This window comes from Mycobacterium sp. 4D054 (assembly GCF_052245755.1).
Taxonomy (GTDB): domain Bacteria; phylum Actinomycetota; class Actinomycetes; order Mycobacteriales; family Mycobacteriaceae; genus Mycobacterium.
Genome location: NZ_JBQQCF010000036.1, coordinates 1 through 55,461, shown reverse-complemented (window position 1 = coordinate 55,461; position 55,461 = coordinate 1). Strand labels below are relative to the sequence as shown.

Below are 55,461 nucleotides of genomic sequence, written 5' to 3'. Positions count from 1 at the left end.
GCAAGCTGCCCAGCGAGGTGTTCCGCGAGCATTTCCTGACCTGCTTCATCGCCGACCCCGTCGGTGTCACCACCCGCCATCAGATCGGGGTGGACAACATCTGCTGGGAGGCCGACTACCCGCACAGCGATTCGATGTGGCCCGGGGCGCCCGAGCAACTCGACGAGGTCCTCAAGGCCAACAACGTGCCCGACGACGAGGTCAACAAGATGACCTACCAGAACGCGATGCGCTGGTATCACTGGGACCCGTTCAGCCACATCTCGCGCGAGCAAGCCACCGTCGGGGCCCTACGCAAAGCCGCCGAAGGACACGACGTCTCCATCCAAGCCCTCTCGCACCATAAGGAGGGTGAACGAGGCGGCGGCGCAGGGCATTTCGATGCCCTCAGGGCAGCCGCCCGGGGGAATTCCGGCAGCGACTAGCTTTCGCCGAAATCGCATTCCATGCGCGAAAAGTCGCGCGATAGCCGCGTGGAATGCGATTTCGGCGGGTCGTTGAACATCAGCGCGTCAGCGAGTACCGGATCGGCAGGTGCTTGAGTCCTCCGACGAAGATCGTCGCGATGTGCTCGGGCTTGCCGGCCAGCTCGACCGACTTCAGCCGCGGCAGCAGCTCGGTGAAGAAGCTGTTGATCTCCATGCGGGCCAGCGCAGCACCCAGGCAGAAGTGCACGCCGTAGCCGAACGCGACATGCTTGTTGGGGTCACGGCCGACGTCGAAGGTGAACGGATCGGCGAACACATCCTCGTCCCGGTTCCCGGACGGGTATGACAGCAGAACCGACTCCCCCGCCGCGATTTTCACGCCGCGGACCTCGGCATCCCGCTGGGCGGTCCGCATGAATTCCTTGACCGGGGTCACCCACCGGATCATCTCTTCGGTCGCCAGCGGCATCAGGTCGGGGTTCTGCTGCAGCCGCCGCAACTGATCGGGGTTCTCGATCAGCGCCTGCAACCCGCCCGAGATCGTCGCGCTGGTGGTGTCGTGGCCGGCGGTGGCGACGATCAGGTAGTAGGAGACCGTGTCGATGTCGGACAGCGGTTCACCGTCGATACGGGCGTTGGCGATCGCCGAGGCCAGATCCTCGGTGGGGTGAGCCCGACGCGCCGCGGTGATCTCGTTGAAATAGTTGAACATGTCGAACAGCGCCAGCCCGCGTTCCTCCATCGAGGCCCCACGCTGAAGTTCGGCGTCGTCGTTGCCGAACAGTTCCTGCGTGTAGGTCAGCATCCGGCCGAAATCCGACTCCGGGATGCCCAGCAGGGACATGATCACATACAGCGGGAAGTTCACCGCGACCTCCTGCACGAAATCGCATTCGCCGCCGCGCTCGTACATCTGGTCGACGAAGGTCCTCGCGAGCTCGTCCACGCGAACCTTCAGCGCGCGCACGGCTTTCGGCCGGAACCAGTCTGCGCCGATCGCCCTGACCTTGCGATGCTGCGGATCGTCGAGATGAATCAGGGTGCTGATGCCCATGGATGCGTGCTGGGCATCGCCTTCGGCGGTCGTCAGCACGGGCCGGGGCGAGTTCGTGAAGACGATGTTGTCGCGCTCGATGGCCATGATGTCGGCGTGCTTGGTGATGGCCCAGAACGGGTTGTAGCCCGGAACTTCCACCCACGACACCGGCGCGCTGGCGCGCAGGCGGGTCATCGCCGCGTGCAACCGCGCTTCGTCGGCGTAGGCGCTGGGATCGGCGAACACCTTGGCCGCCTCGTCGGCGATACGAACTCTCATCACATCTCCTTCATCATTCGCAGGCGCGCAAATCGGTGACCAGGTCGACCACCGTCGCCTCGTCGATGGACGGCGGAAAGCCCACCAGCACACGGTCGATCAGGCCGTCACACCGTGCCCGGATCTTGTCCACCACATCATCGACCAACGCGACGACGGCGAATTCGTCGAGGATGGCGTCGTCGACGAGCGACCCCATCGTGTCCCAGTCACCCAGCCGCGAGAGCCGATGCATCTCGGTCTGCAGATCGCCCCAGCCGTGCAGCTCCAACACGTTTCGGTAGGCCGGGGTGGAGGCGTAGAACGCGATCTGCTTGCGGGTCGCCACTGCGGCCGTGGCCAGCTGCTGTTCGTCGTGGCCGGTGACGACGAACAACGGGCTGGCCACCTCGATGTCCGCGCGCTTACGGCCGGCCCGTTCGATCCCCCGCGCCAACGTCGGTACCGTGACCTCCCGGAGGTAGCGCTGCGTCGAGAACGCGTGCGCGAGTAGACCGTCGGCGACCTCGCCGCACATCTCGGTCATCCGGTCCCCCACGGCGGCGACGAAGACCAACGGATCGCCGTGCGGCTGGCCGGGCGGGACGAACATCGGCGTCATCAGCTTGTGGGTGTAGAACTCGCCGTCGAAGGCCAGCCGGGAGCCATCACGCCAGCACGCCCAGATCGCGCGCAGGGCGAGCACGAACTCCTGCATCCGCGCGACGGGCCTGCTCCACGGCATGCTGAACCGCTTCTCGATGTGCGGCTTGATCTGCGACCCCAGGCCGAGGATGAACCGCCCCTGCGAGTAGTCCTGCAGATCCCAACCGATCTGGGCCACCGTCATGGGGTTGCGCGCGAACGCCACCGCGATGCTGGTGCCCAGCTCGATGCTGTGCGTGTGTTCGGCGGCCAACGTCAGCGGCAGGAACGGATCATGATTGATCTCGGCCGTCCAGCAACCGTCGTAGCCCCGCCGTTCCAGCGTTCTCGCCGCGGCGGGAACCTGGGACAGTTGACTGACGACGGCAGCGTCCACCTTCAGGCCGCCTCCAGCACCCATGCTGAATGAAGCTACAGTAAGCAATTCAGTAAGGTCAACGCCGGAAGTCGCGTGCCGGCCGAGGACAGGAGTATGCGCATGGCCAGTGCCGAGGATTGGAAGGACACCCTCGACGAGCTCACGCGCCGGCGTGAGGTGTCCAGGGCCATGGTCGGCGACGAGCGCCTCGCCAGGCACCACGGCAAGGGCAAGCTCGACGCGCGCGGGCGCCTCGACCATCTGCTGGACAAGGGCTCCTTCCGCGAGTTCGGCACCCTGGTCGGCGGTGACATCGCCGCCGACGGCATCGTCACCGGCTCCGGTCTGATCGACGGCAGACCGGTGCTGGTCGGTGCGGAGGACTTCACCACGTTGGCCGGCAGCATCGGACCCGGTGGCAACGCGAAGCGGTACCGTCTGGCCGAACTGGCGCTGCGAGATCGCGTTCCGATGGTGATGCTGCTGGAGGGCGCAGGGTTCCGGCCCAGCGGCGAGCATTACGGGCGCACCCCCACCGACCTGCTGGCACAGGCACAGTGCTCTGGCAGGGTGCCGACGGTCAGCGGGCTGTTCGGACCGTCGGCCGGGCACGGCGCGCTGGTCGCGCCGGTGTGTGACTGGACGATCATGACCAACCAGGGCGCGATCTTCACCGCGGGCCCGCCGGTGGTGAAAGAGTCCACCGGCGAGGAGATCTCGAAGGAGGACCTGGGCGGTCCGTCGGTGGCGCTGGCCAGCGGGGTGATCCACAACCTCGGCCAGGACGATGCCGCGGTGCTCGACGACATCCGGCGCTATCTGTCCTACTTCCCGTCGAGTGCATGGTCGTATCCGGCGCCGCGGCCGGCGAGCGAGTCGACCGCCCGCCGGGCCACCCCGGAGCTGCTGGAGATCGTGCCGCGTGGCAACCGCCAGGTGTACGACATGCGCGCGGTGCTCGACGTCGTCTTCGACGACACCGCCTGGTTCGAGGTGCAGCCGAAGTTCGGGCCGGCGATGATCACCGCGCTGGCCCACCTCGGGGGCCACCCGGTGGCGGTGGTGGCCAACCAGCCCAAGGTGCTGGCCGGCTCGATCGACGCCGACGCCGCCGACAAGGCCGCGCACTTCATCATGGTCGCCGACGCGTTTCATCTACCGATCGTGTTCCTGGCCGACAACCCGGGGATGCTGCCCGGCAGCCGGTCGGAGAAGACCGGGGTGCTGCGCAGCGGGGCCCGCATGTTCGCCGCGCAGACGGCCGCGACGACACTGAAACTGCATGTGACTCTACGCAAGGCGTACGGCTTCGGGTCGATGGTGATGTCGCTGCCGGGCTTCGACAATCAGAGTGCGACGTTCGCGTACCCGGGCGCGACGATGGGCGCGATGAGCGCAGCGGCCCTGAGCCGGGCGTCGCACGCCACCGAGGACATCGAGGCCAAACTGCGCCAGGCCGAGGTGGACGCGTCGTTCCGGTCGGCGGGGCACCTCGGCTTCGACGACCTGATCCATCCCGAGGAGACGCGCGACGTGCTGCTCGACGCGCTCGAGCGTGGGCTCTACAGTCGGCAGGCCGCGGCGCAACCGGTGACGCGCACGGCGATCACCCCCTAGCCGCCAGGGATGTCGGCGTGTTCATCACCACTGAGGCAGGACGGACACCCCGACCTCACGAGCTCCGGTAGGCGGCGATCACCGGCTCGAGTTCGTCGGGCGTGGCGCCGTGCATGATCACCGCGTCGGCGCCGTAGTCGAATTCCTTGCGGACCCTGGCCGCGCACTGCTGCGGCGATCCGGTGGCCGCGGCCTCCAGCCACTCGTCGGGGATCAGCGTGGCGATGTGTTCGATCTGATCGGCGGTGGCCTTGTGGTCGATGCCGCCGCCGACGGACTGCACCACCTTGTCGTCGCGGAATCGTTGCAGCACAGCCGGATCCCAGCCGTTGGTGTTGACCAGCAGGTCGCCGTACCCCTGCAGGTAGGTGGCCAGCCGGGCCACGGTCTTCTTCAACCGCAGTTCCTCGGGCAGGTGATCCCCGACGGTCGCGAAGCACGACCACACCCGCACCGACGCCGGGTCACGGCCGGCCCGTTCGGCGGCGTCCTTGACGGTCTTGACCGCACGCTGCAGCGTCTCGGGCGCGAAGTAGGTGTGCAGGATGACGTCGTCGAACTCCCGCCCGCCCAGCGCCAGGGTCTGCGGGCCGAACGCGACGATGGCCAGCCGGATGTCCTCGCGGAAGTCCGGATCCAGGAACAGCACCGGGTATTTCCCGAGCGGCCCGTCGTGGTTGAAGATCAGCTCGCCGCGCCAGAGCTTGCGCATCACCTGCGCGAAGTCCTCCATCTGCGCGGTGGTCACCGTCGGTATCCCGAAAGCGTTGTAGATGGCGCCGATACCGCGGCCGATGCCGAGGGTGAACCGCCCGCCGGAGAGCCGGTGCATGGTGGTGGCCCACGAACCTGTGATCAGCGGGTGACGCGTGTTGTGGTTGGTGGCCGCGGTGGCGATCTGCATGCGGCTGGTGACGGCCAGCGCCGCGCCGGTCAATGACGAGGCTTCCTTGACGTTCCAGCGCTCGGAGATGAATCCCGTTCCGAAGCCCAGCTCCTCACCGCGGCGGGCCTCGTCCATCAGCGTGGCGGGGCCCTCGCCGCCGGCTCCGGCCAGCAGGTAGAAACCGAGCTCCTCCGATACAGTGTCGTTTCCCGACGACGCGTCGCTGCTTGCCTCCGACTGTGTCATTGCGATGTCGCTCCGCTCCTAGGCTTCGACGTCACGCCCAAACTCCTTGCTTGTAACCGCAATTCCAGACCTCGGTGATCCTGCCCTCGACGACGCGGAAGATCTCCATACTGCTGATCGTGTATTCGGTGCCGTCCTTGAGCGTCATCGGTGACTGGTACACGATCGCCACATGCTCGCCGTCGTCGCCGGCGACCACCAGGTTCAGGTCGAAACGGATGGTCTCGAACATGTCCCAGTGATCGACGATGCGGGCCACCGCCTGCTCGTGGGTCAGAGTCGTCGACTCGCCGACATCGTGCCGGACCACCGTGTCGCCCATCAACTCCTCGGCGAGCGCGAGGTCGCGGTGATTCCAGACCACGAAGTTGTACTGCTCGACCACTTCACGCGCCGACCGCGTCATGCGAACACCTCCACGGCATCGATGTCGTCGACCGCGGCGACGGCGCGGGCAGTCAGCTCCAGACACAGTGCCCGGGAGCGCTCCGGCAGGGTGTCCCAGCCGATCAGGGTGATGACCGGGAGCACCATCACATAGGCCACCGCGAATCGATAGTGCCGCCAGGCGTCGTCGAAGCCGTAGGACGTGAGGCCCCGGTCCCGCAGCACCCCGAGATACTCCCGCACCAGCGACTCGTCGTGTCCCCGGCGCGCCGCGACCGGCAGACCCTGACTGACCAGATAGCCGATGTCCGCGGCGCCGCAGCCCACCGACGCGAACTGGAAGTCGACGATCTTGAGACGGTCACCGTCGAAGAACATGTTGTCGGCGCGGATGTCGCCGTGCAGCAGCATCGAGTGCTCGGTCAGCGCCGACAGCGCCTGCGGTGCCGACTCGGCGAACCGGTCGGCGAAACGCGCCACCCGGCGGGGCACGGCGGCGCCGGACTTGTCGCGGTATACCTGCCACCCCGGCGCGAACGCCGGCACCAGCAGGTCACGGACGACCGGCGTCGACAGACTCGGAAAGTCCTGCAGCACGACGACATTCACTGGATCGGCCGACCACGCGTGCAGCGCCGCCAGAGTCGCGACCGCCAACCGCACACGGTCGACCGACAGCCCCGCCAGATGGTCGGCATTGTCCCAGTCCCGCAGATCTTCGAGCAGCAGCACGAAATCGACGGAATCCTGGGCAATCCGGGCGGTGTAGACCCGCGGAGTGTCCATCGGCGCGCGCCCGGCCACGTCGCGGTAGAACCTGAGTTCGCGCCGGTAACCGTCGAGAAGTTCCATCGCACCACGCGCCTCGGACTCCGCGGGCAGTTTGGCGATCAGGCTGGCGGGCACCTCCCCGGTGCCGGTGAGGTACAGACGGTAGAGCAGAGACGAGAACCCCGAGTCCTCGGCGATCCGTTCGGCACGGACATCGGTCACCGTGCTCTCACCCGACAGTCCGGCATCGGTACGCAACGCCTCGGTCAGCCACCGTGGCGTGATCTCGGCGATGGAGCGGGGCACCGCCGCCGTCTCCCGCGCGTCGGTCATGCCACTCGAAGTCACCGTTGACCTCCCACACTTATTTGACGCCGCGCAACTAAGTTAGGGGTCCGGCGTTTAACATGCAAGGGTGCCTTCTCCCGCCGCAGGGTTGACCCAACCTCAGCGCCTTGAGCTCTCGGCTCGCAGACTCCTACAGGCCTCCGTGGCATTGATCGGCGAAAAGGGTTGGGAAACAACGACAGCTGCGGAGATCGGACTACGCGCCGGCTATAGCAGGGCGATGGTGCACGCCCGCTACGGCAGCAAGGACGCGCTGCTGGAGACCCTATTCGCCACCGAGTACGAGAAGAAGTTGAGCCCAGCGCCGGATCCCGGTTCCGACGGGCTGACCCAGGCGCTGGCGCATGTCGACCGGATCGCGCTGTTGCACGCCGAGGACCCGGACCTGTGCCGAGCAGTCTTCGTGCTGACCTTCGAAGCCGCCAAGACCAGCTCACAGGCGCATCCGTACATCCGCATGTGGCTCGAACGTGCAGCCAACACCGTCCAGGCCGGTCTGCGTCAGGGGATCGCCGACGGATCCGTGCGGGCCGACGTAGATATCGCAAGAGCCGTCAACGATTTCGGCGCGTCCGTGTTGGGTACCGCATATCAGTGGATCATGCAGGCCTATCCGTACGACGTCGCCGAGGAACTGGCTTACGTACGAGGGCGACTGGTCAGCACCTACGGCGCCGGGTAGCGCGGGCATCACGCGAGTTTGAATCCGCGGTAACCCGCCTGCGCGACCTCGTCGCAGCGGCGACGGTACTCCGGGATGCCCGCGGTGTAGCCCATGTACATGCGCTTCTTGCCGGGCACGTTGCCGCCGTTGTACCACGAGTTGCACGACGGGTGGACGAGCACCGTGGGCGCCACCAGCGCCGTGGCGTCGTCGATCCACTGCTGCTGGGCCTCGGGCAGCGCCTCGATGGTGTGGTAGCCGTGTCCGCGCAGATAGGTCAGGCAGGCGCCGATCCATTCCACGTTCTGCTCCAGCGCTGCGACGAAATTCGCTGCCGCGGAAGGGCTTCCGGGCCCCTGGATGGTGAACAGGTTCGGGAAGCCGGCGACCGCGAGACCGAGGTAGCTCAACGGCCCCTCCTCGGCCCAGAATCGCCTCAGCGACGCCCCGGCGCGTCCGCGCACGTCGATCCGGCTCAACGCGCCGGTCATCGCGTCGAATCCCGTCGCATAGATCAGCACGTCGAGTTCGTGCAGGCCGCGCTCGGTCTCCAGCCCGGCGCAACGCACCGACACGATCGGATCGTCGCGCAGGTCCACCAGCGTGACGTTGTCGCGGTTGAAGGTCTCGTAGTAACCCTGGTCGATGATCGGCCGTTTGCACGCGAACGGGTGGCTCGGTGTCAGCGCCCTGGCGGTGTCGGGGTCGGTGACGATGCGGGCCACGGCCTGCCCGTACAGCCGGGCGGCCATCTGGTTGGCCTCGATGTCGAAGAACAGGTCACCCCAGTTCAGCGCACCCATGATGCCGTTCTCGTCGACCGCGCGCCGCCGCTCCTGCTCCGAGGCGGACTTCAGCGCCGGCTTGGTCAGCATCTCCAGCAGCACCGAGAATGCGCTCAGCCGCGCCGCGCCGACAGGATGTTCGCGCTGGGCGGCGCGGATCTGCGGGTAACGGGCCTTGAGCTCGTCGAGCTCGCCCGGTTCGAACTTGCGCACCTCCCAGGGCAGCGTGTAGGCCGGGGAACGTTGAAAAACTTTGAGCTGCATGGCTTCCCGCGCGACAACCGGGATCAGCTGAACACCGGTGGAACCCGTGCCGATCACCCCGACCCGCAGACCGGTCAGATCGGCACCGCGCTCGGGCCAGCGGCTGGTGAACAACGAGCTGCCGCCGAAGGTGTCCATGCCGGGTATCGACGGTTCCAGCGGCACCGACAGGATCCCGGTGGCGGCGACGACGAAAGGAGCCGCGAACGTCTCCCCCGTCCCCGTCTGCACCGACCACTCGCCGGCGTCCTCGTCGAACGTCATGGCCACGACGTCCATGCCGAACGCGATGTTGCGGCGCAGATCGAGCCGGTCGGCGACGAAGTTGAGATACGCCTCGATCTCCGGCTGGGCCGGCATGGTCTCGGTCCACACCCACTCCTGCTGGATCTCCTCGGAGAAGCTGTAGGAGTACTCGATGCTCTCGATGTCGCAGCGCGCCCCCGGATAGCGGTTGAACAACCACGTACCGCCCACGTCGTGCGCGCGCTCGAGCACCCGGACCCGCAGGCCGAGCTCGCGTAGGTGGTGCAGCGCGTAAAGGCCGGAGAAGCCGGCCCCCACCACGAGTACGTCGAAGCGGGCCGCGCCATGTTCCATCGTCACGGTTCCTCCGGGCTCGACATACTGTCGCTGTTACAGTATCGATGCCCACAGGCACCCGTGGCGGATCCGCACAATTCGTTTCCGCCGTGCGCCGGATGGCCGCCGCAGCAGAGGAGTCGTCATGAAAGTCCCCTTCACCTGGAAGGTCACCGGGTGGTTCATGATCGGTTGGTCGGCCGAGTACGAGGTGGGCGAGGTCAAGGCGCTCAAGTATTTCGGCGAGGATCTGGCCGCATACCGCGACGAATCGGGTCGTCTGCACGTCCTGGAAGCGCACTGCAAACACCTCGGCGCGCACATCGGCCACGGCGGCAAGGTGGTCGGGGACTGCGTCGAGTGTCCGTTCCACGGCTGGCGCTGGGGCCCGGAGGGAGACAACACCTACATCCCCTACCAGCCGGACCGCCCCAACCGCGGTCTGCGATTGCGGTCCTTCCCGGTCAAGGAGCAGTACGGCTGCATCTTCGTGTGGCACCAGCCCCAGGGCAAGGAACCGCAGTGGGAACTGCCGGACATCTTCTGGAAGTTCCCGCAGTTCGAGACCGACGCGAACGCCTACTACCGGCCTTATCCGGAGTTCTCCAGCCGCGCGGACGCCATTCCCGTGCATCCGCAGATCGTCGCCGAGAACGGGCCCGACAGCTCGCACTTCCGCTATGTGCACGGCGCGTCGGTGACACCGGTCTGCCTGCACTGGGAACACGTCGACCAGGAGTGGCGGTTCCTGACCGGCTGGCCCGACGCGCGCAGCGACGACCCGAACGCGATGGCGCTGAAGATCCACAGCCACTTTTCCGGCCTCGGGTTCGCGATGAGTGCGTTCGAAGGTTCGTCGAACCACCGGCTGATCTTCGCCTGCACGCCGGTCGACGACGAGGTCTCGGACATGTTCTATTCGATCTGGTGGCCCAAGCTGATCGGGGAGACCTCTGATGTGCCGCCGCCCGAAGTGATCGAGAGGGTGCAGCGGCAGTTCCTCAAGACCGTGTGGGAGGACTGCGACATCTGGCGCTATCAGAAGTACGTGGAGAACCCGCCGCTGGCCAAGATCGACGCAAAGCCGTACATGGCGATGCGCAAGTGGGCGCAGCGGTTCTACGAGGTTCCCGCCGAGGTGCCGCCGGCGGGTACGACCACCGCATGAGGGTCCCCCTCGCCGAGCTCGTTGCACCGGCGCATACCGCGGTGATCACCCAGGAATGTCAGGGCGCGGTGGTGGGGCCCGACGCCGGACTGGCCGCGCTCGCCGACGAGGCGCGTCGCGGGGCGCTGCCCAACATCGCCCGGCTGTTGCCGGTGGCCCGCGCCGCGGGCGCGTCCGTCGTGCACTGTCTGGTTCAGCGCCGCGCCGACGGGCGCGGAGCCAACCACAACGCCAAGATCTTCGCCCTCGGGGCCTCCGGTGTGGACATCACCCCGGGTAGTCCCGGCACCCAGCTGGTACCGGAGATCGACGCCCAGCCAACCGATCTGGTACTGCATCGGTGGCACGGGCTGGGGCCGATGGGCGGCACCGACCTGGACGCGGTCCTGCGCAACCTCGACGTGCGCACGATCGTCGCCGTGGGCGTGTCGGTGAACGTCGCGATCACCAACCTCGTCATGGACGCCGTCAACGCGGGCTACCGGGTGGTCGTTCCCCGGGACGCCGTCGCCGGGGTACCGGCGGACTATGCGGCCGCCGTCATCGACAACACGCTGTCGCTGCTGGCGACCGTGACCACCACCGACGAACTGCTCGACACCTGGAGGTAGCCCCATGGGCATACAACTTTCGGCCATCTGTCCACTCGGCGGGCGTCGCCGTCTAGAGTCCATCGCATGACCGAGTCGATTCAGTTCACCGTCCCGGCTGCCGCCGACGCCGTCGCGGCCGTGATCGGCGACCGCGAGTTCATCGTCCAGGGCGACCGTCGCTACACCTACGCGCAGATCGTGCAGCGCTCCAACCGGCTCGGCGCCTACCTGCACGCCCGGGGGCTCGGCTGCCATACCGAGCGTTCCGAGCTGCCGGGCCACGAGGTCGGTCAGGACCTGCTGGGCATCTACGCCCACAACGGTCCCGAATACATCGAGGGCATGCTCGGGGCGTGGCGGGCCCGCGTCGCGCCGTTCAACGTGAACTACCGCTACGTCAAGAGCGAGCTGCACTATCTGCTGTCGGACTCCGGCGCCACCGCGCTGCTCTATCACGGCGCATTCGCGCCGCGGCTGGCCGAAGTACTGCCCGACCTGCCCGACCTCAAGGTGCTCATCCAGATCGCCGATGATTCGGGCAATGAATTGCTGCCCGGCGCAGTCGATTACGAGTCGATCGTGGCCGACGGGCCCTCCGATCCGCCGCCAGTCGAACCGTCGCCCGACGACCTCTACGTGCTCTACACCGGCGGAACCACCGGCATGCCCAAGGGGGTGCTGTGGCGTCAGCACGACATCTTCATGACCTCGTTCGGCGGCCGCAGCCTCTACACCGGTGAGCTGATCTCGACGCTGGACGACGTCGCGAAACGGTGCGTGGAGTCCCCCGGCACCAAGCTCATGGTGCTGCCCCCGCTGATGCACGGCGCCGCGCAGTGGGCGGTCTTCACCGCGATGAACACCGGTCAGACCGTGGTGTTCTCGCCGGTCACCAGCCACCTCGACGTCGACGACGTGATCGCCACCATCGAACGGGAGAAGGTGCTGGCCGTCACGGTGGTCGGCGACACCATGGCCCGGCCGTTGGCCGAGGCGTTCGAACGGACCGACGCCGACCTGTCGGCGTTGGCCGTGGTGGCCAACGGCGGCGCACAGCTCACCCCGACCGCCAAGCAGCGCCTGATCGACGCCAAACCGAATCTGATGGTCGTCGACGGGGTCGGCTCGTCGGAGACCGGCGCCCAGATGACGCACATGTCGGCACCGGGCGCGGTGTCGACCGGGAAGTTCACCGCCGGACCTGACACGTTCGTCGCCGCGGAGGATCTCGGCTCGATCCTGGAACCGGGCCATGACGGGATGGGCTGGCTGGCCCAGCGCGGCTACGTCCCGCTGGGTTACAAGGGCGACGCCGCCAAGACCGCGGCGACGTTCCCGGTGATCGACGGGGTGCGCTACTCGGTCCCCGGCGACCGGGCCCGACACCTCGCCGACGGGGCGGTCGAACTACTCGGCCGCGATTCGGTCACGATCAACTCCGGCGGCGAGAAGATCTTCGCCGAGGAGGTCGAGTCGGCCATCGCGTCGCATCCGGCCGTCGCCGACGTCGTGGTGGCCGGACGGCCGAGTGACCGCTGGGGCCAGGAGGTGGTCGCCGTGGTCGCACTCGCCGACGGCGCGAGCGCCACCGCCGACGAGTTGATCGAGCACGCCTCGGCGGTGATCGCGCGCTACAAGCTGCCCAAGGCAGTGGTGTTCCGGCCGGTGATCGAGCGCAGTCCGGCGGGTAAGGCCGACTACCGGTGGGCGCGGGAGCAGGTCGTCAGCGGTTCCTGAGTCGACGGCGGGTGCGCCGGTGGGCCATCCGCAGCCCCAGCGCGGTGGTCAGGCGCATCGAGGCCGGGAACGGTGGCGCCGCGCGACCGGTGATCGTGAACGGCAGATCGCTGCCGACCACGGTGCGGTAGTGGCTGAACGCGTCGAAACCCGCCTTGCCGTGGTAGGCGCCCATGCCGCTGCGCCCCACCCCGCCGAACGGCGCCGCTGACGGAATCATCTGCGCGGCAAAGTCGTTGCGGGCCACACCGCCGCTTCGGGTGTGCTCGACGAACCACCGGAAATCGGCGTCATCGGGACCGAACCAGTAGGCCACTAGCGGTGCGGGGCGCGCGTTGACGTAGTCGACGACGTCGGCGATCCGGCGGTAGGGCCGCACGGTGAGCACCGGTCCGAACGTCTCCTCGTCGGCGATGCGCATGCCGTCGTCGACGTCGAGCACGATGGTCGGCGCGATCTTGCGAGTCCGGCGGTCCGGCAGCGTCTCGTTCGGCGGTGCCACCGTTTCCACCCGGGCGCCCTTGGCCCGGGCATCCTCGATGAGGGCGACGACGCGGTCGAAGTTCGCCTCGTTGACCGAGGAGCAGTAGTCGGTGTTGTCCACGATGGAGCCGAACATGTCTCGTAGCGTGTCGCGGGCGACCGCGACGAACTTCTCTATGCGGTCGGCGGGCACGAACACATAGTCGGGGCACACGCACACCTGACCGCCGTTGATCATGCGGCCCTGCGCAATTCGGGTGGCTGCGCGGGCGAGGTCCGCGGCGGGCGCCACCACCACCGGGTTCTTGCCCCCGAGCTCGAGAGTCACCGGGACCAGGTTCGCAGCGGCCGCCTGTCCGACCAGCGCGCCGACACCCGGGGACCCGGTGAAGAATAGGTGGTCGAACGGCAGGGCGGCGAACTCCGCGGCCACCGCGGCGTCGCCGGTGACCACCGCCAGCTCCGCGGCGTCGAAGTAGGCCGGCGCCACCGCCTGCATCAGCGCAGCGGTCCGCGGCGTCACCTCCGACATCTTGATCATCACCCGATTGCCCGCCGCGAACGCCGCCGCCGCCGGCAACACCACCAGGTTCAGCGGAAAATTCCAGGGTCCGATGATCCCGACGACCCCCAGAGGTGACGGTCGCACCTCGGCCCGCAACCCCAGCGGCCGGGCCGGGCGCATCAGTTTGACGGGTTTCATCCATTGCCGCACATGGGCTCTGGTGTGTTCGACCACCGAAATCATGCCCATGATCTCGGTGAAAAGTGTTCCGGCCCTTGGCCGGGTGCCGTAATCGGCTGCCATCGCGTCTACGAAATCGTCGGCGTTGTCCAGCACGAGAGCCAGTAGCCGGTCGATGCGGTTGCGGCGCAACGCCTCGTCGGGAGGTCCGTCGGCGACGAACGCACTTCGCTGACGCCCGAGCAGCTCCGTCATCGGTTCCGGCCGGCTCGCGGTCATACCGCCCAGCAGCACTGTCATGTCCGACCCCTCTGTCCGGCAACGCGTGCGGTAAGCGCAACGGTAACATCCGGCACGGCATTGTCGGCCGTCGGCGAGTTCTTTACAGTCGTCCTTACTGTCGGACATTCGGGAAATTGCGGAAGTCGGTGCCCATGCAGGTTGAGAAGCGCAAGATCGTCGTCGTCGGAGCGGGTTCCGGCATCGGCGCGGCGGTCGCCGCGCACTTCCACGACAACGGTGACCACGTGCTGGCGGTCGATCTGCGCCCCAACGAGACACCCGCCGCGGCGCACACGCAGTGCGATCTGCGTGACCCACAGAGCATCGGCGGCCTCCTCGCCGACCTTGAGTCGGACTGGGACGTGCTCGCGCACGTCGCCGGGGTTCCGGGCACCGCGCCGGCCAACGACGTGCTGACGGTCAACTATCTGGGCATGCGCAAGATGGTCGAGGGCATGTTGCCGCGCATGCGCCGCGGCGGTTCGGTGGTCGCCGTCGCATCGATCGCCGGGATCGGCTGGGAGCAGCGCCTCGACGAGCTCTCCGAACTACTGGCCGCCACCGATCCCGAGGGCGTCGCCGCCTGGCAGTCCCGCCAGGATCCGTCGTATCCGGTGTACACCACCTCCAAGCAGGCGGTGATCCTGTACGCCAAGCGGCTCGCCGGCACCGCGCTGGCCCGGTACGGGGTGCGCGTCAACACCGTCAGCCCCGGGCCGGTGCAGACCCCGATCCTCGCCGACTTCGAACAGACGATGGGCAAGGACATCCTCGACATACTGCGCGACACCTACGGCAGACACGGCACCGTCGAGGACATCGTGCCCGTCATCGCGTTTCTTGCCTCCGACGCCGCGCAGTGGATCAACGGCCAGGATGTGCATGTGGATTCGGGGTTCGTCACGTCGATGACGGCGGGCACGCCGATCGCGCTGTAGGGCGACGCTGTACACGTCGATACTGTAAGCGTTACAGTATTGGCGTGGAGACTCCGGCGCAGGACCTCGCGAAGGGCGAGCCCATAGATCTGCGCGACCCCTACCCGATGTTCGCGCGCCGACGTGCCGAAGGCGGGGTGTTCCGCGGGTCGGTGATGGACTGGTCGAAGACACCGGATTCGCTGCGGCCCGACAACCTCTATGCGGCAGTGTCCTTCGACGCGGTCAATCGGGTGTTCCGGGACGGCAAGGTGTTCAATTCACGGATCTACGATTCCACGATCGGACTGTTCATCGGCCCCACCATTCTTGCCATGGAGGGCAAAACCCATTGGGAGCACCGCAATCTGGTCTCCGCCGCGTTCAAGACGCGGTCGCTGACCCGGTGGGAACCGGAGATCGTGCGGCCGGTGGTCAACGGTCTGATCGACGAGATCGTCGACCGCGGGCAGGCGGACCTGGTGCGCGACTTCACCCTGGAGTTCCCCACCCGGGTGATCTCGCGGCTGCTCGGCCTGCCTGGGGAGGACCTGCCGTGGTTCCGCAAGCGTGCCGTCGAACTGATCAGCTACACCATCAAATACAAGCGGGCGTTCGAGGCGTCGGCAGCGCTCAAGGACTACTTCCTCGCCCAGATCGACAAGCGGAGGGCCGCGCCGACCGATGACATCATCGGCGCTCTGGTGTCGGCCGAGATCGACGGCGAACGCCTCACCGACGAGGCGATCTACTCGTTCCTGCGCCTGCTGCTGCCGGCGGGCCTGGAGACCACCTTCCGTTCGTCGGGCAACCTGCTCTACCTGCTGCTGACCCATCGCGACCAGTTCGAGGCCGTCAACGCCGACCCTTCGCTGATCGGCGCGGCCATCGAGGAGGGGCTGCGCTACGAGACCCCGCTGACGACCGTGCAGCGTTTCGCCAACGAGGACACCGAGGTCGACGGCGTCGAGATCCCGGCCGGTTCGGTGATCGATGTCTGCATCGGAGCGGCCAACCGCGACGAGGCCCGCTGGGAGCGCGCCGAGGAGTTCGACATCTTTCGCACGCGGACCCCGCACCTCTCCTTCGCCGCCGGCGAGCACACCTGCATGGGCCTGCACCTGGCCAGGATGGAGACCCGGGTGGCCGTGGAAACCCTGTTGAGCAGGCTGTCGGACATCCAGCTGATCACCGACGACGACCCGCACATCCACGGCCAGCCGTTCCGCTCCCCGACCGCGCTGCCGGTCACGTTCACGCCCGCCACGCACTAGCCCCGCGGACCAGCGTCAGAATCCATGCCAAAGCGCCATACCGCCGCGGAACAGCATTCCTGGTCGCGATGTGGACCCGAATCACAGCCCTGGCTTCACGCTCGCCGGCTTGCCCTGCCACGCTCGCAAACCGACCAGCCATGCCGGGGCCCGCGAAGATGATCAGCTCGGCCTGCGCTCGCGCCGGGCGATCGTCTTGGTCTCCAGGTACTGCTCGAATCCTTCGATCCCGCACTGGCGTCCGACCCCGCTGCTCTTGTAGCCGCCGAACGGGGCGTCGGCGCCGTAGAACATTCCACCGTTCACGCCGAAGGATCCGGTCCGGACCCGGCGGGCGATGCTCATCCCGCGCTCGGCCGACCGCGACATCACCGCACCGGCCAACCCGAAGGCGCTGTCGTTGGCAAGGCGTACCGCGCCGTCGTCGTCGTCGAACGGCAGCAGCACCAGGACCGGGCCGAACACCTCCTGCTGCGCGATCGCCGCGCTGTTGCCGACACCGACCACCACGGTCGGCGCTACGTAGTGACCGTCGGCGAGATGCTCCGGCAGCCCCTGGACGGGACCGCCGCCCACGGTGATCTCGGCGCCGTCGCGCCGCGCGCCGTCGATGGCCTCGAGGACCCGGGCCTGCTGCGCGGCGCTGATCACCGGCCCGACAAGGGTGCCCGGGTCGACCGGATCACCCACCGGCATGGCCGCGTACGCGGCGGTGACGTCGGCGACGGCCTGGTCGTACAGCGACCGATGGATGAGCATCCGACTGGTCGCGGCGCAGGCTTGCCCGGCGTGCACGCAGACTCCCATCGCGGTGGGGACGATCACCGCGGGGTTGGCGTCGTCGAGGACGATGGCCGCCGACTTCCCACCGAGCTCAAGGAACATCCGCTTCATCGTGTCGGCGCCCAGGCGCATCAGCAGCTTGCCGACGGCGGTGGATCCGGTGAACGACACCAGGTCCACGCGCGGGTCGGTCCCGAGCAGGCCGGCGACCTCGTTGGAGGGGGTGGGCACGACGTTGACCACCCCCGCCGGGATGTCGGTGTTCTCGGCGATGAGCCGGCCCAGCCGGGTGGCGTTCCACGGGGTGTGCGGATCGGGCTTGAGGACGACGGTGTTGCCCGCCGCCAGCGCCGGCCCCAGCTTGTTCAGAACGACCTCGATCGGAAAGTTCGACGGCGTCACCGCGGCGACCACGCCGACGGGCTCCTTGACCACCGTGCGGATGTTGCGCTCGCCGAACAATCCGCCGCCGTCGAGCAGCCGCTCCCACTCGAACGCGTCGATCAGCGAAGCCGGGTAGCGCAGCGACTCGGCCAGCGGCCAGTCCAGCTGGGCGGATTCGGTCGTCATCACCGGGCACCCCACTTCGGCTACGAGTTCGGTTCGCAGAGACTCTTTTTCGGACTCGATCGCGTCCTGCAGCTGAGCCAGGCACCGTTTGCGCAACTCCCGGTTCGTCGGCCAGTCGGTGGTGTCGAAGGCGGTGCGTGCCGCGGCGATGGCGCGCAGCATGTCCCGCTCGCCGGCCGCCGCGGTCACGCCGAGCACGGCACCGGTGGCCGGACTGCGGTTGTCGAACTGCGCGCCGGACTCGGCGTCGACCAACTCGCCGTCGATCAGCATCCTGTGTTCGGCCCGCTGCGCCGCGCGCCTGCCCCAGTCGACACTGGTGTCGACACCGCCGATTGTCTCGGTCACCGCGTCGCTCATCGGACACCTCCGGGGCCGCTGTTCTCGGATGCTCAACGGTAAACATTACAGTATTGACGCTCCGCTAGACTCCCCGACAAGCGCCGTTCGACACCATCGTCAGAAGGGGAATCCACGTGATCAAGGTGATGGAGGGCGTCCGCGTCCTCGAGGTTGCGCAGTTCACGTTCGTCCCCGCGGCGGGCGCGATCCTCGCCGACTGGGGCGCCGACGTCATCAAGGTCGAGCACCCCGTGCGCGGTGACACCCAGCGCGGCTTCATCAACATGGGCGGGTTCCAGCTGGATCCCGACCGCCACCCGCTGATCGAGCATCCCAACCGCGGCAAGCGCAGCGTCGGCATCGACGTGTCCACGCCCGGCGGCCAGGAGGTGCTCTACGAGATCGCCAAGACCGCCGATGTGTTCCTGACCAACTACATGCCGGCCCAACGCCAGAAGAACAAGTTCGACATCGAGCACATCCGCGCGGTCAACCCGAACATCATCTACGCCCGAGGCAGCGCCTACGGCGACAAGGGGCCCGAGCGCGACACCGGCGGCTTCGACGGCACCGCGTTCTGGACGCGCAGCGGTGTTGGGCACGCACTGACCCCCGAGGAGATCGGCGGCGCGCTCTCACAGGGGATTCCGGCGTTCGGCGACTCGATCGGCGGGATGAACATCGCCGGCGGGATCTCGGCGGCGCTGTTCCACCGCGAACGCACCGGTGAGGCCGTCGAACTCGACGTGTCGCTGCTGAGCACCGCGTGGTGGGCGGCGGGAGCCAGCGTGACGCAGGGCATGGAGACCGGTGAGACGATGCGCTCGCTGATGCCCGATTCGGTCAGCTCGGTCAACCCGTTCATGGCGAACTACCTGACTTCCGACGGCGGCACCATCAACCTGTGCATCGTGAGCCCGACCGGCTACATCCGCGATGCCTTCGAGCATCTCGGCCTGCCGGAACTGGCCGACGATCCGCGGTTCAACGACGTCATGCCGTTGATCGAGAACTCCGAGGAAGCGGCCCGGCGCATCGCCGAGTCGATCCGCAGCAGGCCGTTCGAGTACTGGCGCGAGCACCTGAAAACCATGAAGGGTCAGTGGGCGCCGTTCCAGAGTCTGGTCGACCTGGGCACCGACGAGCAGGCCCTGGCCAACGACATGGTCGTCGAGGTGGAGGCGAGCGACGGTGGCACGCCGTTCAAGGTGGTGCGCGGCCCGGTGCAGTTCAACCACGAGCCGCTGCAGACCACCCGGGCGCCGCAGGCCTCAGAGCACACCGAGATCGTGCTGATGGAGCTCGGGCTGGACTGGGACCGCATCGAGGCCCTGAAGGACAGCGGCGCCATCGCCTAGCCCAACCTCGCGCCGAAATCGCATTCCACGCTGCAACTTTCGCGACAAAGCCGCGTGGAATGCGATTTCGGCGGAATGTCACACAGGTTCGACACGGACCGGTACGCCGGTCAGCCACGCCATCCCGGACAGCGATTCCACGTCACCGGGCTCGCTGGAGGTCAACTGGTTGACGTTGGGGCCGCCGGCCCGATTCGCGAGCTGCCATCCGCCGGATCCGTTGTGCCCCCAGCCGTGTGGCAGCGCGATCACCCCGGCCACGATGTCCCTGGTCAGCGTAATGGGCACGGTGATCCGGCCGTAGGGTGAGCTCACCTGGACCTCGCTGCCATCGCCGATCGAGAGGTCGGCGGCGTCGTCGGCGTTCATCAGCCCGTGCGGGCTACGGTCGCCGCGCATCAGCAGCGGGGCGTTGTGCATCCACGAATTCTCCGAACGCGGCTCGCGCATCCCGATCATCCTCAGCGGGTAATCCGCCGGCGCGTTACGCACCGCCAGCATGGCGATCTCACGTGCGATGTCGCTGTGAGACAGGTGGATCCGGCCGTTCAGGTAGGAGACCGCTTCCTTGAGCACCCCGGTTCTCAGATGCGGCGAGATGACCGTCCCGTGCGGGTGGTCCCGCGTCAGCCGGGCGAAGGTCAGCCCGCCTCGGCGTAGCCCGAAGCGGTCACCGCTCGCACTGAGACGGATGATCCCGTCGGCGAGCCGCCGCGGTGTGAACGGCACCCCGAGCCGCTTCGACAGGCGTCCCGCCCCGGTCAGGGCCGCGAACACGCGTGACTGCCCCGACAACCGGTGTATCAGCTCGCCGACGATCTCCCACTCCTGCCGGGCCTGGCCCACCGGCGCGATCACCGCTTCGGTGGCCTGACGAAACGGTGTGGCCTGGAACGGCTGGAAGGTCAGCGGAAAGTCGTCTCGTTCGTACATGGTCGTCACCGGAAGGACATAATCGCAGTGGGCCGAGGTCTCGGTCAGGTAGAAGTCCAATGCGACAGCCAGTTCCGACGAATCCAGAGCCGCGGCGAGTTCGTCACCGTTGGGCACCGACAACACCGGGTTGCCCGCACTGATGAACATCGCCCGGATCTGACGCTCGCCCGGGGTGGTCATCTCCTTGGCCATCAGCGCCGCGGGCTCGGAGCCGATGACTGCCCGGAAGCCGCCGATGCGGGAACGCCGGCGCCGGTAGGTCCGCCGCAAGAGCGAGCCCATGCCGACGTTCACCCACCGCTGGACCGGCAGACCCATTCCGCTGATGACCGAACCGCCCGGGACGTCGAGGTTGCCCGCGACGAGGTTGACGACGTCGATCAGGTAGGACGTCAGGGTGCCGTGCCGGCCGACACAGGTGCCCAGTCGCCCGTAGACGGCCGCGCGTGGGGTCGTCGCCAGGTCACGGGCCAGCCCGCGCACCACCTCGGGGTCGATCCCGGTGTGGGCCGCGGTGGCCTCGGGCGCGAACGGCCTCACCTGGCCCCTCAGCCAGTCGAGACCGTCTGCGCGGGCGTTGATTTCGCACGTGTGCGCGAGCCCCTCGGCGAACATCACGTGCAGCAGCGACAGCAACAGCAACGCGTCGGTGTCGGGCACGATGCCGCACCATTCGAACTGGGCCGCGGTCTCGGTCTTGCGGGGATCGATCACCACGACGCGGCCGCCCCGCCGGATGATGTCGTGCATCCGGTCCCGGATGCGGGGCGCGGTCAGGAAACTTCCGTGGGAAACCACGGGGTTGGCGCCCATCACGACGAGGAGGTCGGTGCGGGCCAGGTCCGGGATGGGTACCGAGGTCGGGGTGCCGTAGAGCAGCTGACTGGCCCTCAGCCGGCTGTTGGTGTCCTGTGAGGACGCCGTGTAGAAGTGGGTGCCCGCACCCAGGCCCTTGACGAAAGCCAGTATCGAGAGCACGTGCGAATAGCTGAACGCGCCCGGATTGCCCATGTACCAACCGACGGCGCCAGGACCCCGGTCATGCAGCACCGTCGACAGCCTTGCGGTGATGTCGGTGAGCGCTTCCTCCCACCCGATCGGCACGAACCCGGCGGGGGTGCGCCGCATCGGCGTGGTCACCCGATCGGGGTCGTTGACGACCCCGGTGAACGCGATGCCCTTCTGGCAGGCGAAACCCGCCGACAACGGATGCTCCTTGTCCGGACGCAGCGCGGTCAGCGTGCCGTCCTCGACGGTGGCGATCATGCCGCACAGCGGCTCGCAGATCCGGCAGAACGTGCTCTTCTGGACCACCTCGGACATCCGATCGCCTCCCCGCACTGATATTCGCTAGTCTGAGCACAATGCGCTGGATTGTCGATGGCATGAACGTCATCGGTTCGCGCCCCGACGGCTGGTGGCGCGACCGGCACCGCGCGATGGCCAACCTTGTGGAGTCCCTCGATCGGTGGGCGGCCGGTGACGACGCCGAGGTGACGGTGGTGTTCGAGCGTCCCCCGTCCCCGCCCATCGAGTCCTCGGTGGTCGCGGTGACGAGCGCACCGTCACCCGCGCCGAACTCCGCCGACGACGAGATCGCCCGGATGGTTCGCGACGACCCGCATCCGGAGCAGCTTCGGGTCGCCACATCGGATCGCGCATTGTCCGAGCGGGTTCGCGCCGCGGGTGCGACGGTCTTTCCCGCCGAACGCTTCCGCGAGCTGATCGACCCACGCTGAGCCTCACCGCAGGATCCGCACCGGCACATTCGCCCACCCCGACACGTTCTGCATGCTGACCCGCCGGCAGCCGTCCCAGTCCACTTCGTAGCGCGGCATGAAGTCGAGCAGCATGTCGAGCGCGATCGAGCTCTCCAGGCGCGCCAGCGCCGCACCCAGACAGCTGTGGATGCCGTAACCGAAGCCCAGATTCTGGGCTTCGGTGCGGTCGCGGTTGATGTCGAACACATCCGGGTCGGTCCAGGCTTCGGGATCGCGGTTGGCCGATGCACCCAGCAGGAAGACGGGTGCGCCGGCCGGAATCGTGACACCGTGCAGTGTCACCGGACGGTTCGACCGGCGCACGTTGTACTGCACCGGGGCGTCGTAACGCAGCAGCTCCTCGATCGCGACGCCGATCTTGCCGCGGTCGTCGAGCAGCTGCTGCCACTGATCGGGATGGCGCGCGAATGTCACCGCCGCACTGCCCACCAGCTTCGTCACCGTTTCGGCCCCGGCGCCGCCCAGCAGCGTCGCGAACCCGGCGATCTCGGAGTCCTTGAGCCGGTCGACGGCGCCGTCCTCGCGCTCCACCTCGGCGGCGATGAGCGCGCTGATCATGTCGTCGCGGGGGTCCCGGCGCCGCTGCTTGATCAACGTGTCGTACATCAGCCAGGTTTCGGCCATCGCCTGCATGCCGGACTCCGACATGTCGATCTGGCCCGGCTCGCGGTGCAGCGACTCGTCGATCCACAGCCGGACCTGCTGCCGGTACTTCTGCGGCACCCCCAGCATCTGGGTGATCACGTCGACCGGGAAGTAGACCGAGAAGTCCTGCACCACATCGAAACTGTCATCGCGGACGGCTGACAGAAACCGCGCGACGGTGTCGGTGACCATCGCGCGCAGCGCTTCGATCGCCCGTGGGGTGAACACCTTGTTGACCAGGCTGCGCATCGCGCGGTGTTCCGGCGGATCGATCGAGATGATCATTTTGGCCGGGACCTTCTCGCCCCGGCGCACCATGCCGAGATCGACACCGTAGGCCGACGAGTAGGTCGCGAAGTCCTTCAGGCCGGCGGCGACATCGGCGTGCCTGCTCAACGCGTAGAAGTCATATGTGGCGTTGTAGTAGACCGGCGCCTCGGCGCGCAACCTCGGATAGGCGGCGTGCGGATCGTCGTAGAACTCCGCACTGAACGGGTCGAAGACCACGCCGGAGTCGTGCTGCGCCTCCACGCCGGCCATGATCGCCTCCTGTAAGCCATCCAGTTGTGCTTTCGGTAACAGTCACCCTATCCTGCTGGTGGCCGCCGTGTGCAAGACAGGACGGGACGTGACCGACGCCTATTACGACCTCGTCGACTCCGACGACGCCCGCGGAGAGAAGTTCGCGGCATCCGAGCACGTCATCAGCACATGGGGATCCGACATGCAGAACGCCGCACCGGTGTCGGCACTGCTGGTCCGGGCGGCCGAGCGCTGCGCCCCGCGCGACGACATGCGTCTGAGCCGCGTCGTGGTTGACCTGCTGGGCCCGGTACCGGTCGCCGGCGACCTGTGGGTCCGCGCATCCGTCGAACGTCCCGGCCGCAAGATCGAGTTGGTCGGCGCCGAGATGCTCGCGGACGGGCCGGACGGGACACCCAGGCCGGTCGCGACCGCGTCGGCGTGGCGGTTCCAGCGATCGGAGGCCGGGCCGCTGCCAGACTCCCCCGCCGAACCGATGCGACCAGTGGGCGAGGGTATGCGCCGCCTACCCGACGACGGCACCGAGCGGACCTACATACAGAGCCTGGACTGGCGCTGGCTCAACGACATTCTCAACAGCGCGCGGGCCGAGTGCTGGGCGTGCCCGCTGGTCGACCTCGTCGCCGGCGAGGAGATGACACCCGCACAGCGCTTGTTCTCCGTCGCCGATATCGCCAACGGCATGGGCAGCCGGCTCGACACCGGCCGGTACACCTTTCTCAACACCGACCTCGCCGTGCACCTCCACCGGCTGCCGGCGGGCCCGTGGATCGGGGTCCGCTCGGAGAACCACTACGGCGACGACGGAGTCGGGGTGTCGCGCGGGATGTTGTTCGACGAAACCGGACCGGTGGCGGCCATCCAACAGGCACAGCTGGTCCGCCGGCGCCAGTAAGCCGTAACCGACACCGCGGAAAGGACTCTCACACCATGCACGACGTCGCGATCATCGGGGTCGGACTGCACCCGTTCGGCCGGTTCGAGGGAAAGACCGCCATGCAGATGGGGGTCGATGCGATCACCGCCGCCGTCGCGGATGCGGGTGTGTCCTGGAACGACATCCAGTTCGGCGTTGGTGGCAGCTGGACGGTCGCCAACCCGGATGCCATCGTCGGCATGGTCGGACTGTCCGGCATCCCGTTCACTAACGTGTTCAACGCCTGCGCGACGGCCGCGAGCGCCACCAAGGCCTGCGCCGACGGAATCCGCTTGGGCGACTACGCTATCGGCATCGCAGTGGGGCTGGACAAGCATCCGCGCGGCGCGTTCACCGAAGATCCCGGCCTGGTCGGCATGCCCAGCTGGTACGCCGAGAACGGCCAGTACCTGACCACGCAGTTCTTCGGCATGAAGGCCAACCGCTACCTGCACGAGCACGGCATCAGCCATCGCACGCTGGCGAAGGTGGTCAACAAGAACCTGCGCAACGGCGCGCTCAATCCCAACGCATTCCGGCGTAAGCCGATGGACGAGGACGTGATCCTGGACTCGCCGATGCTGAACTACCCGCTGACGCAGTACATGTTCTGCTCCCCCGACGAAGGCGCCGCCGCGGTGGTCATGTGCCGGGCCGACCTCGCGCACCGGTACACCGACAAGCCGATCTTCGTGCGCGCAGTGGAGGTCCGTACGCGCAAATACGGTGCCTACGAGGTGAATACGACGTTCGCACCAGTCGACGAGGATGTCGCGCCCACCGTCTACGCCTCCCGCGCGGCGTTCGAGAAAGCGGGTATCGAACCGTCCGACGTGGACGTGATCCAGTTGCAGGACACCGACGCCGGCGCCGAGATCATCCACATGGCTGAGGCCGGCTTCTGCGCCGACGGCGACCAGGAGAAGCTGATCGGCGACGGTGCCACCGAGATCGGCGGGGCGATGCCGGTCAACACCGACGGCGGGCTGCTGGCCAATGGTGAGCCGATCGGCGCATCCGGGCTGCGGCAGGTGCACGAAATCGTCCGGCAGTTGCGCGGGCAGGCCGGTGACCGGCAGATCCCCGGCGAGCCGAAGGTCGGTTTCGCACAGTTGTACGGAGCTCCGGGCACCGCGGGCGCGACGATCCTCACTACTTAGACTTCCGCGAAATTGCATTCCAGCAGCGAAATATCGAGTAAACCCCTGCTGGAATGCAATTTCGGCGAGATTCAGGACGCTGTGCGCGGTGGTGAGTAGTTCGGCTTGCCCAGGCCCAGCACGTACTGCGCGATCATGTTGCGGAACACCTCCAGGGTGCCGCCGTAGATCCCGACCAGCGGCGCGAACCGGTAGATGTACTCGGATGCCCCGTCGTCGGCGGCGCCGTCGGTGCCCACCGGCAACGCCGAGGCGGCGCCCATGACGTCCATCAGGTCCGGTGAGATGTCGCGCATGGTCTGCGCCAGCGCGACCCGGCCGAAGATCGACGGCGCCGACAGGGCAGCCTCGAGCCGGGCCACGCTGCGGCCCAGTCGGTAGGCGACGGCGCCGTCGTCGATCAGCCTGCGGCCGTTGGGGTCAGGGACCGTCGACTTCTGTGCGGCCTTATCGACCGCAGCGGCCATGAACATGGCCTGGTGCATCATGATCGACACGTCGGCCAGACCGTCGTCCGCGGCGGCGACGTCACCGTGCTCGGCATTGAGCGGCTCGCGCACCACCGCCCAGCCGCCGTTGACCTCGCCCAGCCGGTACCGGTCGTCGATCCGGACGTCGCTGTAGTAGACGATGTTGGTGCGGTCGCCGTCGACGGTGCGGATACCTTGGATCTCGATCCCCGGGGTATCCAGCGGCACCAGAAACATGGTGAGACTCTTATGTTTCGGCGCGCCCGGATCGGTGTTGGTGATCAGGAAGACGTACTGGCAATTGTGGGCGCCGGTGGTGAACATCTTCGATCCATTGATCACCCAGGTTGATCCATCCGCTTCCCGCACCGCCCGGGTCTTACACGTCGCGACATCCGAGCCACCCTCGGGCTCGGTGTAGCCCAGGCACAATCGCACATGCCCACTGTAAACACGCGGCAGCACTTCGTCTTTGAGCTCAGGTGAGCCGAACTTCTCCACCGACTTGGTGATCATCGCGGTGGTCCCGGACGTCACCCAGGGCACTTGGGCGCGGCGTTTCTCCAGTTCCCAGATCCGTCGCTGCACCCGTGTGAACGGCCGCTCGGTGGCCGGGTTCCAGTCACGATCGAGGTAACCCGCCGCGCCGAGCGCGAGGTGCACGCCCTCATCGAAGTTGTCGCCGGTCTCCCGGTCCCGGCGGATCACCTCCTCGGTGACGATCTCGCTCAGGAAGGACCGGACCTCGTCCTGGAACTTCTGCTCCTCGTCCGAGAGCTCCACCCGTGAGAAATCCACTGTTCAGCTCCGTCCCTCGCGCTCGGCCACGATGCCGGCGATGTACTTGGCGGTGGCACCCGGATCGCCGCCGGCAACCGCCCACCCCCTGGCCCGAACCAGGTACGCCGTCGCGGCGGCCTCGGCGGAAACCCCGAGACCGCCCTGGACGTGGACGGCCATCGTGGCAGCCTTGGCAGCCTCCTCTGCCATGAACACGAACACCGACGGCGCCAGTTCCCGGCGTTCGTCGGGCTCGTTGTCGAGGAACCAGGCCGCGCGGCGAGCCAGGTTGCGGCCACCCTGCACGGTGATCGCGATGTTCGCCAGCGGATGCGAGATCGCCTGCAGCGTCGAGATCGGCACACCGAGCGTGTAGCGCGTCTTGGAGAACTCCGCAGCGATGGTCATGGTCTCCTCGACAAGTCCGACCAGTGCCGCACCGGTCAACAGGCGCCATTCATCCAGCGCGCGTCGGTATTCGGCCAGCGCCTCCGGCCCGCTGCCCAGCACCGTGCGGCTGTCGGCACCGGCGGGATCCACCCACGCCATCGGCAGCTTGCCGATGTTGTCGACCCGGGCCGGACGGGTCGAGAACCCGCAGAGCACGACGTCGTCCCCGTCGCGGACCACGACGTGGTCGGCGACGGAGCCCGCCGGGATCAACCTGACCCCGGAGCCGTTGTCCTGCTGCGGATCCAGTGCGACGATCTGCCGGCCGTCGACGATCTCGACGTCGACACCGCCGAGACGGGCCAGCAGCCGGGCCGCCACGACGTGGTCGATCCACGGCACCGGCGCCAGTGAGCGCCCGATCTCCTCGGCGACCAGCGTCAGGTCCACCAGCGTGGCTCCGTCCCCGCCCACGGACTCCGGAAGCGCCATCGTCGTGGCCCCCATGGCGCACAACCGCTCCCACAGGCTCTTGTCGAAGCCGGACTCCTCGGCGGCGCGCACCGTCTCGATGGTGCAGCGGGTGGCGAAGAAGTCTCTATAGGCCGCCTGGAGGGCCTGATGGTCCTCGGACAGGCTGTAGTCCAGCCTGCGCAGTTCGTACCGGTCCACGGTCAGGTCTCCTGTTCTGCGGGGCCGAAGAAGAAGTCGTTGGCGTTGTTGTAGAGATAGTTGTCCAGGACATCGGGGGGCAGGTCGAGCGCGAGCGCCTCGGGGACGACGCGGCTCTGCCGCAGCACCGGCCAGTCCGAGGCGAAGATCACCTTGTTCTTGCCGCGGGTGCGCATGAAGTGAATCAGGCTGTCGGGCAGACGTTTCGGTGACCATGCCGAGGTCATGATGCGTAAGTTGGCGTACTTGATCAACAACCGGATCGCGACGTCCCACCACGGGTCCGCGCCGTGGATCATGCACAGCTTCAACTCTGGGAAGCGCACACAGACTCGGTCGAGGTGGATCGGGTTCTGCACCTCGCCGGGAATCGGCGGTCCCGGCAGCCCGGTGTTGATGCACAGCGGCAACCCGAGTTCGGCGCACTTGGTGTAGAGCGGATAGTAGACCGCATCACTGGGCGGGTACATGCCGTCACCCCAGAAGCTGGGTCCGACAACGGCATACACCACCGGCAGGTCGGCGACGACCGCTGTGAGCTCACGTAGCGAGGGCATCGGGCGCAGCAGATTCACGCCGCCGACGGCGAGGGCGAACTTGTCCGGGCGTTCCTCGACGAACTTGCGGGCGGTGACAGAGGGCTTGGCGAGGTTGTCCATCAGGATCGCCTTCTCGACACCGTGCTCGGCCATCTCGTCGAGCAGCGCCGGCAACTCGACTTGGTCGTATAGGGACTGCGGACCCTTGAAGTAGTCGTCGCGGACCTTGAGCATGAACTCGGGTTGCTTGGCTGTCTCACCGAAGTGCACGTTGACCAGCGCATCAATGACGCGGTCGACCTTCGGGGTCACGGCTGACCCGCCAGCGTGTCCTGCTGTGTCACCTGGCTTTTCGCCCATCGATAGTCGGCCTTTCCGTTGCCCAACCGGCGAACAGTGTCGACAAAGAGGAATTCCTTGGGCGCCTTGTAGCGGGCCAGCGACGAGTGGCACGCCTGCCGCAGCGCCTCGGGCTCCACCAGCGCGCCCGGCTGCTTCTGGATCAGCGCGACGATCTCCTGACCCCAGCGCTCGCTGTCGCGACCGATCACCAGCGCGTCGGCGACGCCGCTGTGTGCGCGCAGCACTTCCTCGACCTCTTCGACGAAAACCTTCTCGCCGCCGGTGTTGATGACCAGCGAGTCACGCCCGTACAGCCGGATGGTGCCGTCGGCCTCCAGCGAAGCCCGGTCCCCGGAGATCACCACACGCCGACCGTCGACCGACGGGAACGTCCGCGCGGTCGCGTCGGCATCGTCGAAGTAGCCCAGCGGAATCCGGCCCTCCCGCGCCACCCAGCCGATCTCGCCGTCGCCAGGCTGCAAGAACCTGGTGCGGTCTTCGGACAGCAGGACCACACCGTCGCGCCGTTCGAAGGTCTCCTTGCGGTCATCGCGCAGGCTGCGCCCAAAGGCCATGTTCCCGGTCTCCGACGACCCGTAGCCGTTGATCAACGTGATCTGCGGAAGCAGCTCGAGCAGCGCGTCCTGGTGACGCTGGTTGGTTGCCGCGCCTCCGGTGCCGATCGCGAACAGCGACGACAGATCATAGGGGCGACGCCGCAGCTCGGCGATCAGCGGTCCGGCGTACGCGTCGCCGACCATGGTCATCAGGCCGACCTTCTCGCGTTCGGCGGTGGCCAGCACCGCGGCCGCATCGAGTGTCGGTTTGTCGTACAGGATTACGGTCTGGCCGTTGAGCAGTGCCGCGAACGCGGTCCACATCCCGGCGGCGTGCATCAGCGGCGACACCGCGAACCAGGGCGGTCCGGCGTGCTGCACCTTGGCATGGATCTCGTCGACCGATTCGTGGTCGGCGCCGTTCATGGATACCACGTAGGTGTCGGATTGGCGCCACATCACGCCTTTGGGCCGGCCGGTGGTCCCCCCGGTGCAGATCATCATCACGTCGTCGGGCGACGGCGTGATCGGCTGGTCCGCCTCGCCCGCGACGAGCGCGTCGCCCAGGTTCACCGCACCGGTCAGCGCAGGCGCGTCAGAGCCGTCGTCGATCGAGATGATCACGTCCACGCCGTCGCGGGGCAGCACGTCGGCGAACTTCGCGCCGAGCGAGCGGTGGACGACGACCGCCCGGGGCCGCAGATACGCCAGCAGTTCGTCGACCTCGCGCGGCGTGTAGTTGAAGTTGACGTTCACAGGTACCGCACGCGCCTTCAGCGCGCCGATCACCATGTCCGGGTACAGGTCGTTGTGCATGATCAGCGCGACGCGGTCCTGGCCGCACTCCCAGCCGTCGAGCGCGTCGCGCTCCTGGTGCGCGCCGATCCCGTTGGCGCTCAGGAAGTTCGCGAGCCGACGGGTGCGCTCGGCCGTCTGCGCGTACGTGCTCCGGCGGTCACCGCAGACCGTCATCAACCGGTCGGGTATCGCGTCGGCGATGGCGTCGACGACACTGCCGATCGTCCACTCGGACACCGTCACACTCCTCGCGTCCGGGGCATCGTCAGGTGGTGGTGATGTGTGCGCCGACGAGGGTGAGAGCGTTGTCGCGCATCACCTTGCGGGTGTCCTCGTGGCTGAACTCGGGGAACTGCGGAATGTCAGCGGTGAACGACGTGGGATCGGCCAACCCCTCCCCGTGCGGCCAGTCCGACCCGAACAGGATCTTGTCCACCCCGATGGTGTCGGCGAGCAGTTTGACGTCGTCCTCGTAGTACGGCGCGATCCAGACGTTGTTCCGCAGCTGCTCGAGCGGGTCCTCCTTGTAGTGGTGCGGCGCATTGTTCGCGGACTTCTTGAGCCGCTTGATCAGCCGGTAGACGAAGTAGGAGCCGTTCTCGATGCTGGCCACCTTGAGCTTGGGGTGCCGGGTGAACACCTGGTGGACGATCATTGCGGCGATGGTGTCGTGGATGGCGCGATCGTCCATGATCACCATGTCGAGCGGATCGCGCTTGCCGAAGCCTTTGAACACCCCACTGCCGCCCCACAGGGCCGGGATGGCCATGTAGCCGGAGTCGGACAGGTGGAAGACCACCGGGACGCCCGCTTCGGCCAGCCGCGCCCACACCGGGTCGTGCACCGGATCGCCGAGCGAGCGGGGCCGGACTTCACCGGGCACCGGCGCAGGCCGCACGCACACGATCTTGGCGCCCCGGCTGAGGACGAACTCGACCTCCTCGACCGCCTTCGGCACGTCGGCCAGCGAGATGATCGGCGCGGCGAGGATGCGATGGTCCGGCCGGTCGAATCCCCAGTCCTCGTCGAGCCACAGGTTGAACGCGTGGACCGACGCCATGGTGGCCGGGATGTCGTGCTTGAGACCCTCCTCGACGCCGCACGCGAACGTCGGCAGCATGAACGCCGTCTCGAGGTTCTGCTTGTCGAGGATCGTCACCCGGGCGTCACGGTTCTGGTACTCGGGGTGGTCGGCGAGTCGATCGACCTTCATCAGCGAAGCCGGGTCGACGCCCTCGGGGATCTCACCCCGGAACAGCAGATCCAGGCAGCCCGGTTCGATGATCGGGTCGAAGGTGGGGTTCGGGATGAAGTGATTGATCACCCCGCCGAACACCGCGTAGGTGCGCTTGCCGTCGCTGAGCATCTGCACCCCGCGGCTGCGGAACTCCTTGGGCAGGTGGCGGGTGAACGAGTCGATCGGCTCGTAGTAGTGGTTGTCGACGTCGATCGCCCGGTAATCCAGTGGTTGTACCTTCGGATGCTGGGGTGGCAACGCGTCGTGCTCTGCAGTCATGGCGTCTCCTCCTTGAGCGGTGGGAAGCTGGGCGGTCTCTTCTCGAAGAAGGCGGTGATGCCCTCGATGAAGTCGGGACGGAGCATCGACTCGTGCATCAGTTTCTCCGCATCCGCACTCGCATCGTGCAGGTTTCGCACAGCGTCCCCAAAGATCTGCCGCTTGATCACCGCGAGTGAAGTCGGCGCGCAATGGCGGGCCATGTCCTCGGCATAGGCCAGGGTGTGCGTCATCAGGGCCTCGGGGGCGACGACGTCGGTGACCAGCCCGAGTTCTTTGGCTTCCTCGGCGTAGAACGTGCGCCCGGACAGCAGCAGGTCGGTCGCGGCGCCCCAGCCGACGATCCGCGGCAGGATCCACGAGATCCCGTATTCGGCGATCAGGCCGCGGCGGGAGAACGCGGTGGTGAACTTCGCGCCCGCCGCGGCGAAGCGGATGTCACACATCAGCGCCTGGGTGAAGCCGATGCCGGCGCAGGCACCGTTGATCGCCGCGATCAAGGGTTTGCGCAACTGGGTGACGAAGTGCGGATGGCGTTCACCGACAAGCTGGGACACGTCGGTGTCGACCGGGCCCGCCTCCCCTTCGCCTCGCTCGCCGCTGCCGGCTTCGCTGATCGAGTCCAGGTCCCCCATGTCGGCGCCGGCGCAGAACGCCCGACCGTTTCCGGTGAGCACGATGACGCGGACGTCGGGGTCGGCCTCGGCACGGTCGACGCACCGGTAGAACGCGCGCGCCAGGCCCCCGCCCCAGGAGTTCATCCGTTCCGGCCGGTTCAGCGTCAGCACCGCGACGCCGCTGTCGCCCACCTCGTACAGCACCGGCTCTGGGGCTGCGGCAGCCGGCTGTCCGGCGCGATCGACAGCGCTCACCGACAAACCTCCTCAGCTCGACAGATGCTCATACTGTACACCTATCGGTAGTGGCTTCTACAACCGCTCGGGCGGCTATTCGCCTGTCCGCCCGAGGTTCTGGTAAGCGGCGCGAATCCGCTTCTGCGCCAACTCCGCAAGCTGATCCGGCCCCAACTCCCGGCGACGTCCGGATCCCCCTGATCAGGTGAAGTCGCTACCGCCGTCGACGTTGATGTTGGCGCCGGTCATGTAGGAGTTCCGCCGCGACGCCAAAAACGCGACGACGGGCCCGATCTCGGTCGGCAGGCCGGCGCGGGGCAGATGCGCGGGGTGGCCGAAATACTCATCGATCGCGGCCATCAGCGCATACGGGTCGCTGCCGTCGACGCCCACCGAGTCGGCCCAGCCGAGCAACGCCTCGGATGCGATACTGCCGGGCGAGACGACGTTGACCATGATCTCGTCCGGCGCCAGCAGAAGCGAAAGGTTTTTCGAGACACTGGTGACCATCGCCTTCGCGGCGGTGTACGCCGGCAGGATGACACTCTGGCGCTGCGTCGAGTGCGCCGAGAAGTTCACGATGCGCGCCCACTCCGCCGCCCGCAGCAGCGGCAAGGCGGCGCGCACGCACCTCACCATGCCCATCGCACCCGCGTCGACGGCCCGGCTCCAGTCGGCGTCGGTCAATTCGTCGAACGTTCCGCGCACATCGGGGCCGACGGCGTTGACCAGGATGTTGAGCTCGCCGTTCCACCGCTCACCCAGTGCGGCGAACGCACGCTGAACGGCGGTGTCGTCGGTGGTGTCAGCCACCACCCCCACGGAATCCGGACTGCCCCGGCCCCGCAACTGCGCGGCCGCGTCGTTCAGCGCGTCGCGGGAACGGCCGATCAGCGCGACGCGCGCGCCGTCGTCGGCGAAGCACTGCGCAGCGGCCAGGCCCATACCGCGGTGACCGCCGACGACGACCGCGGTGGCGTCGCGCAGGCCCAGGTCCATTCAGACGTTCCCGTCCAGCCGAACCGACCCCCTCAGGTGCCCGTCCAGTTCGGCTTGCGTTTCTCGGCGAATGCCGTCGCGCCTTCCATCGCGTCCTTGGACGAGAAGACCGGGAAGGCGATTTCGCCCTGCTTCTTCCACATCTCGGCCTCGGTCCAGTCTGCCGACTTCACGATGACCTCCTTGGTCGCCGCAACCGCCAGCGGACCGTTGGCGGTGATCCGTTCGGCCAGCGCCAGTGCGCCGTCGAGCGCCCCGCCCGGTTCGGTCAACACGTTGACGAAGCCCCACTGCGAAGCCTCCTCGGCGGTGAAGCTGTCGCCGGTCAGCGCGAGTTCGAGCGCTTTCTGATACGGGATTCGCTTCTGCAGCCGCAGCAGGCCGCCGCCCGCGGCCACCAGCCCGCGCTTGACCTCGGGAATGCCGAACTTCGCGTTCTTGGCAGCAACGATCAGATCGGTGGCCAACACGATCTCGGTGCCACCGGCCAGCGCGTAGCCCTCGACCGCGGAGATCACCGGCTTGCGCGGCGGACGCTCGGTGAACCCGATCCCGCGACCTTCGATGGCGGGCACCTCGCCGGCCATGAACGCCTTCAGATCCATCCCGGCGCAGAAGTTGCCGCCCGCGCCGGTGATGATCGCCACCGACAGCTCAGGGGTGCCGTCCAGCTCGTCCATTGCGTCGGCCAGGCCCTGCGCCACCGCGAGGTTGAAGGCGTTGCGCGCCTCCGGGCGGTTGATGGTGATGATCAGAACCCGGTCCCTGCGTTCCAGAAGAACCTCGTCAGCCACGTGTCGCCCTTCACTTTTCGAGTGGGATGTCGTCGCGTATCGCTGGAAAAGCTTACTATAGGACTTACAGTAAATGGTCGGAACCGCGACGTGGGTTCCGGTCGGAACCCACCGGTAAGGTCGCGCAGACGACGACGCAGCGAGCTGACCGCAAAGACGCAGGCCAGCGTACCTACGGCGGTGGATTCCCGACCGGCCGCCCCGCCCGACGGCGCTGCGGACGCAGCATCGAGACGATGGAGGTGCCCCAGTGGCGAAGCAGGCGACCGCGGAGAAGCGGCAACGGCGTGAGCGCGGGTCCATCAATCCCGACGACATCATCAAGGGCGCTTTCGAACTCGCCGAACAGGTCGGCATCGACAACCTGAGCATGCCGCTGCTGGGCAAGCATCTCGGCGTGGGCGTCACCAGCATCTACTGGTACTTCCGCAAGAAGGACGATCTGCTCAACGCGATGACCGATCGCGCGTTGCGTCAGTACGCGTTCGCCACTCCGTATGTCGAGGCCAAGGACTGGCGCGAGACGCTGGCTAACCATGCCCGGTCGATGCGCCACACGTTCAACGGCAACCCGATCCTGTGCGACCTGATTCTGATCCGTTCGGCGTTGAGCCCGCGTGCGGCGAAAGTGGGTGTGCAGGAGGTGGAGAAGGCGATCAGCAGCCTGGTCGAAGCGGGCCTGTCCCCCGAAGACGCCTTCGACACCTACTCCGCGATGTCTGTCCACGTGCGCGGATCGGTGGTGCTGCAGCGTCTGCGCGAGAAAAACCTCGCCGGCGAGGACGGCCACGGCGACATCGACGACACCATGGCGATCGACCCGGAGTCCGCCCCACTGCTGGCCGCAGTCACGCAGAAGGGTCACCACCTGAGTGGATCAGACGACCGCAACTTCGAGTTCGGCCTGCAATGCATCCTCGATCACGCCGACCGCCTCATCGAGCAGAACGCCAGGCCCGCACGCAAAACCGCGAAAGCCCCCGCCCGTAAGCGTTGATCTCCCATTCGCGCCGAAATCGCATTCCACGCGGTCGTTACGCGACCTGACCCGCATGGAATGCGATTTCGCCGGAGGCTTTAGACCTCGATGACGACGCCGCCACCCTGGCCGCCGCCGGCGCACATCGCGGCGACACCGATGCCGCCGCCGCGGCGCTGCAGTTCGTAGACCAGCGTGGTGACCATCCGGGCGCCGGAGGCGGCGATGGGATGCCCGAGGCTGCAGCCGCTGCCGGAGAAGTTCACGAGTTCCTCGTCGATGCCGTACTCCTTGCAGGCCGCGATCGGGACGGACGCGAACGCCTCGTTGATCTCCCATAGGGCGACGTCGGACGGCTTCAGCCCGGCCCGGTCGAGCACCCTGCCGATGACCTTGACTCCGCCCAGGCCGGTGTCGCGCGGCGCCACGCCCACCGCACCCCACGCCCTGACCTTGGCCATCACGTCGAGGCCGTTCGCAGCGGCGTAGTCGGCCTCGACGAGGGCCACGCCCGCGGCGGCGTCGTTGGTGCCGCTGCTGTTGCCCGCGGTGATCGAGAAGCCGTCGATCTCGGGGTGCAGCACCTTCAAGCCCGCCAGCTTCTCCACGGTGGTGTCGCGGCGCGGGTGCTCGTCGACGCTGAAGTCGATGACCGAACCGTCGAACTGCTCGACCTTGAGCGGCACGATCTCGTCGACGAACTTGCCGGCGTCGATCGCGGCGACGGCACGCTGGTGGGACCGGGCGGCCCATGCGTCCATCTCCTCGCGGGTGATGCCCGCGGCCTGCGCGGTGTTCCAGCCGACGGTGATGGACATGTCCCTGGTCGGCGCGTCCGGCGTCTCGACGTGCGTGGGCGGCATCCACCGCTCCTCGAACTTCAGCTCGGGGCCGGGGATGCGCCAGTTCACCAGCGGGGTCATCGACAGCGACTGCACGCCCCCGGCGATCAGCACCCGCTCCATGCCGGAGCCGATCTGGGCAGACGCGTTGCCGATCGCGGTGAGGCTGCCGGCGCAGTGCCGATTCACCGATTGACCGGGCACATGCTGCAGTCCGGCGGCATCGGCGGCGTAGCGTGCGAGATCGCCACCACCGTAATGGGATTCAGCGAAGATGATGTCGTCGATGTCGGCGGGGTCGACGCCGGAGCGGCGGATGACCTCGGGCAGCACCGTGGTGATCAGGGTTTCGGGCGGGGTGTTGACCAGTGTGCCCTTGAACGAGCGGCCGATGGCCGTCCGGGCAGCACCGACGATGACGGGTGTTGGCATGCTCTTCGACCTCGGTTTCGTGACAGACAGACGTTACAAAACTAACAGATAATGTAGTGTCGACAGAAGGTGAGCCAGATCACTCGGCGTGGGAGTCGGGGTATAGCTCGGGCTCCGGGACGTGGAAATGCTCGTCACGCAGCCGGAAGGCCTCTCTCGTCCCGTGCTGCGCACGCGTCTTGACGAAGTTGAACTCACCCTCGGCGAACTGCAGGTTCGTCCCGTATGCGTGGAACAGGTAGCTCGCGACCTCTTCGCCCTGATAGGCCTGACTCTGCTCGACGAGCCGGAACGCCTCCTTGGCGATCACCACACCGTCGGCCGGCATTTTCGCGGCCTTTTCGGCCCAGTACCGCGCCCTGGCCGGCACCGCGGCAGCGTCACAGGTGTCGGTGAACACGCCTAGGTGCTCGACATCCCCGGCCGAGATGACGTCACCGGTCAGCAGCAGCCGCCGGGCCAGCACCGGGCCCAGCCGGTGGAAAAACATGTGCAAGCTACCCAGCGCGGGCCCGAGGAATCGGGTGGCCGGCATGCCGATCCTGGTGTCGCGGGCGATCACCGAGATGTCGGTCATCAACGCCATCTCGAACCCACCGCCCAGCGCGTACCCGCTGATCTCCCCGACGGTGACCTTCGGGAAGCCCATCAGGTTGTGGTAAAAGCCGAAGGACTTGCGGTCCACTGTCAGCCGCCGACGCTGACTGGGCCGCCTGGCCTCAGGAGCGCCCTGGTCGCGCGCCGACCCGCCATACCAGCCGTACGCGTTGTTCATATCGGCGCCGGTGCTGAACACGCCGTCGGCCCCGCGCAGCAACACCACGGTGATGTCGTCGTCCTCGGCGACGTCGTCGAGGTAGCGTGCGAGCAAGTTCCGCATCGAGGCGTCGTAGGAGTTGCGCCGCTTCGGGTTGTTCAGCGTGATGGTGGCAATGCGCTTGTCGCGATCGACCTCGAACAGCACGCGGCCGTCATCGGTGCTCGTCATGGTGAATCCTGTCGTCGTGGGGTGTCAACGGTCGTGATTGGCGATCAGCTTCGCTTCGATGGTTCTGTCCGAGCCGACGGCCAGGGTGTTGCGGCGGGCGGCGGCGAGGTGATCCTGCGCCAATCGCACTGCGCGTGAGGAGTTTCCGTCGACGATCGCCTCGACGATCCGCTGATGATCGCGCAATGCCGCGCGCATGATCTTCGGCCGCATCGGTTCCTCGGGGTGGCATTCGTCGCTCCACACCGAGGACTCGTGCGCTGACCAGATGACCTCCAGCGACCCGATGAGCAGGATCATCGGCTCGTTGCCGCACCGCGCCACGACCGCTTCGTGAAATCGGCGAGCGTTGGGCACATAACGAGACGAGTGATCGAAATGCTCGACCTGCGCGTCGATCGCCGCCTGCAGGTGAGGAACCACCTCGGTCAGACGGTCCTCACGCGCCGCGCACATCCCGGCACAGATCGGTTCCAGATGCAGCAGCGCCTCGCTGACGTCGGTCGGGGTGGCCGAGCGGGTCTGCAACACCATGCCGATCATCTGCGCGGTGCGCTCAGCCGAGGGCAGGTGCACGACCGCCCCGCCGACGTTGCCGCGCCGCACCGAGATCAGACCGTCGGACTCCAGGATGTGGACGGCCTCCCGCACGGCGGGCGGACTGACCCCGAATTCGGCGAACAGGGCCTCCTGTGAGGGCAGCACGTCGCCCGCCTTGAGCCGCCCGGTCAGGATGTCGTCACGCAGCCGGGACGCCACGAGTTCTGCGACCCGTGGCTGGCGAATACGCGGTGCCGGCACTGTTCCCTCGACGGCCTTTCCTTGCTAAGTTGTACAAGATACTAATCGTAGTGCCAACTGTATGGCTATCTGTATAGCTTTTCCGCAGCGCCTGAAGGGACGGTGCCTGGTGCGAGACGACGCCGGCGCGGTGCGAATCGTCAGGGACGACGCGGTCCTGCGGATCATTCTCGACCGACCCGCCCGGCGAAACTCGCTGAGCCACCCGATGATCGACGATCTGGTCGCGACCCTGACCTGCGCCGCCTCGGACGACTCGGTGCGTGCGATCCACCTGACCGGCGCCGGCGAGGATTTCTGCTCCGGCGCCGATTGGGTCGCCACCAACAGCAGTGGCCGCAGACCGAGGCCGGGCAACCTCGTCCGGCGTATCCCACACGCGGCCAACCGGGTTGTCGAATTGATCGCCACAATTCACCTGCCGGTGGTGTGCACCGTGCGCGGCTGGGCGGTCGGGCTGGGCGCCAATCTCGCCCTCGCCGCGGACTTCACCCTCGCCACTCCCGAGTCGAACCTGTGGGAACCGTTCGTCGACCGCGGCTTCAGTCCGGATTCCGGCTCGACCTGGCTGCTACCACGCCTTGCCGGTGTGGCGCGCGCCAAACGCATGCTGCTGCTGGGCGAGAAGGTGACCGGCGCCGACGCCGCGGACTGGGGGCTGATCCATCAGGCGCTGCCGGCCGACGAGATCGACGCGGCGGCAAGCGACTTGGTGACCCGGCTGGCATCGGGACCGACGGTGGCGCTCGGGCTGGCCAAGCAGGCGATCAACTACGGCCTGCATGCGACCCTGCCCCAGTCCATGGCCCACGAGTTGGCGAGTCTGGAACTGGCCTGTCGGACAGCAGATTTCAAAGAGGGACTGGCAGCGTTCCGGGCTCGCCGCGCTCCCGATTTCAAGGGCGAATGAGGAAAGAAGACACGTGAGTCCCCACACCTACGACACCATCGGCTACGAGGTCGACGGGCACAAGGCCACCATCACGCTGAACCGGCCCGAGGCACTCAACGCGCTGTCCCCGCACATGATCGGTGAACTGCGGGCGGCCTACGACGAGGCGGAGAACGACGCCGACGTCTGGCTGATGATCGTCACCGGGACCGGCCGGGCGTTCTGCACCGGCGCGGACGTCAAGGAGATCCCGGAGGACGGCAAGGTCATCTACGAACGGCCCTATCTGTCGACCTACGACCAGTGGGAAGCCCCGCAGGAGGGCACACCCCCGTTCCGCCGGATGGCCAAACCGGTGCTCGCCGCGATCAACGGGATCTGTTGCGGCGCCGGGCTCGACTGGGTAACGACCGGGGACATCGTGATCGCGTCGGACAAGGCCACCTTCTTCGACCCTCACGTCAGCATCGGGTTGGTCGCCGCCCGGGAGATGGTGCGACTGGCCCGCGCCTTGCCGCGGTCGGTGGCCCTGCGGATGGCGTTGATGGGTAAGCACGAGCGCATGAGCGCCGAGCGCGCCTACGAACTGGGAATGGTGACCGAGGTCGTCGAACACGACAAGCTGCTCGAGCGTGCCCACGAAATCGCCGACATCGTGAACTCCAACGCCCCCCTCGCGGTGCGCGGCACCCGGCTGGCCATCCACAAGACCCTCGACCTACCGCTCCTGGAGGGCGAGATCCTCGCCGAGACATTCCGCGAGCGCGTGGTGCGCACCGAGGACGCCCAGGAGGGACCGCTGGCCTTCGTCGAGAAACGCACCCCCAACTGGCAGTGCCGATGAGCGCCGGCCCGAAGATCACAGGCCCCCGATGACGTTCGACACGGTCCTGCTCGACCTCGACTACCAAGCCCGCGTCGGCACGGTCACCCTCAACCGGCCGGACACGCTGAACTCCTTCAACCGCACGATGTGCGAGGAGATGAAGGACGTCTGGCGGATCCTCAAGGCCGACGAGGACATCAACGCGGTGGTGTTGCGCGCCGCGGGTGAACGGGCCTTCAGCGCCGGCCTGGACATCCGATCCAGCTACGGGCAGCCCGAAATCGTCTGGAATCACGAGGATCCCGGCGAGCTGCTGAGCCCCAAATGGCAGAAGATGTGGAAGCCGGTGGTGTGCGCCGTGCAGGGCATGTGCACCGCCGGCGCGTTGTACTTCGTCAACGAGGCCGACATTGTGATCTGCTCGCAGGGGGCGACGTTCTTCGACTCCCACGTCAGCGCCGGGCTGGTGTCCGCACTGGAGCCGGTGGGCCTGATGCGCCGGGTCGGCCTCGGTGACACACTGCGAATGGCGTTGATGGGCAACGACGAACGCGTCGGTGCACAGACCGCGCTACGCATCGGCCTGGTCACCGAAGTGGTCGCCGAGAACGAGCTGTGGGAACGCGCACACGAGATCGCCGCGACGGTCGCAGCCAAGCCCCCGACCGCCACCCAGGGCACGGTGAAAGCGATCTGGGAATCGCTGGACAAACCGTACCGCGCGGCGATGGACCAGGGCCTGATCTACACCAGGCTCGGCAACCCGATCGCCCAGGCAGAGCTGGCCGAGCGCCCCGTCCCCAAGACCCCGCCGCGGATCCGCTGATGCGGCATCGGCTTTCGCAACGAATCGACGATGTCCTGGCTCTGGACCCGGCGGGACAGGCGATCCAGTTCGACGGCCGGTGGACCACCTGGGAGCAGGTCGGGACCGTGGCGCACCGCATCGGTGACCTCGTCGGCACCGCTCGTGCGGGGATCATGCTGCGTAACAGTCCCGCCCACGTGGCGGCACTTCTGGGTGTACTCTCCGGCGGCGGCACCGTCGTCGTCATCAATCCGGCCCGCGGGGACGACCGCACCCGGTCGGACATCCAGGCGCTGCGGCTGCCGATCATCATCGGTTCCTCCCAAGACCTCGCGACCTCGGCGCCGGACACGACGGCGACCACGGTGACCATCGACGGACTCGATGAGCCGCCGAAGCTGCGCCTCGGTAGCGCCTCCGACGACGCGGGCCGCCCGGGAGTGGCGGTGTGGATGCTGACCAGCGGCACCACCGGCCCACCCAAGCGGGTCGATCTCACCTACGACATGCTGGCCCGCAGCGTGTTGGGCGCCGATTCCGACGCGGCGGCACCGACCGAGCTACGGCGCAGCGTGGCGATCGTGAACTCGCCGCTGGTGCACGTCGGCGGGGTGTATCGGGTGCTGCTGTGCCTGGCCGAGGCACGACCGTTCGTGCTGTTGCCGAAGTTCGACCTCAAGCAGTGGGCCGACGCCGTGCGTGAGCACCGCCCCCGCGCCGTGTCGCTGGTACCGGCGGCACTGAGGATGGTGCTGCACTCCGATCTGACCCGCGAGGATCTGGACGGCATCCGTGTCGTGACGTCGGGGACCGCCCCACTATCCGCCGATGATGCCGACGCGTTCACCGAGAAGTTCGGCATCCCGGTGCTGACCTCCTACGCGGCAACGGAATTCGGCGGCGGTGTGGCCGGCTGGACGCTGACGGACCACCAGAGATTCTGGCGAGACAAACGTGGCAGCGTCGGTAGGGCCAATCCGGGCGCACAGCTGCGCGTCGTCGACGACAGCGGCGCGCCTGTGCCGCCCGGGCAGCAGGGTCTGCTGGAAGTCATTCCGGCCCAGATGGCCGGCAGCCGTGACTGGATGCAGACCACCGACCTGGCCCGCATCGACGAAGACGGATTCGTGTGGATCCTCGGGCGCGCCGACCAGGCGATCATTCGGGGCGGGTTCAAGGTGATGCCCGACGACGTCAAGAGCGCGCTCGAAGGACATCCCGCGGTGGCCGGCGCCTCGGTGGTCGGGCGGTCGGATCCACGGCTCGGCGAAACCCCCGTCGCGCTGGTCGAGTTGCGCCCCGGTATCCACGCAGCACCGGACGAGCTCCTGGCTTACCTGCAGACCCGGCTGGCGCGCTATGAGATCCCGAGCGAGCTGGAGATCACCGACGCCATTCCGCGCACCCCGTCGGGAAAACCCGACCTGGTCGCCGTGCGCTCCCACTTCGCGCCGTCGTGACCGCTGTCCCGGTGACCGTCGCCGAAGTGCTGCGCCGGCAGCGGACGCCGCCGGACAAGCCCTTGCTGATCTGCGATCGCACCCGCCTGAGTCACGGCCAGGCCGTTGAACGCTCGGCCGTGCTGGCTCGGAAGCTGGTCGCACTCGGCGTCGGAAAAGGCACGCACGTCGGCCTGCTGTACCCCAACGGCGCCGACTTCGTCGTCGCGATGCTGGCGGCCACCCGCATCGGAGCCGTCGCGGTTCCGTTCTCCACGTTCGGCACCGTGCCGGAGATGCACAGGCAGTTGGTGCACAGCGACGTCTCGGTGCTGCTGGCCGCGCGCAGCTTTCGCTCCCACGACTACGTGCAGACGCTGACCGACGCCGTCGGCGCACCGCTGACAACCGGATCTGTGTTCACCGCCACCGCACCGGTGCTGCGGCACGTGCTGTTCGACACCGAAGACGATGTCGCACATGCCGGATCCATCGACGAAGCATCGCTGCGTGCCCTGGAGGACGACGTCGAGGGCTGCGACCCGATGGCGATCATCTACACGTCGGGGTCGACCAGTGATCCCAAGGGCGTCGTGCACACCCACGCGGCGCTGCTGGCACATCAACGCAGTCTCAACGAGATCCGCGGACTGACCGCCGACGATCGCCTGTTCTGCAACTCGCCGTTCTTCTGGATCGGAGGGTTCGCGTTCGGCCTGCTGGCCGTCCTGGTGGCCGGTGCCACGCTGATCTGCTCCAATGCCACCGACGCGGCCGACACCCTCGACCTGCTCGAGTCCGAGAAGCCCACCCTCACCAACGGATTCGTCGCCGGCATCGCGCACCTGCCACGCCATCCCAGCTTCGCGCACCGCGACCTGTCCTCCATGCGGCGCGGCAATCTCTACCCCATCATGGCCGTCGACGCGCGACCGGCCGACCCCGAACTGCGGCACAACATGCTCGGGATGACCGAGGCGGGCAGTGTCGTGCTTCTCAGCGGCGACGAGTCCGATCAGCCGGAGTCACGCCGCGGCTCGTTCGGGTTCCTGGCTCCCGGGTTCGAGGCGCGGATCGTCGACCCCGACACCCGCGCTGACGTCGAGGTGAACGCTCTCGGGATCCTTCTGCTGCGAGGGCCGTTCCTGATGCAGGGCTATTGGGGCCGTGCCCGCGAGGACTGTTTCGACGGCGACGGCTGGTTCGACACCGGGGATCTGGTGCGGCGCGACAGCGACGGCGTGTACTACTTCGTCGGGCGGGCCTGCGCGATGATCAAGACCGCGGGCGCAAACGTGGCTCCCGCCGAGGTGGAGAAGGCGATCACCGCGGTGATCCCTGATCCGGATGCCGCCGTCCATGTCGTCGGACTACCCGATGTCGAACGCGGTCAACTCGTCGCCGCCGTGATCGCGACCGGCAGCGGCGCCCCGGTCGACCTGCCCAGCCTTCAGCGCGCACTGCGCCCCGAGCTGTCGGCATACAAGATCCCCCTGCGGGTCATCGCGGTGCGGCACGCCGAAATCCCGACGCTGTCCAGTGGCAAGGCGGATCTCGCCGCCCTGCGAGGACTTTTCGATGACTGACACGATCGACGCACTGCTGCGCGCGCACGCCACGCGCCACGGCGCCAAGGACGCGATCGTCGACCCCGCCGAGCGGATCAGCTACGCCGAACTCGACAGGCTCACCCGAGAGTTCGGCGCAGCGATGGTCGCAGCGGGCATCGGCAAGGGTGCGCGGGTCGGGCTGTTGATGCCCAACGGTGTGGCGTGGGCGCGGATCGCGTTGGCGCTGATGCGGATCGGGGCCGTGGTGGTACCGCTGAGCACCTTGCTCACCCGCCGGGAACTGTCGGCGCAGCTGCGCACCGCCTCGGTCCAGCATCTGATCGCCGTCGGCGAGTTCCGCGGCCACCGCTATCTCGACGACCTGGACGCCCCTCCCTCGCTGCGGACGGTGCGGACGCCCGGGCAGGTGTTCGCGCTGCCCAGCCATCCGGCAGCCGCCGAGGTCGCCGAGGCGATGTCGCGGGGTGTGCGGCCTGCCGACCCGATGAGCATCGTGTTCACCTCCGGAAGCAGCGGTGCGCCCAAGGGCGTGTGCCACTCGCACGGCAACGCGATCGGTGCGGTTCGGGCCGGTCTCGTCGCACGCTGCATCGACGCCGACACCCGGCTGTACCTGCCGATGCCGTTCTTCTGGATCGGCGGTCTGGGCGCAGGGCTGCTGTCCGCGCTGACGGCGGGAGCGACGCTGATCACCGAGCCGGTGCCACAACCCGAGTCGACCCTGCGCCTCATCGCAGACGAGCGGGTCACGCTGTTCCGCGGCTGGCCGGACCAGGCCGAGGCATTGGCGCGGCACCTGCCGGCGGCGGGGGTCGAGCTGACCGAGCTGCGGGCGGGCAGCCTCGACGCGTTGCTCCCGGCGCCGTTGCGGTCCCGGCCCGGAGCCCGGGCCAGGTTGCTCGGGATGACCGAGTCGTTCGGGCCGTACTGCGGATACCCGGCCGACACCGACATGCCCGAAACCGCCTGGGGCAGTTGCGGCAAACCGTTCGATGGCATGCAGGTGCGCATCGTCGACACCGACTCCGGTGAGCCGGCGCCGACGGGTGCGGTCGGAATGATCCACATCCGCGGTCCTCACGTGATGCGCGGTATCTGCCGCCGCAGCCGTGAAGAGATCTTCACCGCCGACAGCTGGTATCCCACAGGCGATCTAGGCCGTTTCGACGCCGACGGGTTCCTGTACTACCACGGCCGTTCCGACGACATGTTCAAGGTGCGCGGGGCCACGGTGTATCCGTCCGAGGTCGAGCAGGCGCTACGGGCACTCGACGGGGTCGGGATGGCCTTCGTGACCGATGTGCCGGGTCCCGACGGCAACCGCGTGGCCGCCGCCATCGTAGGTGACCCGCACCTCACCGTCGAGAGCCTTCATTCGGCGGCCCGCGAGGTGCTGAGCAGTTTCAAGGTACCGACCGTGTGGAGGCTGCTCGACGAGGACGACGTACCGCGGGGGGCCACCGGCAAGATCGATGTGGCCCGGCTGCGCGCGCTGCTCGCACAGTCCTGAGCGATCAGACCACCTGCTGCTCCCGGAGCTGGGCGACCTGCTCGGCGCCGTATCCGATCTCGAGGAGAATCTCGTCGGTGTGCTCGCCGAGCAGCGGTGCGCGGCTGCGGATCTCACCCGGGGTGGCTGACAGCCGAAACGGGGTCTCGATGATCGGGACGTCTCGCGGCGCGCCGGGGAACGGGACCCGCTGCAAGTACCCCATGGCCCGCACGTGCGGGTCGTCGAGCACCTCCTGCGTCGAGTGCATCGGCGCGGCGGGAAGTTTGGCGGCCTCCAGCAGTTCGAGCACTTCGGCCTTGGTCTTGTCGGCACACCACCGCGCCATGATGTCGTTGAGCACGTCACCGTGCTGCCACCGCAGGTCGTCGTCGGCGAAGCGCGGATCCTCGAACAGCCCGGGCCGGCCCACCAGATCACACCAGCGCTTGAACATCGACGGACCGGCGATCTGCAGCAGCACCCACCCCTCGTCCCGTGTGCGGTACAGGTCGCAGGGCGCCACCGAGGCGCCCTGATTGCCCATGCGTGGCTTGTCGGCGCCGAGCAGGTCGCGTTCGATCAGGAACGCGTTCGACAGCATCAGCGCAGTGGGCAGCAGCGCGCCCTCGACATGCTGGCCCTCGCCGGTGCGGTCACGATGAAACAGAGCCATCATCACACCGATCGTCAAGGTCAGCGCAGTGCCGAAATCGGCGTACGGCACGACTGTCCGTATCGGCAACTCAGGCAGGCCCTGCCGGTACACCGCACCCGACATCACCTGTCCCGCGCCGTCGAAGCCGATGCGCTCGCTATAGGGGCCGCCCTCGCCGTACGCGGTCGCGCTGGCGAGGATGATGTCGGGCTTGACGGCTCGCAGGGTGTCGTAGTCCAGACCGCTGGTCCGCATCCCCCCGGCGGGCATGTTGGCGACCACGATGTCGGCGTCGGCGACCAGTCTGCGGGTGATCTCCTTGCCCTCGTCGCTGGTGGAATCCAAGGTCAGCGAACGCTTGTTGCGATTGCACTGCAGGAATGTGCCGCCCTCGCCGCCGGCGGTGACCGACTGCACCCACCGGTCTTCGCCGCCCTCGCGCTTTTCCACCCTGATGACGTCGGCGCCCATGTCCGCCAGCAGCGCAGAACACCACGGCGCCGCGATGAAGCGGCCGTAGTCCAGTACGCGGATGCCGTCGAGAACCCCCATGCCTACCTCCCTCTGCGCGAGCAGACACAAACTCGCACGATTCAGCGCAACAGCGTGCGAGTTTGTGTCTGCTCGCGCATCATCCGATCACGCCGCGCTTGGTGAGATGGTCGATCAGCGGACCTGCCGCGGCGCACAGGTGTTCCGACATCGCCGCGCGCGCGGCCTCACCGTCGCGTGCCTTCAACGCCGCGAGCAGCGCGCGGTGGTCGCGCATCGACTGCGCCGGCCACCCCTGGACGGTCGGATACACCGATTCCAGCGCGAATCTGGTGATCTGTCCCATCAGCTGGGCGAGCTTGGGTGAGCCCGCCGTGAGGTTGACGCCGCGGTGGAACTCGTGGTTGAGCCGCACCGCGGCTTCATGATCGTCGGCGTGGTAGGCCGCCTCCAGCTGGTCCTGCACCCGACCGAGTGCGAGCAGCTGCTCGTCGGTGATGAGTTCGGCGGCGCGACTGGCCAGCACCCCGCCGATGTGGGCCTGCACGTCGGCCACGTCGGCGATGTCGCGGCGGGTGATGGGCAGCACGAGGAATCCGCGCCGGGGCAACTGGGTCAGGAGTCCCTCGGCGCTCAGGCCGAACAGGGCCTCACGCACCGGGGTGACGCTGATCCCGAGTTCGTCGGCCAGCTGCTCCAGGCGGATGTACTGTCCGGCCGGATACGTCCCCTCGAAGATGCGGCGCCGCACGAAACGCGCCACATCCTCGGCGAGCTGCGGCCTCGCCGCGAAGTCCGGAATGCTCACGCCTGTCAGATCCGGTAGTCCGCCAGCAGCCGCTTGCTGATGATGTTCTTCTGGATCTCGCTGGTGCCCTCACCGATCAGCAGGAAGGGTGCGTCACGCATCAGCCGTTCGATCTCGTATTCCTTGGAGTAGCCGTAGCCGCCGTGGATGCGGAAGCTCTGCTGGGTGACCTCGGCGCACACCTCGCTGGCGAAGTACTTGGCCATGCCCGCGGCCACGTCGTTGCGCTCACCGGAGTCCTTGAGCCGTGCCGCGTTGACCATCATCAGGTGGGCCGCCTCGACTTTGGTCGCCATCTCGGCCAGCTGGAAGGCGATCGCCTGATGTTCGGCGATCGGTTTGCCGAAGGTGTGACGCTGCTGGGCGTAGCGAGTGGCCAGCTCGAACGCCCGGATACCGACCCCGCACGCCCGGGCGGAGACGTTGACGCGTCCGACCTCGACGCCGTCCATCATCTGGAAGAAGCCCTGACCGGGGGCCTCGCCGAGAATGTCGGACGCCTGGGCACGGTAACCGTCGAAGATCAGCTCGGTGGTGTCGATGCCCTTGTAGCCCAGCTTGTCGAGCTTGCCGGGGATGGTCAGCCCGGGCACGACTTCCCCGAACCCTGTGGGCTTTTCGATCAGGAACGCGGTCAGGTTGCGGTGCGGCTTGTCGGCGCCCTCATCGGTGCGGACCAGCGCGGCGACCAGGGTCGAACTGCCCCCGTTGGTGAGCCACATCTTCTGTCCGTCGATGGTGTAGGTGCCGTCGCCGTTGTCCCTGGCCCGTGTCCGGATGGCCGCCACGTCGGAGCCGAGCTCCGGTTCCGACATCGAGAACGCCCCCCGGGTCTCCCCGGTGGCCATCCGCGGCAGGAAGTGGCCCTTCTGCGCATCGGTGCCGTGCTGGCGGACCATGTAGGCCACGATGAAGTGGGTGTTGATCACCCCCGACACGCTCATCCAGCCGCGCGCCAGTTCTTCGACGCACAACGCGTAGGTCAGCAGTGACTCCCCCAGCCCGCCGTATTCCTCGGGGATCATCAGCCCGAACAGACCCATCTCCTTCATGGCGTCGACGATCGCCTGGGGGTAGGTGTCGGAGTGCTCGAGCTCCTGCGCGGTCGGGATGACCTCTTTGTCGACGAATTGCCTTACCGTCGCGACGATCTCAGTCTGGAACTCGGTGAGCCCCAGCGTCTGCGCCAGTCTGGTCACGATGCCACCCTTTCGAAGACCGCGGCCAGACCCTGTCCGCCGCCGATGCACATCGTCTCAAGGCCGTAGCGGCCGTCCCGGCGATGCAGTTCCCGTGCCAGTGTCGCCAGCATGCGGCCCCCGGTGGCCCCGACCGGATGTCCCAGGGAGATGCCCGAGCCGTGGACGTTGGTGCGTTCCAGGTCTGCCGGCGTGAATTTCCATGCGCGCATACAGGCCAGGGCCTGGGCGGCGAACGCCTCGTTGAGCTCGATCAGATCCATATCGGACAGCGCCAACCCGGCTTTCGCCAGCGCGACCTCGCTCGCCGGGACCGGCCCGATGCCCATGACGTCGGGCGCGACCCCGGCCACACCCCACGACACCAACCGCACCAACGGGCGCAGACCCAGATCGGCGGCCTTCTCGGGCGTGGTGACCAGACACATCGAGGCGGCGTCATTCTGGCCGCTGGAGTTGCCGGCCGTCACCGTGGCATCCGAATCCGATTTGGCGAGAACAGGTTTGAGCTTGGCCAAGGACTCCAGCGAGGTGTCCGCCCGCGGATGCTCATCGGTGTCGACGACCTGTGTCCCCGACCGGGCGGTCACCGTCACGGGGATGATGGTCTCGGCGAGCAGTCCGTCTTTTTGTGCGGTGACGGCCCGCCGGTGCGACAGCACGGCCAGCTCGTCCTGCTCCTCGCGTGGGATGCCGTATTCGCGGCGCAGGTTCTCCGCGGTTTCGAGCATGCCGCCCGGGACCGGGTAGTTCTTGCCGCCGGCGGTGGTGCGCCCGCGGGCCAGCGCGTCGTGCACGGTGATGCCGTTTTTCGCGCCGCCCCACCGCATGTCGGTCGAGTGGAACACCACGTTGCTCATCGACTCGGCACCGCCGGCGATGACGAGATCGTTGTTGCCGCTTGCCACTTGCAGGACCGCCTGGATCACGGCCTGCAGTCCGGACCCGCACCTGCGGTCGATCTGCATACCCGGCACCGTCACCGGCAGTCCGGCGTCCAGCGCGATAACCCGGCCTATTGCCGGCGCCTCCATGCTCGGATAGCAGTGCCCGACGACGACGTCCTCGACGGTCTCCGGCGCGACGCCGGTGCGGGCGAGCAGCCCCCGCACCGCGGTCACGCCGAGTTCGACGGCGGTCAGCGACCTGAACATCCCGTTGTAGCGCCCGATCGGGGTGCGCACGGGCTCGCAGATCACCGCTTCACGCATCACAGATGCCGTCCGCCCGTGACCTCCAGGACTGTGCCGGTCATGTACGACGACAGGTTCGAGGCCAGGAACAACGCGACGTTCGCGACCTCTTCGGGCTCGCCGGCGCGGCCCAGTGGAACCTCGGCCACCTTGGAGTCCCAGATACGTTGCGGCATGGCTTCTGTCATCGCCGACCGGATGAGTCCCGGCTGGATGGCGTTGACCCGCACCCCGAGGTAGGCCAGTTCCTTGGACGCGGCTTTGGTCATCCCGACGATGCCGGCCTTGGCCGCCGAGTAGTTGGTCTGGCCGACCATACCGACCTTGCCGGAGATCGACGACATGTTGACGATGGCGCCGCGCTTCTGCTCCCGCATCACCGCCGCTGCGGCGCGAAGACCGTTCCAGGTGCCTTTCAGATGGACGGCGATGACCTGGTCGAACTGCTCTTCGGTCATCTTGCGCATCGTCGCGTCACGGGTGATGCCGGCGTTGTTGACCATGACGTCCAAGGCGCCGAACTCGTCCACCGCGGCGGCGACCAGCGCTTCGACTTCGCCGGAGTCGGTGACATCGCAGCGCACCGCGCGTGCCACGTCGTCGCCGCCGAGCTTGTCGGCGGCCGCACGGGTGGCGTCGATGTTCACGTCCCCGAGCACCACTCGGGCGCCTTCGTCGACGAAGCGCTGTGCGATCGCGAAGCCCAGCCCCTGAGCCCCTCCGGTGACCACCGCGATTTGACCTGTCAGCAACGACACCTGTTCACCCGTCCTCACGCCTGCAGGGATCCGACCGGACCATACCGGCCGCCAGACCGTCATCATATTTCATATACGATATCGGCCGAACGCGCCCCTACCCTTGTTCCGAACCTTGCGCACCATCTCCGGGCCACCCCGGCCGGTTTCCCGAGGAGTACCCGAGTGACCACAGCCAGCCAGACGAGTGAAGTCAGCGACGAGGATTTCCAGCAGATCCTGGCAGCGACCCGCCAGTTCGTCCGTGACGCGGTGGTACCGCGCGAACAGGAGATCCTGACCGCCGATCAGGTGCCCGACGATCTGCGCGAGCAGGCGAAGTCCATGGGTCTGTTCGGCTACGCGATCCCGCAGGAGTGGGGCGGCCTCGGACTGGATCTCACCCAGGACGTCGAACTCGCGATGGAGCTCGGCTACACCTCGCTGGCACTGCGGTCGATGTTCGGCACCAACAACGGCATCGCCGGCCAGGTCCTCGTCGGTTACGGCACCGACGAGCAGAAGTCGACATGGCTGGAAGGGATCTCCTCGGGAGAGGTGGTCGCGTCGTTCGCGCTGACCGAGCCGGGTGCCGGCTCCAATCCCTCGGGCCTGCGGACCAAGGCGGTCCGCGACCGTGAAGACTGGATCATCAACGGCCAGAAGCGATTCATCACCAACGCTCCGAACGCCGACCTCTTCGTCACGTTCGCCAGGAGCAGGCCGGCCGACGACAAGGGCGCCGGGATCGCGGTTTTCCTGGTCCCAGCCGACGCCCCCGGGGTTGAGGTCGGCGCCAAGGACAAGAAGATGGGCCAAGAGGGTGCATGGACCGCAGACGTCAGCTTCACCGACGTGCGAGTCCCCGACACCGCGCTGGTGGGCGGTAGTGAGGACATCGGCTACCGGGCAGCGATGACGTCGCTGGCTCGCGGCCGCGTGCACATCGCCGCACTGGCGGTCGGGACGGCGCAGCGCGCACTCGACGAATCCGTGGCCTACGCGGCCACGGCAACCCAGGGCGGGACCGCGATCGGCGAATTCCAGCTGGTCCAGGCGATGCTCGCCGACCAGCAGACCGGGGTGATGGCAGGCCGCGCCCTGGTGCGGGACACGGCGCGGCAATGGGTCACCGGGGCCGACCGACGGATCGCGCCGTCGGCGGCGAAGCTGTTCTGCACCGAGATGGCAGGCAAGGTCGCCGACCTCGCGGTGCAGATCCATGGCGGCAGCGGGTATATGCGGGAGGTGCCGGTCGAACGGATCTACCGCGACGTCCGACTGCTCCGACTCTATGAGGGCACGAGCGAGATCCAGCGGCTCATCATCGGCGACGGACTGGTGAAGGGAGCCAGGGCGAGATGACCGGAAGCCGCGTGCAGGAGGTGCACATGGGGGGACGACTTGAGGGACGCGTCGCATTCGTCACCGGTGCGGCGCGCGGTCAGGGCCGTGCGCACGCTGTCCGCATGGCCAGGGAAGGCGCCGACATCATCGCCGTGGACATCGCCGGGCCGCTGCCGCCCTGTGTCCCTTACGATCACGCCACCCCCGAGGACCTCGCCGAGACGGTGACGCTTGTTGAGGCGACGGGTCGGCGCATCCTGGCCGCTGCGGTGGACACCCGTGACGGCGACGAACTCAGGGCGACCGTCGAGAAGGGTGTCGCCGAACTCGGCAGGCTGGACGTCATCGTCGCCAACGCCGGAGTCACCGCACCTCAGGCGTGGGACGAGATCAGCGCCGAGGATTTCCGCGACGTGATGGACATCAACGTGACCGGCACGTGGAACACGGTGATGGCCGGCGCGCAGAAGATCATCGACGGGGGTCGCGGCGGTTCGATCATCCTGATCAGCTCGGCGGCAGGAATCAAGTTGCAGCCGTTCATGATCCATTACACGGCGAGCAAGCATGCGGTGACCGGGATGGCCCGTGCGTTCGCCGCTGAACTGGGCAGACACTCGATCCGGGTCAACAGCGTGCACCCGGGTCCGGTCCTGACCGACATGGGGACCGGTGACATGGTCTCCGCACTCGGCAAGGCGATGGAGACCAACCCGCAACTGTCGAACATGATGACGCCGTTCCTGCCGACGTGGGCGGTCGAGCCCGAGGACATCGCCGACGCGGTGTGCTGGCTGGCCAGCGACGAGGCCAAATTCGTGACGGCGAGCGCGATCTCAGTCGACCAGGGATCCACGCACTACTGAGAGCGACCTGGTCAAGAACGTCACCTGATCGGTGACGGTCTTGTCGAACCAGTCGTTGCCGGGCCAGACGTCGAAGTGATCACACGGATAGTGGTGCACCCGGGCTCTGCCGTGTGTGGCCGTGGTGGCGACCGCCGCCGCGGGCACGTACTGGTCGAAGTCGGCGATCTGCACGAGCAGCGGGCAGCGCAACTTTTTGGCCGCCGCGTTGGTGCGCACGCCGATCACCTCCAGGCCGACCGAGCTGTCGATCTCGTTGCGCCACGTCGGACCCGCCAGCGCTGTGTAGCTCTCATAGGCACCGTTCAGCGCCAGGGCGCCGGGCTCGCCCACCGGCGAGACCAGCGGCATCATCGTCGGCGCGCCACCGCGGCGCACGGTGACCCTGCTCTTGACTCCGGTGAGGGTCCATCGCAGCGACGTCAGCAGGTCGCGCGATGCGGCGGCGGCGCGGCTGACCGCCAGCCCGCTGGTCAGCGGTGTCAGCGAGACGACGGCGCCGATGTCGTCGCGCTCGGCGGCCACCCGCAGCACGTGTCCGCCGGAGAACGACGCGCCCCACAGCCCGACCCGGGTGGGGTCCACTCCGTCGAGCTTCTTGGCGGCCTCGACTGCGGCATGGTAGTCGTCGATCTGCCTGCGCACCGAGAGCGATTGGCGCGGAACACCGCCCGAGGCGCCGAAGCCGCGGTAGTCGAACGCGAGAACATCGATGCCTGCCGCGGCGAACCGCTGCGCGAACGGCGCCAGCCCGGAATCCTTGGTCCCGCCGAACCCGTGCGCCATCACGACCACCGGCCGCAGCGCACCGCCGGACGGGAAATGCCATGCACTGCAGGCGTCGGCACCGCTGCGGAAGCTGACCTCGGATCTGGTCACCGGGCCACCGCCGCCACACGCTGGGCGCGCTTGATACCCGCCGGGATCTCTCGTTTGAGCAGATCGTGTTCGTAGACGAAGTAGTCGACCTGCTGCGTGTGGCGCGGCCGGTCGGTGCAGTGGCCCGCGTGCAGCTGTTGATCGGCGTCGATGGTCCGCTCCATCTCGTCCGTCGTCGGCAGCGCGTAGCGGCCGACGGCGTACGCGGCCAGCAGCCGGGATTGGCATTCGACGAACGGAAACAAGGTGGGCACCGCCTGGGCGAAGCCGATGAAGACCACGTCGTCGATACCCGGCTTGAACATCCGCTTGTAGAGCCGGATGTAGTTGCCGGGAGCGCTGATGAAACCGGGGTCGAAGAACGGGAAGGTGATGTTGTACCCGGTGGCGTAGATGATGACGTCGAAGTCGGCACTGGTGCCGTCCACGAAGTGGACCGTGTGTCCGTCGAGCCGTGCGACGTTCGGCTTCGGTGTCACGTCGCCCGACCCCAGCCGCAGCGGGAGTTCCACCGACTGGGTGGGATGGGCCTCGAACAGCTTGTGGTCGGCAGGCGGGAGCCCGTACATCGTCGGGTCGGTGCCCAGCATCGGCGCCACCAGTTGGACCGCCTTGCGCTGCCACGACAGCGGCAGATGCGGTGAGGTGCGCCAGAAGGTGTCGCCGGGGCGCCCGGCGATGAACTTCGGCACGATCCACGCAGAGGACCGCGTCGACAGCGTCACCTCGTTGCGCAGTGCCTTCGAGGACAGCTCGACGGTGATGTCGGCGGCACTGTTGCCGATGCCGACCACGAGGATGCGCTGTCCCGTCAGCTGCAGCGGCGTCGACGGATCGATGTAGGAGTGAGAGTGGATCGACTCACCGGCGAAGGAGCCGGGGAACTCCGGCAGCCGGGGATCCCAGTGATGACCGTTGGCCACCACCAGCAGGTCGAAGGTCCGTTCGGCGCCGGCCTGGTCGAGGATCCGCCATCCGCCGGCGTCCTCCCTGGCCGCGTGCACCACACCATTCCCGAACTCGATGTGCTCGAGCAGCCCGAACGAGGCGGCGTATGCGTCGAGGTATTCCTTGACCTGGGAATGGTGGGGGAACGACGGGTAGTTCTCGGGCATCGGGAAGTCGCGGAAGGACAACCGGTGCTTGGAGGTGTCGATGCGCAGCGACCGGTAGGCGCTGCTGTGTCCGTTCGGATTGCCGAAGGCCCAGTTACCCCCGATGCGGTCGCTCGTCTCGAACGTCGTGTAGCCGACGCCGTAGTCCTTGAGCATCTTGCCCGCGGTCAACCCGCTGATGCCCGCACCTATCACCGCAACTCTGGGGGCTTCTCGCTGCACGTCACTCCTCACAGCACACGGCGGACCGCACGTTTTTGACGTACGTCAGATTATTCTGACGCTTGTCTATCACGGAGTCCGCCGTGGCGTGGCGAAGTCAGCCGATGAAACGCACGATGGATTCGGCGACCGCGGCCGGCTTGTCCGAGCCCTCGATCTCCACTGTCGTGCTCAGGGTGGCCTGCACCGCGTTGTCGAGTTGCTTGACCGCGGTGATTTCAGCCCGCGCACGCAGCTTCGCGCCGACCCGCACCGGTGTGATGAAACGGACCTTGTTGTATCCGTAGTTGATGGCCATCGCGACGTTATCCACGGAGTAGAGCTGATGGGTGAAATGCGGCAACAGTGACAGCGTCAGCAGACCGTGGGCGATGGCTCCACCGAAGGGCCCGCTCGCCGCGCGTTCCGGATCGACGTGGATCCACTGGTGGTCCTCGGTGGCGTCAGCGAACAAGTTGACCCGGTCCTGGGTGATCTCAAGCCATTCGGTCGGGCCGAGCTGACTGCCTTCGGCGGCGACGAACTCGGCGAGATCCTTGAACTTCTTCACAGTTGTCTCCTTTGACCCGGGTGTTGGCCGTCGCTCAGGATGCAGACGATGGCGTCACTGTGGATGCAGACGTGATTTCGGGGGTCGGTCTGCATTGTGACGGGGTAATCGTCGCGGCGACGCGGTGGTCGTCATGGTGACGACTGTC

Annotated in this window: 50 protein-coding genes; 21 read left to right on the top strand and 29 right to left on the bottom strand. The window is 67.4% G+C overall.

The features are described 5' to 3' along the window. The coding region (locus ACTWP6_RS22310; RefSeq protein ID WP_443188791.1) for an amidohydrolase family protein at positions 1-425 on the top strand (425 nt) is incomplete at its 5' end. 79 nt (positions 426-504) lie between these two features. Here the strand turns inward: ACTWP6_RS22310 and ACTWP6_RS22305 are convergent. Further along, a complete protein-coding gene (locus tag ACTWP6_RS22305) occupies positions 505-1,743 on the bottom strand; it encodes a cytochrome P450 (protein ID WP_443188790.1) in 1,239 nt (412 codons plus the stop codon). 13 nt (positions 1,744-1,756) lie between these two features. Beyond that, positions 1,757-2,788 carry an LLM class F420-dependent oxidoreductase gene (locus ACTWP6_RS22300; protein WP_443188789.1) on the bottom strand — a complete coding sequence of 344 codons (1,032 nt, stop codon included), beginning with the start codon at positions 2,786-2,788 and terminating at the stop codon, positions 1,757-1,759. A gap of 78 nt (positions 2,789-2,866) precedes the next feature. On the opposite strand from ACTWP6_RS22300, the gene ACTWP6_RS22295 reads away from it, so the two are divergent. Next, positions 2,867-4,363: an acyl-CoA carboxylase subunit beta gene (locus ACTWP6_RS22295; RefSeq protein ID WP_443188788.1), complete on the top strand. Its 1,497-nt coding sequence runs from the start codon at positions 2,867-2,869 to the stop codon at positions 4,361-4,363. 55 nt (positions 4,364-4,418) lie between these two features. Here the strand turns inward: ACTWP6_RS22295 and ACTWP6_RS22290 are convergent, their stop codons facing one another. From ACTWP6_RS22290 to ACTWP6_RS22280, 3 genes are read right to left on the bottom strand one after another with little or no spacing between them, the layout of a single operon-like run. Further along, the gene (locus tag ACTWP6_RS22290; protein WP_443188787.1) at positions 4,419-5,495 is read right to left on the bottom strand and encodes a TIGR03857 family LLM class F420-dependent oxidoreductase; all 1,077 of its coding nucleotides are present in this window, start codon (positions 5,493-5,495) and stop codon (positions 4,419-4,421) included. 31 nt (positions 5,496-5,526) lie between these two features. Beyond that, entirely contained in the window at positions 5,527-5,901 is a 375-nt protein-coding gene (locus ACTWP6_RS22285) for a nuclear transport factor 2 family protein (protein WP_443188786.1), read from the bottom strand. Continuing rightward, on the bottom strand, positions 5,898-6,986 hold the full coding sequence (locus ACTWP6_RS22280) for a phosphotransferase (protein WP_443188785.1): 1,089 nt from the start codon (positions 6,984-6,986) through the stop codon (positions 5,898-5,900). The genes ACTWP6_RS22285 and ACTWP6_RS22280 overlap by 4 nt, the downstream gene beginning before the upstream one ends. Positions 6,987-7,068: 82 nt before the next feature. Here ACTWP6_RS22280 and ACTWP6_RS22275 point away from each other — a divergent pair, with 82 nt between their 5' ends. Then, positions 7,069-7,683 (top strand): TetR/AcrR family transcriptional regulator, encoded by a 615-nt coding sequence (locus ACTWP6_RS22275; RefSeq protein WP_443188784.1) that lies wholly within the window; start codon positions 7,069-7,071, stop codon positions 7,681-7,683. An 8-nt stretch (positions 7,684-7,691) separates the two neighbouring features. On the opposite strand, the gene ACTWP6_RS22270 is transcribed toward ACTWP6_RS22275, so the two are convergent. Further along, the gene (locus ACTWP6_RS22270; RefSeq protein WP_443188795.1) at positions 7,692-9,314 is read right to left on the bottom strand and encodes a flavin-containing monooxygenase; all 1,623 of its coding nucleotides are present in this window, start codon (positions 9,312-9,314) and stop codon (positions 7,692-7,694) included. 127 nt (positions 9,315-9,441) lie between these two features. Between ACTWP6_RS22270 and ACTWP6_RS22265 the strand changes: the two genes are divergently transcribed. The 3 genes from ACTWP6_RS22265 (at position 9,442) to ACTWP6_RS22255 (ending at position 12,794) form a co-directional block, all read left to right on the top strand. Beyond that, the gene (locus ACTWP6_RS22265) at positions 9,442-10,464 is read left to right on the top strand and encodes an aromatic ring-hydroxylating oxygenase subunit alpha (RefSeq protein ID WP_260751276.1); all 1,023 of its coding nucleotides are present in this window, start codon (positions 9,442-9,444) and stop codon (positions 10,462-10,464) included. After that, positions 10,461-11,075, top strand: coding sequence for a cysteine hydrolase (locus ACTWP6_RS22260; protein ID WP_260751275.1), 615 nt, complete (start codon positions 10,461-10,463; stop codon positions 11,073-11,075). The genes ACTWP6_RS22265 and ACTWP6_RS22260 overlap by 4 nt, the downstream gene beginning before the upstream one ends. Before the next feature lie 66 nt (positions 11,076-11,141). Further along, positions 11,142-12,794 carry an acyl-CoA synthetase gene (locus ACTWP6_RS22255; protein WP_260751274.1) on the top strand — a complete coding sequence of 551 codons (1,653 nt, stop codon included), beginning with the start codon at positions 11,142-11,144 and terminating at the stop codon, positions 12,792-12,794. On the opposite strand, the gene ACTWP6_RS22250 is transcribed toward ACTWP6_RS22255, so the two are convergent. After that, positions 12,781-14,262, bottom strand: a complete 1,482-nt coding sequence (locus tag ACTWP6_RS22250; RefSeq protein ID WP_260751273.1) for an aldehyde dehydrogenase family protein — start codon at positions 14,260-14,262, stop codon at positions 12,781-12,783. The two genes, ACTWP6_RS22255 and ACTWP6_RS22250, sit on opposite strands and share 14 nt — an antisense overlap. Before the next feature lie 134 nt (positions 14,263-14,396). Here ACTWP6_RS22250 and ACTWP6_RS22245 point away from each other — a divergent pair, with 134 nt between their 5' ends. Both ACTWP6_RS22245 and ACTWP6_RS22240 read left to right on the top strand, forming a co-directional pair. Continuing rightward, the gene (locus ACTWP6_RS22245) at positions 14,397-15,182 is read left to right on the top strand and encodes a 3-alpha-hydroxysteroid 3-dehydrogenase (protein WP_260751272.1); all 786 of its coding nucleotides are present in this window, start codon (positions 14,397-14,399) and stop codon (positions 15,180-15,182) included. 44 nt (positions 15,183-15,226) lie between these two features. Further along, positions 15,227-16,435 carry a cytochrome P450 gene (locus tag ACTWP6_RS22240; RefSeq protein WP_260751271.1) on the top strand — a complete coding sequence of 403 codons (1,209 nt, stop codon included), beginning with the start codon at positions 15,227-15,229 and terminating at the stop codon, positions 16,433-16,435. Positions 16,436-16,597: 162 nt separating this feature from the next. Here the strand turns inward: ACTWP6_RS22240 and ACTWP6_RS22235 are convergent, their stop codons facing one another. Continuing rightward, positions 16,598-18,148, bottom strand: coding sequence for an aldehyde dehydrogenase family protein (locus ACTWP6_RS22235; protein WP_443188783.1), 1,551 nt, complete (start codon positions 18,146-18,148; stop codon positions 16,598-16,600). 128 nt (positions 18,149-18,276) lie between these two features. Between ACTWP6_RS22235 and ACTWP6_RS22230 the strand changes: the two genes are divergently transcribed. Then, positions 18,277-19,488 carry a CaiB/BaiF CoA transferase family protein gene (locus ACTWP6_RS22230; protein WP_443188794.1) on the top strand — a complete coding sequence of 404 codons (1,212 nt, stop codon included), beginning with the start codon at positions 18,277-18,279 and terminating at the stop codon, positions 19,486-19,488. A 78-nt stretch (positions 19,489-19,566) separates the two neighbouring features. Here ACTWP6_RS22230 and ACTWP6_RS22225 read toward each other — a convergent pair whose 3' ends face one another. Next, entirely contained in the window at positions 19,567-21,747 is a 2,181-nt protein-coding gene (locus ACTWP6_RS22225; RefSeq protein WP_443188782.1) for a molybdopterin-containing oxidoreductase family protein, read from the bottom strand. Positions 21,748-21,788: 41 nt separating this feature from the next. Between ACTWP6_RS22225 and ACTWP6_RS22220 the strand changes: the two genes are divergently transcribed. Continuing rightward, on the top strand, positions 21,789-22,163 hold the full coding sequence (locus tag ACTWP6_RS22220) for an NYN domain-containing protein (protein WP_443188781.1): 375 nt from the start codon (positions 21,789-21,791) through the stop codon (positions 22,161-22,163). A gap of 3 nt (positions 22,164-22,166) precedes the next feature. Here ACTWP6_RS22220 and ACTWP6_RS22215 read toward each other — a convergent pair whose 3' ends face one another. Then, positions 22,167-23,390 carry a cytochrome P450 gene (locus tag ACTWP6_RS22215; RefSeq protein WP_443188780.1) on the bottom strand — a complete coding sequence of 408 codons (1,224 nt, stop codon included), beginning with the start codon at positions 23,388-23,390 and terminating at the stop codon, positions 22,167-22,169. Between the two features lie 88 nt (positions 23,391-23,478). On the opposite strand from ACTWP6_RS22215, the gene ACTWP6_RS22210 reads away from it, so the two are divergent. Together ACTWP6_RS22210 and ACTWP6_RS22205 are read left to right on the top strand one after the other, a co-directional pair. Continuing rightward, positions 23,479-24,288, top strand: a complete 810-nt coding sequence (locus ACTWP6_RS22210; RefSeq protein ID WP_443188779.1) for a thioesterase family protein — start codon at positions 23,479-23,481, stop codon at positions 24,286-24,288. A gap of 35 nt (positions 24,289-24,323) precedes the next feature. Next, the gene (locus tag ACTWP6_RS22205) at positions 24,324-25,469 is read left to right on the top strand and encodes a thiolase family protein (protein ID WP_443188778.1); all 1,146 of its coding nucleotides are present in this window, start codon (positions 24,324-24,326) and stop codon (positions 25,467-25,469) included. Positions 25,470-25,540: 71 nt separating this feature from the next. Here the strand turns inward: ACTWP6_RS22205 and ACTWP6_RS22200 are convergent, their stop codons facing one another. From ACTWP6_RS22200 to ACTWP6_RS22165, 8 genes are all read right to left on the bottom strand, one after another. After that, positions 25,541-26,737 (bottom strand): acyl-CoA dehydrogenase family protein, encoded by a 1,197-nt coding sequence (locus ACTWP6_RS22200; protein ID WP_443188777.1) that lies wholly within the window; start codon positions 26,735-26,737, stop codon positions 25,541-25,543. A 3-nt stretch (positions 26,738-26,740) separates the two neighbouring features. Further along, positions 26,741-27,781: an acyl-CoA dehydrogenase family protein gene (locus tag ACTWP6_RS22195; RefSeq protein ID WP_443188776.1), complete on the bottom strand. Its 1,041-nt coding sequence runs from the start codon at positions 27,779-27,781 to the stop codon at positions 26,741-26,743. 2 nt (positions 27,782-27,783) lie between these two features. Then, on the bottom strand, positions 27,784-28,554 hold the full coding sequence (locus ACTWP6_RS22190) for an amidohydrolase family protein (RefSeq protein WP_443188793.1): 771 nt from the start codon (positions 28,552-28,554) through the stop codon (positions 27,784-27,786). Between the two features lie 74 nt (positions 28,555-28,628). Next, a complete protein-coding gene (locus tag ACTWP6_RS22185) occupies positions 28,629-30,254 on the bottom strand; it encodes an acyl-CoA synthetase (protein ID WP_443188775.1) in 1,626 nt (541 codons plus the stop codon). Between the two features lie 28 nt (positions 30,255-30,282). Then, complete coding sequence (locus tag ACTWP6_RS22180; RefSeq protein ID WP_260751258.1) at positions 30,283-31,533, bottom strand: amidohydrolase family protein; 1,251 nt, start codon at positions 31,531-31,533, stop codon at positions 30,283-30,285. Next, on the bottom strand, positions 31,530-32,405 hold the full coding sequence (locus tag ACTWP6_RS22175; RefSeq protein ID WP_443188774.1) for an enoyl-CoA hydratase: 876 nt from the start codon (positions 32,403-32,405) through the stop codon (positions 31,530-31,532). The genes ACTWP6_RS22180 and ACTWP6_RS22175 overlap by 4 nt, the downstream gene beginning before the upstream one ends. 183 nt (positions 32,406-32,588) lie before the next feature. Beyond that, a complete protein-coding gene (locus tag ACTWP6_RS22170; protein WP_443188773.1) occupies positions 32,589-33,386 on the bottom strand; it encodes an SDR family NAD(P)-dependent oxidoreductase in 798 nt (265 codons plus the stop codon). 32 nt (positions 33,387-33,418) lie between these two features. Further along, complete coding sequence (locus ACTWP6_RS22165; RefSeq protein ID WP_260751254.1) at positions 33,419-34,180, bottom strand: crotonase/enoyl-CoA hydratase family protein; 762 nt, start codon at positions 34,178-34,180, stop codon at positions 33,419-33,421. 250 nt (positions 34,181-34,430) lie between these two features. On the opposite strand from ACTWP6_RS22165, the gene ACTWP6_RS22160 reads away from it, so the two are divergent. After that, positions 34,431-35,177: a TetR/AcrR family transcriptional regulator gene (locus ACTWP6_RS22160; RefSeq protein WP_443188772.1), complete on the top strand. Its 747-nt coding sequence runs from the start codon at positions 34,431-34,433 to the stop codon at positions 35,175-35,177. 80 nt (positions 35,178-35,257) lie between these two features. On the opposite strand, the gene ACTWP6_RS22155 is transcribed toward ACTWP6_RS22160, so the two are convergent. The 3 genes from ACTWP6_RS22155 to ACTWP6_RS22145 all read right to left on the bottom strand — a co-directional run bounded on the left by ACTWP6_RS22155 (position 35,258) and on the right by ACTWP6_RS22145 (position 38,222). After that, a complete protein-coding gene (locus ACTWP6_RS22155; protein ID WP_443188771.1) occupies positions 35,258-36,433 on the bottom strand; it encodes a thiolase family protein in 1,176 nt (391 codons plus the stop codon). A 79-nt stretch (positions 36,434-36,512) separates the two neighbouring features. Next, complete coding sequence (locus tag ACTWP6_RS22150; RefSeq protein WP_443188770.1) at positions 36,513-37,421, bottom strand: enoyl-CoA hydratase/isomerase family protein; 909 nt, start codon at positions 37,419-37,421, stop codon at positions 36,513-36,515. A gap of 24 nt (positions 37,422-37,445) precedes the next feature. Then, a complete protein-coding gene (locus tag ACTWP6_RS22145; RefSeq protein ID WP_443188769.1) occupies positions 37,446-38,222 on the bottom strand; it encodes a FadR/GntR family transcriptional regulator in 777 nt (258 codons plus the stop codon). Positions 38,223-38,331: 109 nt separating this feature from the next. Here ACTWP6_RS22145 and ACTWP6_RS22140 point away from each other — a divergent pair, with 109 nt between their 5' ends. From ACTWP6_RS22140 to ACTWP6_RS22115, 6 genes are read left to right on the top strand one after another with little or no spacing between them, the layout of a single operon-like run. Beyond that, the gene (locus tag ACTWP6_RS22140) at positions 38,332-39,132 is read left to right on the top strand and encodes an enoyl-CoA hydratase-related protein (protein ID WP_443188768.1); all 801 of its coding nucleotides are present in this window, start codon (positions 38,332-38,334) and stop codon (positions 39,130-39,132) included. Positions 39,133-39,145: 13 nt separating this feature from the next. Then, positions 39,146-39,958: an enoyl-CoA hydratase/isomerase family protein gene (locus ACTWP6_RS22135; protein ID WP_443188767.1), complete on the top strand. Its 813-nt coding sequence runs from the start codon at positions 39,146-39,148 to the stop codon at positions 39,956-39,958. Between the two features lie 28 nt (positions 39,959-39,986). Further along, positions 39,987-40,766 carry an enoyl-CoA hydratase/isomerase family protein gene (locus ACTWP6_RS22130; RefSeq protein ID WP_443188766.1) on the top strand — a complete coding sequence of 260 codons (780 nt, stop codon included), beginning with the start codon at positions 39,987-39,989 and terminating at the stop codon, positions 40,764-40,766. Continuing rightward, the gene (locus ACTWP6_RS22125) at positions 40,766-42,208 is read left to right on the top strand and encodes a class I adenylate-forming enzyme family protein (protein ID WP_443188765.1); all 1,443 of its coding nucleotides are present in this window, start codon (positions 40,766-40,768) and stop codon (positions 42,206-42,208) included. Before ACTWP6_RS22130 ends, ACTWP6_RS22125 begins: the two co-directional genes overlap by 1 nt. 11 nt (positions 42,209-42,219) lie before the next feature. Beyond that, positions 42,220-43,773: a class I adenylate-forming enzyme family protein gene (locus ACTWP6_RS22120; protein WP_443188792.1), complete on the top strand. Its 1,554-nt coding sequence runs from the start codon at positions 42,220-42,222 to the stop codon at positions 43,771-43,773. Then, positions 43,766-45,268: a class I adenylate-forming enzyme family protein gene (locus ACTWP6_RS22115; RefSeq protein WP_260751244.1), complete on the top strand. Its 1,503-nt coding sequence runs from the start codon at positions 43,766-43,768 to the stop codon at positions 45,266-45,268. Before ACTWP6_RS22120 ends, ACTWP6_RS22115 begins: the two co-directional genes overlap by 8 nt. A 4-nt stretch (positions 45,269-45,272) precedes the next feature. Here ACTWP6_RS22115 and ACTWP6_RS22110 read toward each other — a convergent pair whose 3' ends face one another. The 5 genes from ACTWP6_RS22110 to fabG all read right to left on the bottom strand — a co-directional run bounded on the left by ACTWP6_RS22110 (position 45,273) and on the right by fabG (position 50,418). After that, the gene (locus tag ACTWP6_RS22110; RefSeq protein WP_443188764.1) at positions 45,273-46,457 is read right to left on the bottom strand and encodes a CaiB/BaiF CoA transferase family protein; all 1,185 of its coding nucleotides are present in this window, start codon (positions 46,455-46,457) and stop codon (positions 45,273-45,275) included. A gap of 79 nt (positions 46,458-46,536) precedes the next feature. Then, entirely contained in the window at positions 46,537-47,205 is a 669-nt protein-coding gene (locus tag ACTWP6_RS22105) for a GntR family transcriptional regulator (RefSeq protein WP_260751242.1), read from the bottom strand. Between the two features lie 5 nt (positions 47,206-47,210). Next, positions 47,211-48,404: an acyl-CoA dehydrogenase family protein gene (locus tag ACTWP6_RS22100; RefSeq protein ID WP_260751241.1), complete on the bottom strand. Its 1,194-nt coding sequence runs from the start codon at positions 48,402-48,404 to the stop codon at positions 47,211-47,213. Next, positions 48,401-49,615 (bottom strand): acetyl-CoA C-acetyltransferase, encoded by a 1,215-nt coding sequence (locus ACTWP6_RS22095; protein WP_260751240.1) that lies wholly within the window; start codon positions 49,613-49,615, stop codon positions 48,401-48,403. Before ACTWP6_RS22095 ends, ACTWP6_RS22100 begins: the two co-directional genes overlap by 4 nt. After that, entirely contained in the window at positions 49,615-50,418 is an 804-nt protein-coding gene (gene fabG / locus ACTWP6_RS22090) for a 3-oxoacyl-ACP reductase FabG (protein ID WP_396884254.1), read from the bottom strand. The genes ACTWP6_RS22095 and fabG overlap by 1 nt, the downstream gene beginning before the upstream one ends. A gap of 102 nt (positions 50,419-50,520) precedes the next feature. On the opposite strand from fabG, the gene ACTWP6_RS22085 reads away from it, so the two are divergent. Together ACTWP6_RS22085 and ACTWP6_RS22080 are read left to right on the top strand one after the other, a co-directional pair. Next, on the top strand, positions 50,521-51,699 hold the full coding sequence (locus ACTWP6_RS22085) for an acyl-CoA dehydrogenase family protein (RefSeq protein WP_443188763.1): 1,179 nt from the start codon (positions 50,521-50,523) through the stop codon (positions 51,697-51,699). 26 nt (positions 51,700-51,725) lie between these two features. Then, entirely contained in the window at positions 51,726-52,547 is an 822-nt protein-coding gene (locus ACTWP6_RS22080) for a mycofactocin-coupled SDR family oxidoreductase (RefSeq protein WP_260758018.1), read from the top strand. Here the strand turns inward: ACTWP6_RS22080 and ACTWP6_RS22075 are convergent. The 3 genes from ACTWP6_RS22075 to ACTWP6_RS22065 all read right to left on the bottom strand — a co-directional run bounded on the left by ACTWP6_RS22075 (position 52,518) and on the right by ACTWP6_RS22065 (position 55,313). Continuing rightward, on the bottom strand, positions 52,518-53,426 hold the full coding sequence (locus ACTWP6_RS22075) for an alpha/beta hydrolase (protein WP_443188762.1): 909 nt from the start codon (positions 53,424-53,426) through the stop codon (positions 52,518-52,520). The genes ACTWP6_RS22080 and ACTWP6_RS22075 overlap by 30 nt on opposite strands. Further along, entirely contained in the window at positions 53,423-54,763 is a 1,341-nt protein-coding gene (locus ACTWP6_RS22070) for a flavin-containing monooxygenase (protein ID WP_443188761.1), read from the bottom strand. The genes ACTWP6_RS22075 and ACTWP6_RS22070 overlap by 4 nt, the downstream gene beginning before the upstream one ends. A 97-nt stretch (positions 54,764-54,860) precedes the next feature. Next, on the bottom strand, positions 54,861-55,313 hold the full coding sequence (locus tag ACTWP6_RS22065) for a MaoC family dehydratase (protein ID WP_260751235.1): 453 nt from the start codon (positions 55,311-55,313) through the stop codon (positions 54,861-54,863). Between the last annotated feature and the right edge of the window lie 148 nt (positions 55,314-55,461).

Bases quoted from the DNA above. Each gene is read 5' to 3' on its own strand.
- ACTWP6_RS22305 (WP_443188790.1), bottom strand. From the start codon at position 1,743: ATGAGAGTTCGTATCGCCGACGAGGCGGCCAAGGTGTTCGCCGATCCC.
- ACTWP6_RS22300 (WP_443188789.1), bottom strand. From the start codon at position 2,788: ATGGGTGCTGGAGGCGGCCTGAAGGTGGACGCTGCCGTCGTCAGTCAA.
- ACTWP6_RS22295 (WP_443188788.1), top strand. From the start codon at position 2,867: ATGGCCAGTGCCGAGGATTGGAAGGACACCCTCGACGAGCTCACGCGC.
- ACTWP6_RS22290 (WP_443188787.1), bottom strand. From the start codon at position 5,495: ATGACACAGTCGGAGGCAAGCAGCGACGCGTCGTCGGGAAACGACACT.
- ACTWP6_RS22285 (WP_443188786.1), bottom strand. From the start codon at position 5,901: ATGACGCGGTCGGCGCGTGAAGTGGTCGAGCAGTACAACTTCGTGGTC.
- ACTWP6_RS22280 (WP_443188785.1), bottom strand. From the start codon at position 6,986: ATGACCGACGCGCGGGAGACGGCGGCGGTGCCCCGCTCCATCGCCGAG.
- ACTWP6_RS22270 (WP_443188795.1), bottom strand. From the start codon at position 9,314: ATGGAACATGGCGCGGCCCGCTTCGACGTACTCGTGGTGGGGGCCGGC.
- ACTWP6_RS22265 (WP_260751276.1), top strand. From the start codon at position 9,442: ATGAAAGTCCCCTTCACCTGGAAGGTCACCGGGTGGTTCATGATCGGT.
- ACTWP6_RS22260 (WP_260751275.1), top strand. From the start codon at position 10,461: ATGAGGGTCCCCCTCGCCGAGCTCGTTGCACCGGCGCATACCGCGGTG.
- ACTWP6_RS22255 (WP_260751274.1), top strand. From the start codon at position 11,142: ATGACCGAGTCGATTCAGTTCACCGTCCCGGCTGCCGCCGACGCCGTC.
- ACTWP6_RS22250 (WP_260751273.1), bottom strand. From the start codon at position 14,262: ATGACAGTGCTGCTGGGCGGTATGACCGCGAGCCGGCCGGAACCGATG.
- ACTWP6_RS22245 (WP_260751272.1), top strand. From the start codon at position 14,397: ATGCAGGTTGAGAAGCGCAAGATCGTCGTCGTCGGAGCGGGTTCCGGC.
- ACTWP6_RS22235 (WP_443188783.1), bottom strand. From the start codon at position 18,148: ATGAGCGACGCGGTGACCGAGACAATCGGCGGTGTCGACACCAGTGTC.
- ACTWP6_RS22230 (WP_443188794.1), top strand. From the start codon at position 18,277: ATGGAGGGCGTCCGCGTCCTCGAGGTTGCGCAGTTCACGTTCGTCCCC.
- ACTWP6_RS22225 (WP_443188782.1), bottom strand. From the start codon at position 21,747: ATGTCCGAGGTGGTCCAGAAGAGCACGTTCTGCCGGATCTGCGAGCCG.
- ACTWP6_RS22220 (WP_443188781.1), top strand. From the start codon at position 21,789: ATGCGCTGGATTGTCGATGGCATGAACGTCATCGGTTCGCGCCCCGAC.
- ACTWP6_RS22215 (WP_443188780.1), bottom strand. From the start codon at position 23,390: ATGGCCGGCGTGGAGGCGCAGCACGACTCCGGCGTGGTCTTCGACCCG.
- ACTWP6_RS22205 (WP_443188778.1), top strand. From the start codon at position 24,324: ATGCACGACGTCGCGATCATCGGGGTCGGACTGCACCCGTTCGGCCGG.
- ACTWP6_RS22190 (WP_443188793.1), bottom strand. From the start codon at position 28,554: ATGCTCAAGGTCCGCGACGACTACTTCAAGGGTCCGCAGTCCCTATAC.
- ACTWP6_RS22180 (WP_260751258.1), bottom strand. From the start codon at position 31,533: ATGACTGCAGAGCACGACGCGTTGCCACCCCAGCATCCGAAGGTACAA.
- ACTWP6_RS22170 (WP_443188773.1), bottom strand. From the start codon at position 33,386: ATGGACCTGGGCCTGCGCGACGCCACCGCGGTCGTCGTCGGCGGTCAC.
- ACTWP6_RS22155 (WP_443188771.1), bottom strand. From the start codon at position 36,433: ATGCCAACACCCGTCATCGTCGGTGCTGCCCGGACGGCCATCGGCCGC.
- ACTWP6_RS22150 (WP_443188770.1), bottom strand. From the start codon at position 37,421: ATGACGAGCACCGATGACGGCCGCGTGCTGTTCGAGGTCGATCGCGAC.
- ACTWP6_RS22130 (WP_443188766.1), top strand. From the start codon at position 39,987: ATGACGTTCGACACGGTCCTGCTCGACCTCGACTACCAAGCCCGCGTC.
- ACTWP6_RS22125 (WP_443188765.1), top strand. From the start codon at position 40,766: ATGCGGCATCGGCTTTCGCAACGAATCGACGATGTCCTGGCTCTGGAC.
- ACTWP6_RS22115 (WP_260751244.1), top strand. From the start codon at position 43,766: ATGACTGACACGATCGACGCACTGCTGCGCGCGCACGCCACGCGCCAC.
- ACTWP6_RS22110 (WP_443188764.1), bottom strand. From the start codon at position 46,457: ATGGGGGTTCTCGACGGCATCCGCGTACTGGACTACGGCCGCTTCATC.
- ACTWP6_RS22095 (WP_260751240.1), bottom strand. From the start codon at position 49,615: ATGCGTGAAGCGGTGATCTGCGAGCCCGTGCGCACCCCGATCGGGCGC.
- fabG (WP_396884254.1), bottom strand. From the start codon at position 50,418: ATGACGGTCTGGCGGCCGGTATGGTCCGGTCGGATCCCTGCAGGCGTG.
- ACTWP6_RS22080 (WP_260758018.1), top strand. From the start codon at position 51,726: ATGGGGGGACGACTTGAGGGACGCGTCGCATTCGTCACCGGTGCGGCG.